This window comes from Glutamicibacter sp. NPDC087831, assembly GCF_044742845.1.
Taxonomy (GTDB): domain Bacteria; phylum Actinomycetota; class Actinomycetes; order Actinomycetales; family Micrococcaceae; genus Glutamicibacter.
Genome location: NZ_JBIUVH010000001.1, coordinates 290445 through 348115, shown reverse-complemented (window position 1 = coordinate 348115; position 57671 = coordinate 290445). Strand labels below are relative to the sequence as shown.

Sequence of the window (57671 nt, the reverse complement as noted above, 5' to 3'; positions counted from 1 at the left end):
CGTCAGCGATGTTGTCAGCGGTCCAGTCGCCCTTCAGGCCAGCACCGTTGTACAGGAAGTTCTCCAGGACATCCTGGCCGAACTCGCAGTGCTTCACCTCTGGGTGCCACTGCACGCCGTACAGGCGCTTTGCTTCATTTGCGAAAGCGGCAACCGGAGCACCAGCGGTGGTGGCCAGCACTTCGAAGCCTTCTGGGGCCTTGGAGACGGAGTCGCCGTGGCTCATCCAGACGGTAGGGGCCTGAGCGGCGCCTGCCAGGATGGAGCGGGCATCGCCCTCAAAGTTGGTTGCGGTGCGGCCGTACTCGCGCAGGCCGGTTTCGGCCACGGTACCGCCCAAGGCGTTAGCCATGGCCTGGAAGCCGTAGCAGATGCCCAAGACCGGCACGCCGGCTTCAAACAGGTCAGCCCCGACGGAAGGGGCGCCATCGGCGTAAACGCTGGAAGGACCACCGGAGAGGATGATCGCTGCAGGGTTCTTGGCCAGGATGGCTTCGGTGGACAGGGTGTGCGGAACGATCTCCGAGTACACACGGGCCTCGCGTACGCGGCGAGCGATAAGCTGCGCGTATTGGGCCCCGTAGTCGACGACCAGAACCGGCTTATGTTCTGGATTGAGGGGAGCAGTAGTCACCGTTACAGTCTACGCGGTTCACTGCGCGCGAAACAGCCAAGGTGATGTCATCAGCGTCACCTAGTGGATTTTTGGCAAAGGCAAAGGGCAGATCTGTTCATTTTCGATGAACGGATCTGCCCTTTGGCAATGAATGCGGCCACGTGTCAGTAGCGCTTGGCGGCCTTTGGATGCGCGGCCAGCTCGCGGTCTACTTCTGCGTGCACCTTGGCTTCGGTCCAGAAGGAAAGGAACGGAACGACGCCGCCGAGCGCGATCGTAATGAAGCGCATGAATGGCCAGCGCATCAAGGTCCACAGGCGGAAGTCGGCAAAGAGGTACACCACGTATAGCCAGCCGTGGGCGATCAGGATGCCCAGCGAGAGGTTCAGTCCCCCGGCCACCTCGGCGCGGTTGTACATGCCGACGGCGTTGGAGGTGCCATCTACCAAAGTGCCACCCACGAAGAGTTCCAGGGACCAGAAGTACTTGAAAATCATTTCCAGCACGAGCAGCAGCAGCATCACGCCGGTGATGTAGGCGAAGACCTTGTAGAAGGTTGCGGCTGCACGGATCTGCTTAGGGGTGCCGCCGAATTTCCGGGGCTTCGGTGCCGGGGTGGTGCTGGACATCGTTAGTGATTCCTTCCGATTTCGGTAAGAAGTGCGGTGTGCGTGAAATGCTATTCGTTGCTGTTTCCAGCTTGGGTGGCGTTGCCGCCCTTAATATGTGTTTCGGCAGCGAGCTCAGCAATCTCGTCAAGATCCCGCTGGTAATCATCGCGCACCATGCGGTACCAGAGGAAGATGGCGAACCCTGCGAAGAGGACCCATTCCAAGCCGTAGAAAACGTTCAGCCAGTTGATCTGCGCTTCCTGGGGCTGCGGACCGACGTCGACAATTTCCAGGCCCGGCTGCGCTACGGCCTCGCCCTTGGCAGTGGTGATTTCGTGGGCCGTGACGAATCCTTCAAAGAGGACCGAATCCCAGATGTTCGCCAGCTGTGCCGAGGCGAGAGTCGGCAGCGTTGCGCTGCGCAGGTCTTCGCGGAATTCCGGGCCTTCGCTAGGCAGCAGGCGCCCGGTGATCTCCAGTTCGCCTTCAGGTGCCGGAGCTGGCTTGGTTGCTTCAGGCTGCCAGCCGCGTACCACCGCAATACCGGCGTCCTGGGCCGCGCCCTCGACCTTGAATTGGGTGATGACCCAGACACCGCGCTGATCGCCATTCAGCCGAGGCGCAATCAGCTGATCGGTGCCGGGGACGAATTCGCCCTCCATGGTGACGATCTGGTCTGCCTTGATGCCCAGCAGCTCCTTGCCGACTTCCTGATGCTCGATCAGCGCGACCGGCTTCTCGGTCTTGTCGATCTTGACCGGCGGCTCGGTTTCGGAGGCGCCGAACTGCCATCCGGACAAGAGAACGAATCCGGTGGCGAGAGCTAGCGCGGCAAAGAGGGCGCCGATCCATTTGGGCTTCAGAGCGGTTTTAAGCACACTCTAACGGTACTTCTATTTGGCGTAGAACTCGAAATGCGATGGCGTGAGATTAGCCCTGTTGCCTTATTTTCCGCTGGTGGAACCAACTTGCTTATTCATTCGTTGAGACCAAGCGGTTAAACGACACTGGCCCCACCCTTCGAAAGAAGAGCAGGGCCAGATCAGGATCAGCTAGAAGCGATCGGATTCGTACGGGGACAGCACGACGTCGACGCGCTGGAATTCCTTGAGGGTCGAGTAGCCGGTGGTGGCCATCGAGCGGCGCAGTGCGCCAACCAGGTTCGAGGTGCCGTTGGTCTCGTGCGATGGGCCGTGCAGGACCTTCTCCAGCGAGCCGACAGTGCCGACCTTGGCGCGGTCGCCACGTGGGCTGGCCTCGTGAACTGCTTCCATGCCCCAGTGGTAGCCGGCGCCTGGTGCTTCATCGGCGCGGGCCAGTGCGGTACCGAGCATCACTGCGTCGGCGCCCATGGCGATGGCCTTGACGATGTCGCCGGAGTTCCCCATGCCGCCATCGGCGATGACGTGGACATAGCGTCCGCCGGACTCTTCGATGTAGTCGCGGCGTGCGGCTGCAACGTCGGCAATGGCGGTAGCCATCGGCGCGTGGATGCCCAGGGTGCGGCGGGTGGTGGAGGATGCGCCGCCACCGAAGCCAACGAGCACGCCGGCTGCACCGGTGCGCATCAGGTGCATGGCCGGGGTGTATCCGGCTGCGCCGCCCACGATCACTGGGACATCGAGTTCGTAGATGAACTGCTTGAGGTTCAGCGGTTCGGTGGTCTTCGAGACGTGCTCGGCCGAAACAGTGGTGCCGCGGATGACGAAGATGTCCACGCCGGCAGCAACAACGGTCTTGTAGTGCTCCTGGGTGCGCTGCGGGGTCAGCGAGCCGGCAACGACAACTCCGGAGTCGCGGATCTCGGAGATGCGCGAGGTGATCAGCTCAGGCTGGATGGGAGCCGAGTACAGTTCCTGCAGCTTTGCGGTGGTCTTCGGGTCGTTGCGGGTTGCCGCCTCGGACTTCAGGCCGGCAATTTCAGCCAGCACTGCTTCCGGGTCCTCGTAGCGGGTCCACAGGCCCTCGAGGTTCAGCACGCCCAGGCCGCCGAGCTTGCCCAAGGCGATTGCGGTAGACGGGGAGGTCACCGAATCCATTGGTGCGCCCAGGATAGGGGTGTCGAACTGGAAGGCGTCGATCTGCCAGGACACCGATACGTCCTTCGGATCACGGGTACGGCGATTCGGTACGATCGCTACGTCGTCCAGGGAATATGCCTTAGTTGCCCGCTTGCCGCGGCCGATCTCAATCTCGTTACTCACCTAACTAGGTTATCAAGATTCCCGGATAATCCCGCTTTTGATAGCGCATTGGCTTTAGGCGATGTTTCTGCGCTGGCTCTGGCGCATGGGGCCGCAAGTGGCACACCGGGACAACAACGCCCTGCCATCCGGTGAGTAAGATCACCGGATGGCAGGGCCTATGTTGAGCCAGGTTTACCTGGCTGCCTTGGATGCAAGCTTCTTGGCGGTCGCGGCCAAGGAGGTGGCGGCCTGCTCTTCAGTTTCGGCAATGCGCTCAATCGCGTCAGCCAATACGGCGAAGTGCTCAGCACGCTTGGCGAACTCGGTCTCTGGATCAATCAGGTCCGCGAACGCATCCCACTGGGTGGAGAGCTGCTGGTAAGCATCTACGTGAGCTGCCAGCGCCTCCAAGCCTGGAAGTTCCGCCGCTTCCGAAAGGAACTCCGCGTACAGGCCGCGCAACGCCCCTTCGCCGCTGAAACGCGTGTCGGAGAAGAAACCTGCGAGCTGGTCCAAGCCGTTGGCCAGTGCTTGCTGGCTTGCGAAGATCTGGGACCAACCGGTCTTGGACTCGTTATCGCGCAGTCGCGTGGCCAAGGTGCGCATGCCGGTAATGCCGAAGTTCTTGGCAAAGTGCACTGGAACCCCGGAAAGCTCGCTGGTGCCCAGCAGGCGAGCGGTGGTTTCCCCAATCGCCTCGACAGCATTGGCGGCCAAAGTCTCGGCCTTCGGCGAGCGCGAGGACGGGATCCATGCCTGCCAATGCTTTTCCTTCTTGCGCATCGCACGGGCGATGGCCAGTTCCTTGGGGCTGATGAGGTTCAACGCACCTGAACCGTCATCTACCATCAGGTCCTTCTTGTGCTCGCCAACGACGACGAGATCCAGGGTCTCGGCCTCATCAACCGTGTTGCCGTCAATCCATGGCAGCGCGCTGATTGCCACGCGAACCACCACAGTGCGGCCTGCGTCCAGGGCAGCGTCCATGTATTCGACGGCGCGTTCGGCTGACCCGGTGGTACGTTCGGTCACCGTAGCACCGCAACGGGCCAGCAGGTTCTGGGTATAGGGTTCCGGGTTGTGGCGGGTCACCAGCGTTACTGCAGTCCCTTCGCCGCCTTCATGGGTGAAAGCCATGAAGCCGATACCGCCGGCAAGGCCAGCGAGCAATGCCTGGCTCAGCGGTTCGCCGGTGTGCTTGTTGGTGACGCCAGCTTGGACTAGGACTCGGTGCCAGAGCGCAGCATCGTACTGGATGACATCTTTTGGTGCTGGGTACTCAGGCAGTTCGTCAGCTGGCGAAGCAGCCGGAGCGTTCTTGCCTTTCTGCTCCTGCGCCTTGGCCTTTTCGCGTGCTTCCTTGGCGTAGTCGCGGGCGGCGGCAGCGCGAGCGGCCCGAGGGCTTTCAGGCTTGCCGGCCAAGATGTTCTTGCGCGCGGTGGTGTAGCTCTCCCCCGTGCGCTCCATACGCTGGCGGGTTTGCTTCTTCAGGTTGGCTGGCTGGCCCAAATTGATGCCCTTCGTTGACGGTCACTCACTAGCGGGTGGTTCCCGCGCACCGAGAGGTATTGCCTAGTTTTCATTCTACGTGGGGCCGTGTGTGCAGGTAGCCTTGCGCACTGTGCTTCTGGACAAGTCCCCAGTAAAGATCCGGTGAATAACGAAAAGGCGTCAACGCTCGTCTTTGCCGAGTATTCGTCGCTGCGCTCCCATAGACTCGGGTGCATCACCATGCCGCCCTTCTCGAGAAAGCCACCCGTGCGCAAACTTCTAACTTGCTTGCCCCTGATTGCCATCGCAGTAGTGCCACTGGCAGCTTGCACTTCATCCGGATCGGAGGAGCCCCTGCCTTCTGAGCCTGCAGCCGCTTTCGCTCCTGAAAAGCCGGAACCAGCAGAACTGCCAGCACCGGCAGAAAAGCCGGCCCCGAAAGCAAGCAAGGATTACTCGGATGAAGAACTGCAAGAGTGGGCCAACGAAAAGATGCAGCAATGGATGGACGACATCAGCAAGGGCTGGGAGGACGTTGTCATGGACATCGACGAGCCCAAGGACTTCCTGAAGTGGTACCCAACTGATCCGCACGGGCACATGCTTCCCTTCGAAGCCCCGGAATACGGTGAATTGCTCATTACCCTTGAACCATATGATTGGGAAGTCGACGCCCACTCCGATTTGGCATATGTAGGCAGCAATACGATGCTTCGAGTCGGCGAACGGGACAAGGACCTGCGCTCGGTCACCGTGGTAACCCAGGACGGTGAATTCGAGTACGTGGCAACTCGTGAAGAATGGCCATCCGCCGAGGGCTGATAACGCCCCCTGCGCCACAGCCCCGCATGGATGCATTGCCTGCGGCTTTGTTCCCCTTTGGCTCCCGGCATGCAAAAGATCCTGGCGGAATCCGCTCTGGAGCGTGGATTCCGCCAGGATCTTTTCAATGCGTCTTAGCGCGAACGGTAGTTCGGTGCCTCAACGGTCATCATGATGTCGTGCGGGTGCGATTCCTTCAGGCCTGCTGCGGTGATGCGGACGAACTTGCCGCGTGCCTTCAGCTCGGGAACGGTGCGTCCGCCCACGTAGAACATGGTCTGGCGCAGGCCGCCCACGAGCTGGTGGGTGACAGCCGACAGCGGGCCGCGGTAAGGGACCTGGCCTTCGATGCCTTCAGGGATCAGCTTCTCGTTCGATGGCGCGTCAGCCTGGAAGTAGCGGTCCTTGGAGTACGAGGTGTTCTTGCCACGGGTTTCCATTGCGCCCAGCGAGCCCATGCCGCGGTAGGCCTTGAACTGCTTGCCGCCCATGAAGACCAGATCGCCTGGGGACTCAGCGGTACCTGCCAGCAGGGAGCCGAGCATGACCGAGTCGGCGCCGGCCACCAGGGCCTTGCCGATATCGCCCGAGTGCTGCAGGCCGCCGTCAGCGATCAATGGAACGCCAGCTGGAATAGCTGCCTTGGCTGCTTCGTAGATAGCGGTAACCTGGGGAACGCCCACGCCGGCAACGATGCGGGTGGTGCAGATGGAGCCCGGGCCAACGCCGACCTTGATGGCGTCAGCGCCAGCATCGATCAGTGCCTTGGCACCGTCATAGGTGGCTGCCTGGCCGCCGATGATATCCACGTGCGCAGCCGCTGGATCCTTCTTCAGGCGTGCAATCATCTCCAGCACGCCCTGCGAGTGGCCATTGGCGGTGTCGACAACCAGTGCGTCAACGCCGGCGTCGATCAGGGTCATGGCACGCTCGTAGCCTTCGCCGAAGAATCCAACAGCAGCTGCAACACGCAGACGGCCTTCGTCGTCCTTGGTCGCCAGAGGATACTGCTCGGCCTTGTCGAAGTCCTTGACGGTGATCAAGCCGGTGAGCTTGCCGTCGTTATCGATGAGTGGAAGCTTCTCGATGCGGTTCTTGGACAGGAGCTCGATTACCTTCTCTGGAGCTACACCGTCATGAGCGGTCACCAGCGGCATGCCGGTCATCACTTCGTAGACCTTGGTGGTCATGTAGCGTTCGCGAGGAACAAAGCGGGTGTCGCGGTTGGTGATGATGCCCAACAGCTTGCGGTTCTCATCTACCACTGGCAGACCGGAGACGCGGTACTGAGCGCACAGCTCATCCCATTCAGCCAAGGTGGCACCCGGGTGCACAGTGACTGGGTCGGTGATCATGCCCGACTCGCTGCGCTTAACCTGGTCAACCTGCTTGGCCTGGGACTCAATGGAAAGGTTGCGGTGGATCACGCCGATACCGCCCTGGCGTGCCAGCGCGATTGCCATGGGTGCTTCGGTCACCGTGTCCATTGCAGCGGAGCTGATGGGCACCTGGATGTTGATGCGCTTGGTGAAGCGGGTGGTGGTGTCCGCCTCCGAAGGAATCACATCCGTCGGGCCAGGCAACAGCAGAACGTCGTCGTAGGTGAGTCCTTCAAAGGCAAAGGGGTTGAACTCAGTCACGGGGGAACCTTTCGGGGCGACAGCGGAGGTTGATTAAATGGTAGAGCTCTTTTGGCGTTCCGGTTATTCCTTCGTGGCGCACTGTGTTCAACCTCATGCCCCATCCCGCATCAGGGGTGATTTATTCCCAGTTTGTTGCTTCCTTGAAAGAAGAAGCGAACTGGCGCTTGGCACTGAGCACGAAGGTCTTGGACAGGTGCGAATCATCCAGGTACGTCAAGACGTTGCCAATGACAGCTTTGCAGACCCCCTCGGGGCAGAGCAACCCCGTCATGTCCAGGGAAACAACCTGGTCGCCATAATCATTGGAATCCAGGAATTGCTCCACTGGATTCACGCTGTTCAAGGCGTAGCCGGCCGAACCATCGCAGTTGGCAGGAAGTCCCTTGTTCGAATCCACGCATTCCGGAATGGAGTAGGTATAGCGCGGGGTATCGCGCATCGCGATGACCCGGCTTCCGGCATCGAGCAGCGGCTGGATCATCTCGGCGTAGTTGTCCACCAGGATCTCCTGCTCCCCCGGGCTGCGAAGCATGTCATCAGGGTCCGCTACGGTCTTGCTGGCCGTGGTCAGCACCATCTGCGGAGCCAGGTCCGCTACATATTCCTGCGCCGCGTCCTGGAAGCCGGAGCAGGCTTCTTCCACGCGGTCCGCATCGGAGCCGTAGCGGCAACCCGGTTCGTACACCAGGATCCAGCTGCCGCCAGCTTCCTCGATCATTGCCGAAGCCGCCGCGGACCAGTGCTGTATGTGCGAATCGCCCAGCAGTACCAGGTCCGGCGCTCCCCCGTCGAAAGTGCCGCCCTGCTCGCAGAAGTGGATGCGCTCGTCATCTGGAGCGTTCGCCCCTTCGCAGACATCGCCGGGAGTCTGCCATTCGCTATCCAGTTCGGTCGCCAGCGGCAGGGTCAAAGCCGCAGGTGACGGATCCCAGTCATCTTCGGCGTTGGCCCCGGGGTTGTCGGTGGCGGTCTGCGCCGCGGCCATGGCCCTGCGGTGCTCGACGTTGTTCTCCCAGGCCATCACCGGAAGGCTGGCTACGCCAAGCCCCACAGCGACCACGGCAAACTGGGCAATGAGCTTGAACCCGGTTTGCGGAATCAGGCGCGAGAAGCTGGCACTGGCTTGCCAGGCGATGGCCGGTTTCTCGACGAACTTGGTGGTGGCCCATGAAGCGAGGATCGAGGCAAGAATCAAGACACTGCCGGCAGCGAAGGAGGCCTTCTCGTTCCCGGAGACCTCAAGGTAGAAGACCAGCAACGGCCAGTGCCACAGGTACATGCCGTAGGACAGGTCGCCCAGCTTTACCAGCGGGGGCAAGGAAAGCAGGCCCGACGGGTTGGCCCAGCTGCGCGGTGCCGGAGCCGAGATCACCAAGGCGGCGGCGACCGTGGGCACCAAAGCCATGAAGCCCGGGAACTGCCCCTGCACATCCAGTACGGCGCCACTGCCTATGACGGTGGCCAGGCCGGCCCAGCCTCCGATGCGGCGGATCTTCTCGGGCAGGCTGGAGAGCCACGGCAATGCCAAGGCGAGCAGCGAACCGAGGGCGAATTCCCATAGGCGCGCGCCCGTGTGGAAGTAGGCCACCTGCTGGTTGGTGGCGGTGATGTGAATGGAATACGCGAGCGAGCCGAGGAAGATGGCTCCGAAGGCGCCGCCTGCTACGGCGGCGAAGCTGTGCCGGGAGAAGAGCTTCTTCCAGAGCAGTGCGCTGCCGGCAAGAACCAGCGGCCAGATGATGAAGATCTGTCCCTGGACAGACAGGGACCAGAAGTGCTGCAGCGGCGAGGCGGCGGCTGTGTTGAAGGCGTAGTAGTCCACCTGGTGATCCGAGAGGTACCAGTTCTGCCAGTAGAACAGCGCGGCATTGGACTGGTCGATCAGCTCCAGCCAGCGCGTACTAGGCAGGATGATCCATGCCGCGATGACCACGCCAATGATGACTACCGCCGCTTGCGGTATCAGGCGCGAGAATCGATGCAGCCAGCCGTCGAGCAGAGGCGGGCGCTGCCCGCGGGCGATGCGCCGTGCGGTGGAAGAAGTGAGGAAGAAGGCGGAGAGCATCAAGAAGATGTCCACACCGCCGGAGACCCGGGAGAACCAGATGTGATAGCACATCACCAGCAGGACTGCGAGGGCGCGAAGTCCCTGCAAATCAACTCGGAAACCGGCACGCTGGGTGCTTGTCCGAGACTGATCCAAGGTATGGCTCACTGGCTGCGCTTTCTTCGGGGACAGGTAATTGTCCTCGGCGTTTTCTACTTGATTCACGTCAGACAACCAACCATCTTATCAATTCGCCATGGCCACACCGTGCGAGTTGACGCTGCTGCCGCTGTAAAGCAGCGTATATAGATTGACCGTATTGGCCTGACCTGCTCAGGATTAGCTGTCGAAATTCGAGAACTGGCGCAAAGTTCCACGGCGGTTTGCCGCCCAGCTATCGTCGGCACGGCGGCAAATTGTTGCTTGGCCAGGTGAGCGAAGTCAATCCGCGCATTCTGAAACAACAGCTTTCTTGATTAGACTCATGAATAACTCTGATCAGTTCTAGCCGAGGGGCTCCCGGGTGACGTCTTCAACTCCTATGCCAGGACGACGCGAACGCAACAAGCAGGCGAAGCTTGAACGGATCATCTCCGCGGCCAGCGAACTCTTCGCGGCACACGGTGTCGATGAGGTCACCACGCAGCAGATCGCCGACGCGGCGGATATCGGAACCGGAACCCTTTTCCTCTACGCCAAGTCCAAATCCGAGCTGCTGCTCATGGTGCAGAACCACCGCTACGAACGCTCCTTGGAGCAAGGCATCGAGGCCTCTAAATCAGCAAAGACCGCGCTGGAGGCAACCATGGCCCTTTTGGTACCGATCATCGACTGCAATCGGAAGCATGTCGACAACGGGCGCTTTTATCTGCGCGAAATGGTTTTTGGCGATTCGGCGGAACCGCATCATGCCGAAGCCCTGCGCATAGCGGCGTTGACCGAACAGGCGATTGCCGAGCTCCTGGGCACGCATAGGAATCTGGAGGCGCCGGAGGCAGCCACGATTGCGCGGGCCATCACTTCCATCCAGTTCCTGGCGATGGCTACTGCTGCGGACCCGGCACTGGCCACAGCTGAAGTCGCCCGGGGCATCCGCGCTCAGATTGCTGCATTCCTCCCCCACTGACGAGCAAAGCGCGCCCACCGCCCAGGCGAACGCGCTCGCTTTACTTCTGCTGCATGGTGATGACGGTCTTGCCGCGCCGGCCACCAGCCTCCATCGATTCAAGGGCCTCTGCAGTTTGCGCAAAACCGAAGACCTGGCCCACCACGGGCGTCAGGACCCCGGAGTCCACCAGTTCGGCAATGCCTCGCAGCTGCTGGCCGCTGGGCTTCATGAAGAGGAACTCGTACCCGACACCCAGCTTCTTGGCCTTCTTGAGAACTGACCGGCTTAGCGCGCGGACCGCCAAGCCCATCACCGGATTCAGCCCTGCTTCCTTGGCGAATGCCGGAGTCGGCGGACCCGAGATGCCGATGACCTTCCCTCCAGGGCGCAGAACTCCCAGCGACTTGGCAAGCGTTTCGCCGCCCAGGCTGTCAAGCACCAGGTCATAGCCCGAGATACTTACCTGGAAATCCTCGGTCTTGTAGTCGATGACTTCATCGGCTCCGAGATCCTGCAAGAATTCGGCGTTCGTCGCCGACGCTGTTGTCGCGACGTAAGCGCCCAGGTGCTTGGCCAGCTGGATGGCGATGGTTCCGACGCCGCCAGCGCCAGCGTGGATGAGTACTCGCTGCCCCGGCTGCAGATTTCCCCGCTCAACTAGTGCCTGCCACGCAGTCAGTGCAACCAGGGGCAGCGAGGCCGCTTGCACCAGGTCGATGGAGACAGGTGCCTTCGCAATATCCATTTCATTCACGGCCATGCGCTGGGCGAAAGCTCCGATCCGATGATCTCGAGGGCGGGCAAAAATCTGGTCCCCTACCGTAAAGCCGCGGACTCCTGAGCCGAGCCCGATCACGGTCCCTGCGACGTCGTGGCCGAGAACCAGCGGCATCTTGTAGGGCAGGATTGCCTTGAATTCGCCTGCGCGGATCTTCTCGTCAAGCTGGTTGACGCCAGCGGCCGCAATCTCGATGAGTACCTCCCGCTCCCCCAACTCAGGTTCAGCGACCTCGGCCTGCACCAGGGCACCCTTGTAGTTTTCGAGAACGAACGCGTGCATGGAAGATCTCCTGTACGGATATGAAATGGGCATCAATCTTTGACTGAGTTCAATTATGAGCGCACTCATTTATCGTGTCAATGAGCTGGGTCACCCCGGGTGGATCGTTTTCTGAGAACAAAAAGCCGCCGCTGGATCCAGGAGATAAATCCTGGATCCAACGGCGGCTTTCGCTCACGAAGCAATGCTTCGGTGACGGGCTAAACCCTAGTGGCCGTGCGCCTCTTCAGCTTCTTCAGCCTTCTCTGCCACCAAGGTCTCGGTGGTCAGAACCAAGGCCGCGATCGATGCTGCGTTGCGCAGTGCCGAGCGGGTTACCTTGACTGGGTCGATGACGCCTGCGTGCAGCAGGTTCTCGTAGACACCGGTCTTGGCGTTGAAGCCTTCGTTGGCTGGGGACTCCGCCACCTTGGAAGCAACTACCGCACCGTCGAAGCCGGCGTTGGTAGCGATCCAGAAGAGCGGCTGCACCAGCGCGCGGCGGACAATCGCAACGCCTGCTGCTACGTCGCCTTCGGTGGCTGCGATGCGGGCATCGGTATCCAGCGAAGCCAGCGCGTCGACCAGGGCGGTACCACCGCCGGCAACGATGCCCTCTTCCAGGGCAGCACGGGTGGAGGACACAGCATCCTCGATGCGGTGCTTGCGTTCCTTCAGCTCGACCTCGGTGGAAGCGCCCACCTTGATCACGCCGATGCCGCCGGACAGCTTGGCCAGGCGCTCGGACAGCTTCTCGCGGTCCCACTCCGAATCGGTGCGGTTCAGCTCAGCCTTCAGCTGGGCTACGCGCTCTGCGACATCTTCCTCGGTGCCAGCGCCATCAACGATGGTGGTGGAATCCTTGGTGATGGTCACGCGGCGTGCCGAGCCGAGTACCTCGGTGCCAACCTGGTCCAGGGACAGGCCCAGTTCCGGGGAGACAACCTGGGCACCGGTGAGGATAGCCAGATCCTGCATCATTGCCTTGCGGCGGTCGCCGAAGCCTGGAGCCTTGACGGCTACCACGTTCAGCAGGCCGCGCAGCTTGTTGACCACCAGGGTGGAAAGGGCTTCGCCCTCGACATCCTCGGCGATGATCAGCAGCGGCTTCTTCGCTTCCAGGACCTTTTCCAGCAGTGGCAGGAATTCTGCCACGGTGGAGATCTTGGCTGGGTTGATCAGGATCAGTGCGTCTTCCAGGACAACTTCCTGGCGCTCCTGGTCGGTGATGAACTGTGGCGAGAGGTAGCCCTTGTCGAACTGCATGCCTTCGGTCAGGACCAGCTCGGTAGCGGTAGTCGAGGACTCCTCGATGGTGATCACGCCATCGGTGCCCACGGTCTTGAAGGCCTTGGCCAGCAATTCGCCGATTTCATCCGACTGCGCGGAGATCGCGGCTACGTTAGCAACCTTGTCCTCTACGGCAACGGCGTTAGCGGCCAATGCGTCCGAAACGATCTCCACAGCCAGTTCAATGCCCTTGCGGACATCGCCCGGAGCGGCGCCTGCGGCGACGTTCTTCAGGCCTTCCTTGACCAGGGCCTGAGCGAGCACGGTGGCGGTGGTGGTGCCGTCGCCTGCTACGTCATTGGTCTTGGTGGCTACTTCCTTGGCCAGCTGCGCGCCAAGGTTCTCGTATGGATCTTCCAGATCGATCTCACGCGCAATGGTGACACCGTCATTGGTGATGGTCGGGGCGCCCCAGGTCTTGGCAAGCACCACATTGCGGCCGAGTGGGCCGAGGGTGACCTTCACCGTGTTTGCGAGCTTATCAATGCCCGCTTCGAGGGCGCGTCGCGCTTCCTCGTTGAATGCTAGCTGCTTAGCCATGCATTTTCTCCTGAAACTTTAGAGAGGTTGGCGTTACTTTACGACGACTGCCAGTACGTCGCGAGCCGAGAGCACCAGGTACTCTTCGTTGCCGACCTTGACCTCGGTTCCGCCGTACTTCGAGTACAGGACTACGTCGCCTTCTGCAACGTCCAGGGGAATGCGGTTGCCGTTGTCATCGATGCGGCCTGGGCCTACGGCGACTACGGCGCCTTCCTGTGGTTTTTCCTTAGCGGAGTCTGGGATGACCAGGCCCGAAGCGGTGGTGGTTACGGCTTCGACCTGCTTGATGACAATGCGGTCTTCGAGCGGCTTGATGGAGACAGACATGGTCTCTCCTTTTCGTGTATGAACCAATGGTTGTAGGGGTGCGCCCTATGGCATTGGACCAACCGTCGTCGCGGTGCCAGTTGGTGGTATCCAGTCAGGCGGTGTGTAACGCTGCAAGCTGCAGATGCAACTTCCATCGTGACACCCACACATGACTTTAGGACGAGCTTTAGCACTCGGTCAAGGCGAGTGCTAATCATTGCCCTACTTCTTCACACCGGTTCGCGCAGAGCGCACAGCCGCGGACTCTTCGATATCCTCCGGAGCGTCCAGATCCATCTCGGTGAGCTTGACCATCTTGGACTTGGTCACCATGCGGTGCACCAGCCACAGTCCGAGGAACAGCGGCAGCCCGATATAGGCCGAGAGCACTTCCAGCCCGTGGCCGGCCAGCACCGCTTGGTAGTTCTGACCGACGATCACGGCAATCAGCATCAGGAAGGCCACGATGGGTCCTAGCGGGAAGAGCGGGGCCAAGTAGGGCAGGTCCTTCACGCTGTAGCCCTGGGCGAGATAACCGCGGCGGAAGCGGTAGTGGGATACGGCAATACCCACCCAGACGATGAACCCGCACAGCCCCGAGACATTCAGCAGCCAGGTATAGGCCGCACCCTGGCCCACCAGGGCGGTGAGGAACCCGAAGAGGCCTACCGCAGCGGTGGCCAGCAGAGCCATGATCGGCACGCCGCTGGAGTTGGTGCGCCCGAAGATCTTCGGAGCCTTGCCATCGTGGGCCATGGAGTAGAGCATGCGGGTTGAGGCGTAGAGCCCCGAGTTGCCAGCCGAGAGGATGGCGGTGAGAATGACCGCGTTCATGGCAGCAGCGGCAAAAGCGATGCCGGCCCGCTCGAAGACCAGGGTGAAGGGCGAGGAAGCCACGTCGGCTTCGCCGCTGGCCAGCAGGCTCGGGTCGGTGAACGGAATCAGGCAGCCGATGATGAAGATGGCACCGATGTAGAAGAGCATGATGCGCCAGAACACCCGGCGGATGGCCTTGGGCACTTCGCGGCGCGGATCCTTGGCTTCGCCTGCGGCGACACCCACCAGCTCGGTGCCCTGGAAGGAGAATCCGGCAATCATGAAGACCGAGACGATGGACAGCCAGCCGCCATGGAAGACATCCTTGCCTTCGCGCCAGTTGGCCAGCGGATCGGTGTGCGCGCCGAGCACCCCGAAGATCATCAGCACGCCGGCGGCCAGGAAGGCGATGACGGTGACCACCTTGATCATGGCCAGCCAGAACTCGCCTTCGCCGAAGGCCTTGGCGGACAAAGCATTCAAGGCGGTCAAGGCCACCAGGAAAGAGCCGGCCCAGACCCAACCGGGGACATCAGGCAACCAGAAGCTCATCACGATGCCAGCGGCCACCAGTTCCGCTGCAACAGTGATGGCCCAGTTGAACCAGTAGTTCCAGCCGATGGCGAAGCCGAAGGAGGGGGAAACGAAGCGGGTAGCGAAGGTCTGGAAGGATCCGGCCACCGGGATCTTCGCGGTCATCTCGCCCAGGGACTGCATGAGCAGGTACACCATGAGACCCACCGCGGCGTAGGCCAGCAGCGCGCCGCCGGGACCCGCCTGGGCAATAGTGCCGCCGGAGGCCACGAACAGCCCGGTGCCGATGGAACCGCCAATGGCGATCATCTGCAGGTGGCGGCTGCTCATGCCGCGCTTGAGCTGGTTCTGCACCAGGGGTGCGGGATCCACGGCCTTTGGACCGGTTGTCGACGTCACTGTCGTTCGCTGCATAGGTTTCATCACAGGTGCCATACAACACCAGTTCCACAGGGGAATGCGACGTGGATCACTTCAGGTCTTGCGGAGGACATGCAGCCGCTCGCAGCAAGCGGGGCGACTTGGTCCAGCGAACCGCTTCCTAGTGGCGGAGAACTGTAAAACAGCGATAGGGCTACTCGTTAGCCAGATGATCCAATTAGCAACAAGCATTACTCTCTCTAACGAAATCAATGCCTATGAGATAGCGATACTTAGTCTTTTCGTTTCAGGGCTTCACATCTCCCGGCTTCGAACTGCTCTTGGCGCAACTGCTGGGCGGCCGGATCCCGGAGCTTGGCGAAGCCCGCTTGGCGATTCTGTGAATTCTGAATGTGACGCGTTTTTGTCACATAGATCACTGGCCCTGCGGGCTGGGCACACCGAGAGGGCCAGTCTGTTCCAAGACGCATCAACGATAGTCTTGGATCATGGCCCAGGCTTCAAATGACTCTACGCTCAATGAACAATTCGCCGCCCTGCTTTCGGAAGACGGCTGGAAGCTGCTTTCCACCATCGACCCGTCCATGGTGGCCACCAAGGATGCTGCTTGGTCGCTGAATGAGAAGCTGCGCAAGGAAGGCCACGACGCCCAGGTGGTTCGCGCCGTCATGGCGCAGGCCGAGCTGCGTTTCCGGGCGAGGGTGAAATTCGGCCCCTTTGCAGACTCGTTGATCTTGACCCCGGCCGGACTGGAGCAGGCCACGCGCCTGACCATCGCCGGGCTGCATGCCCGCCGCTACACCAATGCCGGTTCCACCCACGTCGCAGACCTCGGATGCGGCATCGGCACCGACTCCATTGCGCTGGCCAGCGCTGGCCTGCAGGTCACCGCAGTAGAGCTGGATGAAACCACCGCGGCAGCCACAACCTTGAACCTGATGCCCTTCGACAATGCCACCGTGATCCACGGCAGCGCCGAGGACACCGATCTGACCGGGATTGACGGCGTCTGGCTGGATCCAGCCCGGCGTACCGACGTGAAGGGAAGCACCCGCCGGCTCTTCGACCCCGAGGCGTTTTCCCCGCCCCTGTCTTTCGTGGAGAAGCTGGTGGACTCCGGGCTGGACGTCGGAGTGAAACTCGGTCCGGGCCTGCCCCATGAAGCGATTCCGGCGAACGCCGAGGCTGTCTGGATTTCGGACCACGGCTCGGTCATCGAGGCCTGCCTCTGGTTCGGCAAGCTCAAGCGCAAGGACATCGCCCGTGCCGCGCTGGTCATCGACAAGGACGGCGCCCACGAGTTGGCCAGTGCAGCTGCCGCGGCAAATGATCAGCCAGCCCCGGTAGGCGAATTGGAAGCGCACATCTACGAACCCGATGGCGCAGTGATCCGTTCCCACCTGATCTCGACCTTGCTGGAGCGCACTGGCGGCCACCTGCTCGATGAGCACATCGCCTACTTCACCCATAACCAGCAGATTTCCACGCCGTTTGCCCGCGGATACAAAGTCATGGCAGTGCATGACTACAACGTGAAGAAGCTGCGCAGCTGGGTGAAATCCAACGGCATCGGCACATTGGATATCAAGAAGCGCGGAGTCGACGTCACGCCCGAAGAATTGCGCCGCATTTTGCTGGCAGGCTCCCCCAAGAGCGCCAAGAACAAGGCAACGCTGATCCTGGCTCGCCTCGGCGACAAACGCGTAGCTTTCGAGGTCATCCCGCACTAGTCTGGGGTGACGCAGGTCCCACCGGAGCATTGTCCCGGCAGGAGCGGCGCAATACATACAATGAGTATGGAGAAACATCGAGGAATCGGTGGACGCTCCATCCACTTTGTTCGGCTCCGGAGCATTCCGTCCGAGACGTCATCAATAGGAGCGCCGTGCAGAAAATCGAGTTCGCCCACTCTTCCCAATCCACTATCGGTGTCGAATGGGAAATCGCCTTGGTCAATCGCGAAAGTGCGGACTTGTGCTCGGTTGCCGAGAGTATCCTTGACCAGCTCAAGGATGAGGCCGGTCTTGACCGCGAAGATGAGCATCCGACAGTGAAGCCGGAATTGTTGATGAATACCGTGGAGGTGGTCACCGGTGTCCATACCAACGTGGCAGACGCGGCTGAGGAACTGCGCACCAACGTGCGCATGCTCAACGAGGTCGCCGGAAACCACGGCGTGGACCTGTATTCCGCGGGCTCCCATCCTTTTGCCGCGCCGACCTTGCAGCCGGTGACGGACAAGGACCGCTATGCCAAGCTGATTGACCGCACCCAGTGGTGGGGCCGCCAGATGGTGATCTACGGCGTGCACGTGCACGTGGGCTTGGACGATCGCGAAAAAGCGCTTCCAATCACTGACGGTTTGATCAACTACCAGCCGCATTTCCAAGCACTCAGCGCCTCCTCCCCGTACTGGGGCGGGGAAGACACCGGCTACGCTTCGCAGCGTTCGCTGATGTTCCAGCAGCTGCCAGCTGCCGGGATCCCCTTCCACTTCGATTCATGGTCCGAATACGAATCCCACGTTGCAGACATGCTGCATACCGGGGTTATTGATGATGTCTCCGAGATCCGCTGGGATGTGCGTCCGGTACCTCGTTTGGGCACCGTGGAAATGCGCATCTGCGATGGCGTGAGCTCTCTGGATGACATTGCCGCTTTTACCGCACTGACCCAGTGCCTGGTGCACGACATGTCGCTATCCATCGAAGCCGGCTACAAGATTCCTGTTATGCCGGCCTGGTTCCGAGTGGAGAACAAGTGGCGCGCCGCCCGCTACGGGCTGGATGCCATCATCATCCTCAACGCCCAAGGCGACGAGATGCTGGTGACCGACCACCTGCGCTCAGAGGTCAAGCGCCTGGCACCGATTGCCGAGCAGCTGGGATGCGCCGAGGAACTGCAGGGCATAATCCGTTTGATCGAACGCGGGGCGGAATACCAGTTGCAGCGCAATACCTTTGCGGCTTCGGGCGGGGACTTCAAGGCAGTGGTGCAGGAAAACGTCCGGCGCATGAAGGCTGTTTAGTCCGGGCAGCGCCCTCGAAGTCAGGAATTAAGGCATCCAGCTCATGCAGTAATCAAGATTCTTGATAACAGTTCGAGCTGCTGCTTCGGGATCGCCTGCTTCGATTGCGTCTACCAGTGATTCGTGGCCCTCGTGCAGGCAGCCATCGAATCCGTCGGAAAGCCTCTGGACCATCTTGGTTCCGTGGAAAACATCCCCGAAGCTCTCATAGATCTCATGCATCAGCGGAACACGGGAAGCCCGCGCCACTTCCAGATGGAATTTCCAGTCGGCTTTCGCCCACGCAGGATAATCCCGGTTTCCCCATGCTTCGCTTCGCTGGCCCAGCAACGCGCGCAACTGTTCGACTACTTTTGCATCAGCGGCTTTGGCAGCGAGCCGGGCCGACTGGGTATCCAGGGCGAATCGCACCTGGAGCACGTCCTGGTCGGAGTGGTCTCGGTACACCCGTTGGGCGGTGCCGCTGATCTCGCTGGTCGCGCGCACGTAGGTGCCATCTCCACGGCGGACCTCGAAGATCCCCGTGCTGGCCAGCGCCTTGATGGCTTCGCGCAAGGTCCCGCGGGAGACGCCCATTTCCGCCATCAGCTCGGGTTCAGCCGGAACGCGGTCCCCCACCTTCCAGCGGCCCTTCGCTACGGCGCTCTGCAGCTTCGCCACAACCTCTTCGGACAAGGGCGGACGCAATGGGGTCTTGCTCATGGCCGCTCCGCTTCAGCCGAGCCGTCCACTTCGATCAACGGATGCGAATCGGCTTCGGTACGCAGGCCGCCCAGCTTGTAGCAGAACAGAAGCTGCACCACAGCGAAGGCGAGGATGATCACCAAGCCAACCGTCCAAGATCCCAATGCGCCCTGCATGAGCCCCAGGGCGAAGGGTCCAATGGCTGCAATCAGGTAGCCGACAGATTGGGCCACCGTGGACATTGCTGTCGTTTCTTCTGCGCTGCCGCCACTGCGGCTGAGCATGAGCATCACCAGCGGGAACACCCCGAAGCCCAGGCCAATGAAGACCGAGCTGATCAAGGACAGTTCTACCGGCAAGAGCAGCAGAGCGATAAAACCGAGTACCGAGCAGCTGGTAGTCAGCACGAAGGCACTGCGCAGCAGGGCCGGCTTCGAAGCCATCCAGAGCATGATCATGACTGCCGGGATGCTGACTCCCTGCACGATGCCCAGCATCAAGCCGGCATCAACTGGCTCCAGCCCGCGCGAAATGAGGATATGCGGCAACCAGCTGACCACGGTATAGACCAGCAGCGACTGGATGCCGAAAACAGTGGTGAACAGCAAGCCCTTGCGCGTGGCCAGTAGCGGCCATGGAGAAACATGCGTGCCCTTCTGAACAGCGGAACGCTTCCCGGAGATGGACAGCGGCACAAAGACCAGCAAAGCCAGGCCGGCGGGAATCGCCCACAAAGCCAATGCCGTCGTCGGCGAACCCGCCTTCACCGCCAGCGGGACGCTGATTGCGGAGGCCAGCGTCGCGCCGATGGACATGGTGGTCGTGTAGGCCGCGGTCATCGACGCGGCGCGGTTCCCGTGGTGCTCTCGAATAAATGAGGGCATGGCCACATTGCAGATGGCCAAGCCGCACATGCCTACCACGGTGCCGGCCAGCAAGGCCCAAGTTGAATCGACAATGCGCAAGGCCAGCCCAGCGGTGAGCAGCAGCAAGGACAGGGCGATGCCCAGTTCCAGTCCGGTCCTGCCGATCACCAAGCTCGTTGCCGCGCCAGCCACGGCAAAGCACAAAACTGGGATCGTCGGCAGCAGCGAAGCGATGAACGTGCCGTACCCCATCATCTCCTGCAGGTCATGGAAGAGCGGAGATGCCGAGGCAATACCCATGCGCAGGTTCAGCCCGACGAGGATCACCGCCGCAACTGCCAGTGCGCTTGCCCGCCAGGGATGCTTGGCGGCTTTGCTGGCAGGAGGCGGGGCCGCGGATTCTGATGCGTTGTCGATCACGTTTAAACATTAGACGTTTGATGTTTCACGCGGCGAATCCTGTGATCCAGCGCACCAGAACCTCGCGGCGTGCCCGCTTCTGTCCGCCAAGTACTGCTGCTCGGGGCCGAACTCCGGCTACGTCGTGCACTTGGCAAGCACCGCAGGATGGCCCGCGACCCGATTTACCCCAAGCTACCCTCGGGCTTCCTGGATCCTGGCAGCAGCCAGCCTCCTATGCGAAGCCCAGCTCGCGCGCCGTGAGATTCTTGTATGACGCTTTCCCGCCGGAGACAAAGAGCTTGATCCCGGCATCAGTGGACAGCGGGAACACGCGATGAGAGTGGACGAGCCGCCCGTCGCCGAAGAACACCTCGACGCTAGAGCGATCCACCAGGATGCGCACGTCGAGTTTCCCGCTCGGTACCTCCAATGGGCTCTTGGATTCGCCCTTATCCCCCGGATGGAAGCCCGGCTTGCGATTCACATAGGCGAACCCGCCGGCCAAATAGAGCCCGGTTGCCACATGGCGCGTTCCGGATACGGCCCGGCACAGCTCGAAACCGATGTTTTCCGGCGGGTTGGCCGGGTCCCACTGCAATTCGCACTGCAGCACATAAGCACTGCTGGAGAACGGGAGAATCTTCTCCCCCGAAACCACAGGGCTGCCGAACTTGGTGGTTGCACGGGCTAGCCTGTCCAGCTGCGCCACCGGAACAGAAGCGAGGTAATTGCCATTCGGTCCGGCAACCATCCGCACCTCGCGCACAATCATGTCGTCTCCGTTGTAGCCATCGGTGGCCATGCTCGGAGCATTATGCGGATAATCCCAGAAGTTGTTCCAGCCAATGGCGCGGCGCATTCCGGGATTTTCGCTGCCATCGGCGTGGTGGTCCGGATAGGTCACCGCGCCGTAGAAGTCGAAGCCCCAATCCAGCCATTGCGGCTCGGCTTGCGAAGCAGTGAAGGCCTTTCCGTCGAAGTCGCCAATCCAGTAGGCGTAGGTAGCGGGCAAATCGCGGGGCTTGCCGTTAGCGCTGGTTCCCAGCACCCAATGCCTGGAGCCATCCGAAGCCTGGATCTGGAAGAGATCCGGGCATTCAAGAATGCCCAGAGTGGTGCGCACGAATTCGCTGGTTCTCGTCCACTGCTTCAGATCCGCCGAAGCATAGATTCCGATGCGGTCTCCCTCGGCATTGAGCAGGACCCACTGAGAGCTCTGCTCATGCCAGATCACCTTCGGGTCGCGGAAGGCATCGGTGCCCGGGTTGGCCAGAACCGGTTCGGTCCCTCCGGGTTTGAAGCTGCGTCCCTTGTCGGTGGAGTACCAGAGGTACTGGGCCTGCACGCCATTGGGGGCTTGGGTGACCAAAGCAATCAACGTGCCCTTCCCGTATCCTGCGGTGTTTTGCTGGTCGATGACAATTGATCCGGACCAGCAGTCCCCGTTGGGGCTCTCATGCTTGCTGATAGCTACGCCGCGGTCAGTGAAATTGACGTGGTCAGTGGTACTCGCCATGCGCCAGCTGGTCCCAATGCCGCCGAGAATGTAGTCCTCGTTGTAGAGGTAGTAGTACAGGTATTCGCCATCAAGATACACCGGACGCTGCGGGTCGTTCTTCCAATTGTCGGGGACGCTGAAGTGGTAGCTGGGACGGTAGCTCATGGCCGGGGAAACGCCCTTCTTGGTCTTGGAGCTGCCTGCGGGAGCGGCATGGGCTGCATCTGGGCCAACCCCGGCCAGCCCCAAAGCGGTGGCTGCAGCCAGGGTTTTGACAACATTTCTCCGGGAGGCGCTGCCGTAGGCGGCATTCATATCCAGATTCAATTCATTTCGCTTTCGCCGGCCAGCACCCAGTGCTGGCGTGATTCATCGATCATGTGCTTTTTCAGGGTGGTGCTGGCCGACCAGCGGTGGATCTGTTCACGCAGGGCCGCGCGCTTCGACGCATCCTGGCTGCTGTCGCGGTCCGGGTCGGGTACCGCGCCCACCAGCAGCCGGGTGTATGGATGCCGGGGATTGTCCAGCAGCTGCACGGACTCGCCCGACTCGACTATTCGCCCCTCGTTAAGTACCGCGATCCGGTCCGAGAGATAGCGGGCGGATGCCAAGTCGTGGGTGACATAGAGGATGCAGATCCCATGCTCATCGCGCAGCTTGTGCAGCAGATTCAGCACGCCGATCCGCACCGAGACATCCAGCATGGAGGTCGGCTCATCGGCCAGGATGACTTTCGGCTTGGCTGCCAGCACGCGGGCGATTGCAATGCGCTGGCGCTGTCCGCCGGAGAGCTCGTGCGGGAATGAGGACAACACATCCGGGCTCAGCCCGACGGTGGACACCAGCTTGGCCATTTCTGCGCGCTTGGACTTGATGCTTGGTTGGTGCAGCGCCAAGGCGCGTTCCAGGATGTGCTCCACTCGGAAGGCCGGGTTCAACGAACCGAAAGGGTCTTGGAACACCATTTGCACTTCGCTGCGGTAGTTCCGGGCCGCTGATCCCTTGAGCCCGGATATGTCCTTTCCATTGACCAGCATTTCCCCGGAATCCGGTGCCTCAAGCAATGCCAAGCAGCGGGCCAACGTCGATTTACCGGAACCTGATTCGCCCACCAGCGCCACGATTTCACCGCGGTGCAGATCCAGGTCGATACCCCTCAGGGCCGGAACCTTCGTGCGACGGAACAGTGCGGTGCTGGTGAAAGATTTGCTCAGCGAACGGATACGCACCACTGGCACCATAGAGGCGTGCTTGGCAGCTGTCGAGGTCATGGCAGTTCTCCTTGAGTGAGGACCGGGGCTTGGGTCGGGGCGACCCAATGGCCTTCGCCTACCTGCCTAAGGTCCTTGATGTTGGTGAATCTGGTGCCTTCGGCCAAGCCGGTGAGCTTGACTTTCGGTCCGTGCAGGGGCGGGAACGCCCCGAGCAGCGCCTGCGTATAGGGGTGCTTCGAACCATGGCGCAACGACGGCGCCGGTGCCAGCTCCACGATGCGCCCTCCGTACATGATGCCAATGCGATCGGAGAGCTCAAGCATCAGCGACATGTCATGGGTGATGAACAGGATGGCGAATCCGAGTTCGCTTTGCAGTTCCCTGATCTGCTCCAGGATTTCTTGCTGAACCACTACGTCCAGCGCCGTGGTGGGCTCATCCAGGATCAGCAACCGCGGGTTCAGCGCACAGGCCATGGCAATGACAATGCGCTGGCGCTGTCCGCCTGAAAGCTGGTGCGGATAGGCCCGCAATCGCGCCGGATCGATGCGCACCATGGTGAGCAGCTCTTCGGCGCGCTGCACCGCGGCAGCACGGGTGCCGCCACGGTGCGTGCGGATCACGTCGACAAACTGCTCGCCAATTCGGGTGACCGGGTTCAATGAGTTCATCGCCGACTGGAATACCATGGCGACGTTGTTCCAGCGCCAGGCGCGCAGTTCCGCTTCGTCCATGCCCAGCACATCTTGGCCTTCAAAGAGGATCTTGCCGTGGGTGATCCGCGCAGGATCTTTCAGCAAGCGCATGATCGAGTTGGCAATGGTGGACTTGCCGCAGCCGGACTCCCCCGCCAAACCGAAGATTTCACCGGAGTGGATGGCGAAGCTGACCCGGTCAGCGCCGCGCACAGCTCTCTCGTCGCTGACGTACTCGACGGTCAGGTCCTGGACTTCCAATACCGGGACGCTCATTTTTCTTCCTTTCGCACCACGGTAGTCGCCGCGGTGCTTTTCGTTGCATGCTTCGGGCGGCGCAGGCGCGGATTGGTGATTTCATCCACCGCGTAGTTGCACAGGGCCAAGGCGAAGGCGACCAAGGCGATGGCCAGGCCCGATGGCACGAAAATCCACCATTGGCCCAGCATCAGCGATCCGTCGCTGGTCGCCCAGAACAGGTTGGTACCCCAGGAGATGGTGTTCACGTCGCCCAAGCCCAGGAATTCAAGCCCAGCCTGTGCGCCGATGGAGCCGATGATGCAGCCAAGCAGCGTGGTCATGACGACCGAGGCCATATTGGGGAGCATTTCGCGGACCATGATGCGCAGCGGGCGCTCGCCCGATACCAAAGCCGCGGCAACATAGTCTTTTCCGCGGATGGACATGGCCTGGGAACGCATGACGCGTGCGCTGCCTGCCCATCCGGTAATCATCAGCACCACGATCACCGTGCCAAGACCAGGCGGCATGAATGCCGCCAGGATCACCAGCAACGGCAGGCCGGGCACCAGCAGGAAGACGTTGGTAACCAGGGAGAGCACCTCGTCCAGGCCGCGGCCGAAGTAGGCCCCGCTCAACCCGACCAGCACGCCGACAATGGTGGAGAGGATGCCGGCGGCGAAGCCGACGAAGAGCGACGAGCGGGCACCCCACAGGGTCAGCCCCAAAACGTCTTGGCCCTTGCTGGTGGTACCCAGCCAATGCTCCATGCTTGGTGCGCTGGCACCGGCCGAGGTAATCCGCGACGGATCCCCGGGGAAGAGCGCCGGGGCAAGCAAGGCCAGGATGATAAAGGCAAGCAGGATGCTGAGCCCAGCCACGGCCTTGCCGTTGCGGAGCAAAGTCCGCAGCAACCGGGTAGCACTGACTCTGGCACGCGCGGAGCCGCTTTCCTCCGCTGGTTGCGAGGCAGCCAGAGTCTGTGGATCTGTAGCATTCTGGGTCATGGCGATCAGCCTTTCCGCACGCGAGGGTCGAGTCGGACGTAGACAAGGTCTACGAGGAAGTTGGCTATCAGCACCGCGGCAGTAATGGTCAGGAACATGCCCTGCATCAGCGGGTAGTCAAGGCCTTGGACAGCGCCGAGCAGCTGGTAGCCGACGCCTGGGTAGGCGAATACCACTTCGGTCAGCAGTGCGCCGCCGACGATGAAGCCGATGCTCATGCCCATGCTGGTGACCGATGGCAGCATCGCGTTGCGTGCCGCGTAGTTCAGCATGATGCGGTGCGGTCGCAGCCCCTTGGCCTCGGCCATCAAAATATAGTCTTCGGAGTTGGTGGCAATCATGGTGTTGCGCATGCCCAGCATCCAGCCGCCCAGGGAAACCAGCACGATGGTCAGCGCGGGCAGGACCAGGTGCGCTGCAACGTCCAGGATGAATTCGAGATTGAATCCGGGAACCAGGCCTACGGAGAAGGCATGGCGCATCGGGGCGACGCCCATGTTGATGCCGAAGATGTACAAGGCCCCCATGGCTAGCCAGAAATACGGGAAAGAACCGATGAACACCAGCAGCGGTGGAGCAACCGAGTCCAAGAAGCCGCCACGGCGCCAGGCGGCAAGGATGCCCAGGAGGTTTCCGAGGATCACGGCGAAAATCAATGAAGTCAGTCCCAGCAGCAAGGTCCACGGCAGCTGCGAGGCGATGACCTCGGAGACTGGAGTGGGGAAACGGGAAATCGACATCCCAAAGTCGCCGGTCAAGACACGGCTAAGATAGCCAAAGTATTCGGGGATGATGGGGCCGCCGTCCACTCCCATCAGGGTTCGAAGTGCTTCGACTTGTTGTGGCTCAAGCCGTTGCTGCGAGCGGGACAGCATGCGGGTGACGGGATCGCCTGGCATCAGCCGCGGTAGAAGGAAATTCAGGGTGATTGACGCCCAGAAGGCTAGGAGATAAAAGCCCAAGCGCCGTAGGAGGAAACTCATGTTGTGTGTCCTTGGCTAAGGATCGCAACGCAGCGGGCGGACGGTATCCGCCCGCTGCGAAGGGAAAATGTTGCTAGTTCGCTGGTTCCAGGCTGGTGAGCACCAGAACGGTGGTCGGGGCCCGGTTGCTCAACGTGGCATACGGGTTATCTTCGGTTGGCCAACCCACGAAGTTCTCAGTGGTGTAGGCACCCCATTCCGGGCCGGCGAATAGCGGTACTACCGGTGCCAGTTCGCTGTAGCGAGCCTGCAGGTCTTTAACGATCTGCTTCTGTTCTCCCTCATCGCCGGCAGCCACGAACTTGTTCAACAGCTCATCTGCTTTTTTATCGCTGAACCGGTGGTAGTTGTCAAAGGTCTGCTTGCCCACGGGCTTGACGTTCTGGCTGCCCATGAGGTTGAGGTAGTACTGGTAAGGAGTCGGAGCGTTAGCGGTCCAAACGATTCCGGTGTCGAATTCACCGGTTTCGTAGCTTGCGGTCACCGCGGCCCAATCCGGCGAATCAACAGTGGCCTTGATGCCCACGTCCTGGAGGTTTTGGGCGATGATATTCGCTACCGAAAGCCAATCCGAGGAGGTTGAACCCACGGAGATATCGAAGGTGAATGGCTTGCCAGCGGCGGTGGTGCGCTGCCCCTGTGCATTCTCCTTGAAGCCTGCTTCATCAAGAAGCTTCTTTGCGCCTTCCACATCCCGCGTGGTCCAGTCGCACTGTTCGACGACCGCAGTGTCGCGCCACTTGTCATAGTTGCCGGACAGTCCGGTGCAGTCCGCTGGTTTGGCGTAGTCGGACATGCCGACCTTGACAACCTGTTCGCGGTCTACGGCCATGCTCAACGCCTTGCGTACGCGAACATCCGAGAATTCTTTCTTGGTAGTGTTCAGCTGCCAGTTGATTTCGGCGCCAGTGGTCGGGAACCAGAAATGACGGTGCTCCGGATCCTTGTCCACGTAGGTCGATTGGATATCCGGCATGTAGGTTTGCGTCCAGTCAACATCGCCGGAGATGGCGGCGAGGTTGGCTCCGTCGTTGCCGGCGAAAGCGAGCATGCGGATGCCGCCGATATTCTGCTTCTCGGGTTGCCAATAGTATGGGTTCTTGCCCAATTCGAAGGACTGCGCCTGGAAATTGGCTACTTCGGTGTATGGTCCGGTGCCTACCGGTTTCGGGTTCTCTTCATTTCCGGGCTTGTCGAACTTGGACCAGATGTGGGCCGGGACAATCACCTGCTGGCCCAGTTCGTAGAGGGCCGGGGTGAATGCCTGCTTGAAGTGGAACTCGATGGTCGAGTCATCGAGAGTCTTGATGGACTTCAGGTAGTCATAGCCGCCGAGCAGTTCCTTTTGCAGTTCAACTGAGAGCTTGACGTCCTTGGACGTCAGCGGGGTGCCATCGGAGAATCTAACGCCCGGACGCAGATTGAAGGCCAGCGACTTTCCGTCTTTGCCTGCACTCCACTCCGTGGCCAGCCAAGGCACGGTGTCGCCGCCTGCCGGGTTGTAGACCAGCATGGATTCGTAAATGGACTGCCCGGTCATTGGCGCAGCATTGGGCGAGAAGGGGTTGAAGTTTTTTGAGAAGGTTCCCATGTCCTCGCGCGGAATGGTCAGGAACGCGGCGTTGGCTGATCCGTCGCCCCCTTCAGTTCCGCCTGGATTCGATGCGACGCATCCGCTCAAGGCGAGGGTGCCGGCCACAGCGGTCGCGGCCACGGCAAGGTGCGCGCGACGTAAGTATTTGATTATCATTGAAGTTCCTCATCCATTCATGTGATGTGTAGCGGAGGGGAAGTTCATCTGCGGCCGTGCATGGCCACAGACGAACGAATGCGTGGGGGGCAGCCGATGGTAATTTGGCGATTCTCGATCGGCGAGCCCTCTACCATTTGATTCAATAGGGACACCCCCGCCATGCCCAGTTCTTCGAAGGGCAAGGCAATGGTTGTCAGCTTTGGCCGCATATGCGGTGCCAGAATTTCCTGATCATCGAATCCGACGATTGAAATGTCTTTTCCCACCTGCAATCCGCGTTCCTTGATTGCGTCATAGGCGCCCATGGCGATCCGGTCATTTCCGCAAAAAATTGCGGTAGGCGGATCCAGTTGGCTTAGCAGCGTTTGCGTACCGTGGTACCCGCTGTCGGCAGTTCCATCACCAGGCACGATCCGGGAATCATCGAATTCAATTCCGTGATCGCGCAGGGCCTGCTTCATACCGGCTTGGCGTCCGATTTGCGCAGGAATTCCTGTTTTGAGAGTGATGTGCCCGATGCTGGTGTGCCCGGCCTTGGCCAGGATTTCAGCGGCAGCGTATCCGCCGCCGAATTCATCCGGAACAATTGATGGCAATTGGCCTCCGGCGTCGAAGCAGTTGACCAGTACGCAGGGAACTGATTTTGCATTTTCCGGCACCGTGATTTGGCGGTGCCAGGAAGTCGCGATGATCAATCCGCCAACCTGCTGTTCAAGCAGCTTCTCAACGGCGAGGTTGTCCATGCCTGGATCATCGTCGCTGGGTGCGATAAGGAGGAAGTTGCCGTCTTTCCATGCTGCCTGCTGCGCTCCCTTGATCACGTCAGTGGCAAAGGGCGAGGTGGCAATTTCGGTCACCAGCCCGAACCAGGAGCTGCGTTTGCTGGCCAAGGTTCGTGCGGCTGCGTTGGGGCGGTAGCCCAGTTCGCGCGCCGTTTGGTTGATTCGTTCTCTTGTGGTTTCGGGGATGCTTGATTCCATCCGGCCGTTGAGTACGAATGAGACGGTTGTTCGGCTCACCCCGGCTGCTTTGGCAACGTCGGCCATGGTCACTGACTGCTGAGACATGCCCCTCCTCCCCTTCGAGATCAGTGCGTTTCGCGTCGTGCCAACGGTTTGCTAACACGATTCAGTAACGCGCGTTACTACGCTGTGAAATAAGGTAACCTACATCACTTACGGCTGTCAAGGAAGAAGTTTTGCGGCAGTGAAAATCATTGACAGGATCGATTCCTGACCGTCAAGGCCATGGATCCAAGACATGGGAATCCCTTGCTTCATCCAGCTGAGTAGGGCAAATGGGGCACGATGCCACAGGGCAGAGGCGTAATCAGCACCCCGAAGCATGGCAGCCATTCCCCGAAATGGCACTGGTAGACACAAAGGAAATCGTGGAAATCAGGTTCGCGGAACCGGCCGGCTCGGTTGCGCCCGCGAGTCAGCGGGATTTCATGGACTCGCGCTCGATGAGCGGCATGTCGATCTGATGCTCCCCGGGCTCCAGCTTTCCATCGAGCAGAAGCTCAACGGCCAGAGCACCCATCCCCTCATATGGAAGTCGAATAGAGGTCAATTGCGGGCGAAGGTAGCTGGCAATGATCTCGTCATCGAAAGACAGCACGGACAGGTCCGTTCCTGGCTTCAGGCCATTTTCGGCGAGCGCTTGGAAGACACCCATGGCCACGCGGTCATTGGCGCAAATGATGGCGTCAGGGTTGTACCCGTCGGCTAGCATCCGGATTGTTGCTTCATATCCGTCGGTGGGGTTCCAGTCGTCGAGCACCCAGTGGCCCAGTACTTCGAGGTTTGATTCCGCCAAGGCTCTGCGCAGGGAGCCGAAGCGGCGAGAGATACTTGGATAGGTTCGCGGATCCTTTTCGGCGTTTTCAAGTTCACCGATGACCGCAACACTCTTCGCCCCGGATTCGATAACCCTCTGCACGGCTTTAGCCCCCGAATCCATCTCATTGGGAAGCACTGCGACGCAAGGGCTGTCGTCAATGCCGTTGACCAGCACGGTGGGCAATCCAGTTTTCGGGATCTTCAAATCACGTTGGCGAGAATCCATGAACCCAAGAATCAGCCCGTCAACGTCCCGGTGGGTCATCTGCGTTATTGCTTCAGCCATTTGTTCTGGCTTGCCGAAGGTCTCAGCAATGAGCACCGTATGGTCTCGCTCTTCCGCTGCGCGCAGGATGCCGGTGATCATTTCGGAAGCAAAACGAGTCACGGTAACTTGATCAGAGATGAACCCCAGGGTGCGCGTCTTCCCGCTTCGCAAGGATTGGGCTGCCGCATTTGGCCGGTAACCCAGTTTCTTGGCGGCCGCGCGCACTCGTTCCGTGGCTTCGGCGGACAGTCGCGTGCCCGGCTTATTGTTCAGGATCATGCTGACGGCAGCCTTGGACATCCCCGAAGCTTCTGAAACGTCAGCAATTGTTATCCGCTTGGCTTTAGGCGATTCCACATTTCCCTCTTGAGACAGTTCGAATGCAATTATTCGACCCTAGCCTATTGCAGTGATTCGGCCACGCTGTTAGAGTCTTGTGCTAAATCCATTTAGCCAACTCATATCGAAGGATGGCAGCGTTGCCCGAAACTCAACAGGTCGCGGTGAAGCGACCACAGCTACATTTCACTGCGAAGAAAAACTGGATCAATGACCCCAATGGATTGTTCTTTGACGGAAAGCAATACCACCTGTACTTCCAGCACAATCCTCACGGCGTAGGCCACGGATTCATGTCTTGGGGCCACGCGGTCAGCACCGATCTGGTGAACTGGGAAGAACTTCCTATCGCGATTCTGCACGGCGACATGGCTGATATCTTCTCCGGCTCCATCGTGGTGGACCACGAAAATACCAGCGGCTTCGGCGACGGCACGGTTGCGCCGGTCGTTGCCATCTACACCGCGGCAGCCAAGGATGAGACCAACCAGTCCCAAGCCATCGCCTACTCGCTGGATGGTGGAATCACTTTCACCAAATACGGGCAGAATCCAGTTCTGGATCGAGGGTCCAAGGACTTCCGCGACCCAAAGGTCATCCGATACGAATCCGAGCAGGGTTCCTTCTGGGTCATGGTTGCTGTTGAAGCCATTGATCGCCGAGTGATGATCTACCGTTCTGAGAACCTCAAGGACTGGACCGAGCTCTCCAGCTTCGGACCCCAGGCTGCTGTTGCCGGAATCTGGGAATGCCCAGATCTATTCCAGCTACCAGTTGCCGGCACAGACCAGCTGAAGTGGGTTCTAATTGTTTCGCTGAACCCAGGCGGCGTGGCCGGCGGCTCAGGTACCCAGTACTTCATTGGTGAATTCAACGGCACCACCTTCACTCCTGATGAGACTCAGGAAACTTGGGATAGCTTCGGATACGAATCCTTGAAGCAGGGCGACTGGCTGGACTGGGGACGCGACTTCTATGCAGGTGTCAGCTTCCACGGCTTGCCACTAGACGAGCAAACTCTCATTGCCTGGATGAGCAACTGGGACTACGCCCGCGAGCTCCCCCACGACGGATGGCGCGGATCCATGAGCGCCGCACGCCGGCTGGATTTGGTGAAAGACTCCAACGGCAAGTTGGACATTCGCCAGCGCATTCTCGGATTGCCAAAAGCCGACGTTGCATCAAGCAAGGCCAACGCTGGCGAAAATCGTATTGAGCTGGGCTCCCCCGCTCTGGTTGAACTGACGTTTGCTACCAGCCCAACCGAACCAGCAGTCCTTTCCTTATTCCGCGCCGATGACACTCTTATCAGCGAACTCACCGTTGAATCCGCATTGATTCAGCACCGCCGCGAAGCAGGCAAGGTAGACCACGAGCTCTACGCCTCCAACCAGCGCATGCCTCTGCCCGCTGGTTCGGATGAACTAGATGTGAAAGTTCTCGTGGATCACGGATCTATCGAAATCCTAGCTGCTGGTGGTCGACGTTCCCTTACGGATCAGCTCACCGGTGAGGCAGCGCTGGCCTACGCGACCTTGCGCGTCGCAACTGGTGCGAATGCGTCTTTCAAAGTTCAAGAACTCTCTGATAACGCACTGGAGCCCAAGGCATGAGCCGCATTAGCGTAATGGGCGAATCCCTCGTCGACGTTGTTGAAGAAACTGCGCATCCTGGCGGATCACCGCTGAATGTCGCCGTCGGGCTTGCCCGGCTGGGACATGATGTTCAGTTCTATACGGAATTCGGTCAGGATTCCTACGGCATTCAAATTGCGGAGCACCTGGATCAGGCGGGAGTGCATGTTGCCGCCGGCTCAGTAACTGGGCATCCCACGTCCGTAGCCCAGGTAGTGATGGATGAGCACTTCAATGCTCGTTACACCTTCGACATCCACCAGCAGATTCCTGCTGTCCCCGCTGATGATTCCAGCGAATTGCTGCACACCGGTTCCATCGCTGCTTGGATTGAACCCTCGGGTCAAATCATTGTCGATGCTTTCAAGAATGCATCAGACGATTCACTTCGAAGCTATGACCCTAACCTCCGTCCGGATCTTGTCGAGGACAGGGACTCGGCTTTGCAACGCATTGAGCTGCTGATGGGCCTGAGCCACATCGTGAAGCTCAGCGACGTTGATGGTCAGTGGCTATACCCAGGCCTAGAGCCATGGGAGGTTCTGAAGCACGTAGCCAGCCTCGGCCCAGCCTTGGCGGTGATGACTCAGGGCGGCGATGGTTGCGTGGCGCTTTCCTCGGGACGGCAATTTGATGTCGCTGCCTCTCCCACCAATCTTGTGGACACCATAGGTGCCGGGGACGCCTTCATGTCCGGGCTGCTCTTTGGAGTGCTGGCTAATCCAGAATTCGCTCAAGCTCTTCGTCACGGCGCAACGGCTAAGTCTCAAGATGTTGAAGAGGCACTTCGTCAGGCCTTAACCTCAGCTGCACTGACAGTGGCACAAGCCGGAGCCAATCCCCCGTGGATTAAAGACTTCTCCCTCGCAATCGCTCAGTAACTACGCTTCGCAGCGTTCACGAAAGAATCCAGGACAAAGATGGCTGGCATTACGACTACTTACAAGAATCCTATTTACCTCCAGAGTTCCTTCTCGATGCTCCTGTTCTTCGCATCGTGGGGCATCTGGTGGTCCTTCTTCCAGATCTGGCTCACCAGCGAATCAGCAGGTCTAGGGCTCACCGGGGCACAGGTCGGCACGCTCTACTCGGTAAACTCGCTGGCAACGCTGATCCTGATGTTTGCCTACGGGGCCATTCAGGATCGGCTTGGCGACAGAAAGCATCTGGCCACCATTCTTGCCTCGGTGACCGCCCTGATCGGGCCATTCTGCACGTGGGTCTACCAGCCACTATTGCAGTCCCAGTTCATGGCCGGCGTGCTCATTGGCGCCATTGTCTTGTCAACTGGTTTCCTAGCCGGAGTTGGGCTATTTGAAGCCTTGACCGAACGCTACAGTCGCCGTTTCAACTTTGAATACGGGCAGGCCCGCATGTGGGGGTCCTTTGGCTACGCTCTGGTCGCATTGGCGGCCGGCTTCCTGTTCACTATCAACCCCATGCTGAACTTCTGGATCGGGTCCGTTCTGGGCCTGGCCCATCTCCTGCTGCTGGTGCTGGGCCGTACCAATAGACAGCCAGTGATCGCCGCCGGTTCCGGCAGGAAAATTCTTTCCCCCGCAACTACACCGACAATTCGTGAAATGTTCAGGCTATTCCGGCTGCCGAGTCTCTGGCTGATCATCTTGTTCGTCATGCTATCTTGGACGTTCTACACCGTCTTCGACCAGCAGATGTTCCCCGAGTTCTACACCGGCCTATTTGAATCACCCGAGACCGGACAGCGGGTATACGGAATCTTGAACTCAGTTCAGGTGTTCGTTGAAGCGGCCATGCTTGGCATCATCCCCCTGGTCATGCGCCGGATAGGCATTCGTTCAGCATTGCTACTGGGAGTGGCCATCATGTTTGTCCGCATCATCGGCTGCGCTCTGGTTGACGATCCGGTGCTGGTCTCGGCAATCAAGATGTTGCATGCCATTGAGACACCGCTATTCATCTTGCCGATCTTCCGTTACTTCACGCTGCACTTCAATCCGGCACTGTCGGCAACCCTATACATGGTTGGGTTCCAAGTATCGGCACAGATTGGCAACGTCATTCTGTCCACTCCCCTCGGTGCGCTCCATGACCGTATGGGCTACCAGCAGACCTTCATCGTGATTTCTCTAGTTGTGCTATTAGCTGGGATCTACGGATTCTTCGCTCTCAAAAAAGATGATCAGCAGGTAGATGGTGACCCGTTCATGCGTCATTCAAAAGCTGCCATGAACTCATAGCTGACTATTAGGCGAAGCGGGGTGGGATGTTGTCGAATTCGACGACATCCCACCCCGCTCTCGTTTGAGTAAGGAATGTCAAAAATGCGCAACTTCTGCATTGGGTTTATTTATGTTGCACACCTATTGTCGATGACTTAATTTCATCATTTCGTCACTCTGGATTCCTACGATCTAAACATTGTCGCCACGATAATTACACGGCGAATCACAGAATCATTTTGAAAGGTCTCCATGAAAACATCGTCTTCTGTTCCACGTCGCGGGATATTGGTTGCCGGCACCGCAGCCGCTATCACCGGACTCTTCGCCGCCAACAGCGCCACTGCATCCCCAGCACCGGCTGAGAATCCGGGAACGGCTCCCAGGCCAAAACTGAAATTCGCGGCAGATGGCAAGTTCAAGATCGTTCAGTTCAATGACACCCAGGATGGACCGCGCACCGATCGTCGCACCATTGAGCTGATGGAGAAGGTTCTGGATGCCGAGAAGCCCGGCTTCGCCCTGATCAACGGCGATGTAATCAATGGCTCCTCTCAAACAGTTACCGAAGTCAAGCAGGCTATCAACAACGTCGTGCAGCCGATGGAGTCCCGCGGTATCCCTTGGGCACTTACCTTCGGCAATCACGATGAAGATTCAATGCCCAATGGCACAGGCATGGACGAGGCAAAGATCCTGAACTTCATTCGAGGCTATGAGTTCAATGCCAACTCGAAGAATGACAAGATTGTTGGCGAATCGAATTCCCAGTTGCTGATCGCTTCCTCGAAGACCGCCAAACCTGTCTTTGGCATCTGGCTGCTTGATTCGAACCGCTACGCTCCAAAGACTGTTGGCGGCCAGGACTTCGAGGGCCTCATGTCCTACGACTGGATCCGTCCCGAGCAGATCGCTTGGTATCGCGAGGCTTCCGTAGCCACCGAAAACCGCTACGGCAAGGTTCAGTCGCTAATGTTCTTCCACATACCACTGTGGGAGCACAACCACATGTGGTACGGCGCCCAGTTCACCTCGAACGACGCTGACCACGAGAAGGCCATCAAGAAGCACTCTATCGTCGGAGTGAAGAACGAGGGCGTCTACACCGGCGCATTCAATTCCGGCATGTTCGCCGCGCTGCAGGAACGCGGAGATGTCCGGGGCGTGTACTGCGGCCACGACCACATCAACACCTACATGGGTGACTACTACGGCATCGAGCTCGGCTACGGTCCAGGTACCGGTTTCGGCACCTACGGCCTCGGTGGGACCGAGAACCATCACCTACGCGGCGCCCGGGTCTTCGAACTCGACGAGAACAAGAACAGCGTTTACGCCGGAACCCGCACCGTGTTCGCCAAGGATCTGGGTATCGACATGGGTACTCAGGGACAACCGATCGAAGGGCCACTGCCGCTTCCATAGCCAAGACAAGTTCTGAGCAAGACGAAACCGACCGACGAATGAGCGATTTCGTCTTGCCCAGACTTTTTTTACCGCAGCGAAACTGGTAACGGCAAATTATCGAACAGCTGGAAACCATGGCCGGCGTATTTGTAAAGCGTTCCAGACCTTCTACGAAGACGCCTCCATCCACGAGGAATCCAACCCGGCATCATCTTCGACATGATCATGAAACCGGACTCGATGGGGAGCTACAGCGACAAGGACGTGGACCAGGTCGCCACGAAGTGGGTAGCCCAACACAACCACAAGGGCTCGGACTCACACCTGCAACCTCCCATCGACGTATTCCACGACCGCCGCAGGAATGCCACGCAGGATAACAACACTCTGGAACCGGAACAACCAGTCGAATTCCGCAAAACCGCGGGCGCCTTCAACAAGTCCTACGACTTCTTCTCGCAGGTCATCGACTACGGCAGCACCCGAATCGAGAAATTCGCGATCTACCTGAAGCTACTGGCCAAGGCACTGCAGACCACAGCCGCCGGCAACAGCTTGGACCTTTCCGATGCGGCGCTCACCCACTATGCCCTGAGGTGCAAGAAGCACAGGACCTGGAGCTAGTGGGTGGGCAAGGCAAGGGAATCGAGAGGTGACTGCAGCCGATTCGGGCGTTGTGCGGGAGACGACCCTACGCACTTTCGACGGACAGATTAAGCAGATCAACGAGCTATTCGAAGACACCGGAATCAGCGACGACGACCAAATCAATGCCGTCGAATCGATCATGCGCACGCCGAACCACACGAGCAGTTACAACGTGAAGCGATTGCAAATGGACCGATAGATTTCAGTTCATCGCCAAGTCTTCCCGAGACTATTGACAAGATCACCTACACCTCGGGAGAAGGACGCAAAAGGCAATCAATGCCTAGCTAGAGGTGGATGCCCCGGACGAGATAGTTCATTTTCTTCTTGCGACTGGTTTGCAAGATCGGGCTAGGAAGCCTTCGCAACGTGATGCTATGACGAATCATTACCCTGAGACACATAGACGTACATAGGTGCAAGAGGTCTTGCTGTTCGCTTTTCCACTCAGTGGCTCATGACCCCGTTAGGAGTTTTGTTTAGTCTTGGACCGACAGATCTTGACTACGAATGCCGATTAGGATGGACAACCCTAGAAATTAGTTTGGGGTCCACCGCCTGTACGTGGTGGCCCCAAACTGAGGTTGCTCAGGTGTCTAGCTTCGAGAATTCAAAACGATGTTCGTTACCGGCTGCGAAGAGTCGGTTGCGAATTCCAGCCCAGACGGAGAAACGCCATCAGCAACCAGCTGCGCGCCGAGAGCTGCAACCATTCCGCCGTTGTCCGTGCACAAGCTAAACGGAGGAACCACCAAGGCTATGCCCGCAGAAGCACATCGGGCCGCCAGAAGTTCACGCAGTCGAGTATTCGCCGCCACTCCCCCGCCCAGAAGCAGAGTCTTCAGTCCCTGTTCCTGCATCGCCCGGACTGCCTTCGACGTGATCACGTCTACGACAGCTTCCTGGAATGAAGCGGCAATGTCAGCAACTGGGATCTCTCCGCCGTTGGCCTCGAAGTGCTCGACGCAACGGGCTACAGCAGTCTTCAGTCCTGAGAACGAGAAGTTGTTGCGGTGCTTGCCAGGATTCTCGGCACTGCCCACGAACTTCGGCAGCGACAAGCCGCGAGGGAATCGGAATGCCTTTCGGTCTCCATCCTTAGCCGCCTTGTCGATAGCCGGACCACCTGGATACCCGAGACCCAGCAAACGAGCAGTCTTGTCATAGGCTTCACCGGCTGCATCATCAATCGTGGAGCCCAACAGCTGCACGTCGTTAGTCAGCGAAGTGACCTTCAAGATTTCGGTGTGCCCCCCTGAGACCAGCAGTGCCCCGAAAGTTGGCGGCAATACGGTTCCTTCGAGAACGCCAACACCTACGTGAGCAACCAAGTGGTTGATCCCGTACAACGGCTTCCCTGTAGCCAACGCCAGAGCCTTGGCTGCCGAAACTCCAACCATCAGAGCACCGGCCAGGCCTGGACCGCTGGTCACGGCAATGGCGTCAATGTCATCAAGAGTCAGTTCCGCGGTGTCCAGAGCTGACTGCAGGGTGGGCACAAAGGCTTCCAAATGAGCTCGCGCAGCGATCTCGGGAATCACTCCTCCAAAGCGTACGTGCTCATCCATGGAACTGGAGACAGCGTTAGCAAGCAGCCTATTGCCGCGCACGATGCCCACGCCGGTTTCATCGCAGGAAGACTCGATGCCCAGTACTACGGGTTCTGTGTTGCTCATGCGTTGCGTTCTTCCTCTTGTCCTTGCTGGACATCCAGCGGCAGTCTCATAATAAGCGCGTCTACCCCGCCCTTGTAGTAGCCCTTGCGACGGTGAATGGTAGTGAATCCCATGGATTCATACAGACCAATGGCACCGGGGTTATCAAAGCGAACTTCGAGCATCACATCCAATGCATTCTTCTCGCCTGCGGTCTGGATGAGCAATGCCAAAAGCTTGCGTCCCAAGCCTCGCCCTTGGTAGTCCGGGTGCATGGCAATAGTTTGCACATCGGCAATCGGCAAGACCACGCACAGGCCGGCATAGCCGATAACTCGACCAGAGTCTTCATAGACCCAGTAGGTGCGGGTGTCGCGCTGCGCTAGCTCGGATTCGAAACCAGCCAGTGGCCATGCATCCTCGGGAAACAGCTGCTGTTCCAGCTCGTGGACGGCCAGCAGATCCTCGGCAACCATGGGACGCAGGATGACCTGGTTCGCCTCGTTCATCACTTAGCCTGCTTCATGAACGCCGGAACCTGTGCATCGGATTCACGCAGGTACTGCGGCGAAGTGTCAGACAGATCCTTGCCCGCAGCCAGATCGCTTATGCCTCGGCGGACGAGGTAGCCAGCGTTTGCAATCCATTCAAAGGACTCAGGCATGGGCTTGGCCCCGGCTTCTTCCAATTGCTCGGCATAGATTCCGGCGCCAATGCCGTAGACCGGGAATGCAGGAAGGGCTGAAGCAGCTGAAACATGCGGGCCATCAACCATGGCTCCGTCCTGGTCGTAGCGAGCCCAGTACACTTCTTTGCGGCGCGCATCGGAAGCCACAATGAACTGTGCCGGAGCCTCGCCTGCATCCAGCACCTGTTCGGCGAGCGCATGCAAGGACATCACACCATGCACGGGTACCTGCCATACGAAGCCGAAGGTACGCGCGGCAACCAAGCCAACGCGCAGGCCGGTGAACGGGCCCGGCCCTACGCCAACGATAATGCCAGCAAGGTCTTGGCCTTTCTGTCCATGAGCGTCCAAGAGTTCCTTGACGTATGCCGACAGGGTTTCGGTCTGGTCGTTCCCCTTGGATGAAACCCGCTGGTCGACAACTAAACCGGTGGCTTTGTCAACCAGTGCCACCGATGCGTTGGCGGAGGTGTCGATAGCTAAGTAGTTAGGCATGCTTCTCTTCCGTGTGCTGCGCAGTTACTGCAGACAGCAAAGTGTCTTTCAACTGGGCAAAGGTGTCCTCGTCCCAGCGCGGGCCGATCCCCTTCAGGCTAAACAACCGCGGCTCGTCCAGCTCTTCCTCCGATTCTTCCCACGGGTTGGCACTCGGTGCGGCCAGGGCTTCGCGGTCCAGCTGGATTTCCAGACGCGAGTCCGTGAGATGTTCCACCTTGCCCAGCCCCCACTCCACAACGGTGACTGAATCAGCCAGCGTTGATTCGAGATCCAGGGTGTCCACGTCGTCGTGGCCCTTCAAGCGGTAGGCATCCACGTGGATCAGTCCGGGGCCATCGCCTAGCGCCGGGTGCTGGCGGGCCAAAACGAATGTAGGCGAGATGATTCCCTCGCGTACATTCAGTCCCACGCCCAGTGACTGAGTCAGGGTCGTCTTACCAGCGCCCAAGGCCCCGGTAAGAATCACCAAGTCTCCGGCTTTGAGCTGGGCACCAAGAGCTTCCCCCAGCGCTTCGGTAACAGTGAGGTCATCTAGTTGGCAGGAGAATTCCCGCACCGGGTTACTCACCGGCTTCACCCCAGCTGCCTTCGATGTAGTAGCGGGGCACGCGCGGAGAAATGCGGGTTACCACTTCGTAGTTGATGGTGTTCGCCGCATAGGCCCAAGTGTTCACCGACTGCCCGCCTTTACCGAAGATAATCGCCTCGGCGCCGAGGAAGTCCTCAGGCTTGATGTCCGCGCCCAGATCAATGACGCACTGGTCCATGGCGATGCGTCCGCGTACCGGGTAGGTGCGTCCGTTAACTGTTACCGGCGCACCTGTTGCGATGCGCGGCAAACCGTCTGCATAGCCCATGGGGATCAGCCCGAGGTAGGTCTCCGCTTCAGTCTTGTAATTCAGGCCGTAGGACACGCCCTGCCCCGGATGGACCTTCTTGACGTTAGCCACGCGGGTCTTCACTGTCATGGCTGGACGCAGGCCGAAACTTTCTGGCGAGTCGGTTTCAAAGGGGCTCAGGCCATACAAGCCCAACCCCAAGCGCACCATGTCGTGGTGCGAATCAGGTCGCGAAAGGATACCCGGCGTATTGGCGATATGGCGCACTTCAAGATCGAAGCCGGCTGCTTCTACCAGTTCTATGGCCTTGTTGAAGATTTCCAGCTGCTCGTCCGTTTCGGGCCGCTCTGGCTCATCTGCGACCGCGAGGTGGGAGAAGATGCCAACTACGCGCAGCAGTCCTTCTTCTTGGAAGTCGCTGGCGCGGTTCAACAGATCAGGCAGGGCATCCATAGTTGAGCCATTGCGGCCCAGTCCTGTGTCCACCTTGATGTGGATACGTGCCGGTGTCTGCACGGCACGTGCTGCGGCGGCAACGTATTCCAGCTCCCAGCCTGAGACTCCCAGATCAAGACCGGCATCAATGGCGGCCTCGAATGGGGTGTCCTCGGTGTGCAGCCAGGCCATCATGGGAGCATCGATGCCCGCTTCACGCAGGGCGAGAGCTTCCGTGGCATGGGCACACCCGATCCAGCGGGCGCCGCCCTCCAAGGCGGCCTTGGCTACGGGGATAGCTCCATGGCCGTAGGCGTCTGCTTTGACGACGGCCATAACTGCAGCTGGGGCTACAACATCAGAAATCTGCTTGACGTTGTTGCGGATGGCCGACAAGTCAATGACTGCACGACGTTCAAATCCGATAGCCTGTGCACCGCTGGTGCTCTTTGTCAGGTTGCTTTCTTCAAGCGCTTCAGAGTTCACCTATTCATCTTCGCACTTTTCGGTTCCGCTTGCCTTGTTCACCCGTGCGCAGTTCGGCACATAGTGCGAGTTAAAGTCGGAAGGGGCGGACCCAAGCAACTGTGTTGCTGGGTCCGCCCCTTTGAGACGGATGTTTGTCAGGGCTTAGCGCAGAGTCTTCAGCTCGTCGCGGATCTGGGCGAGCAGCTCCAGCTGTGGATCTACTTCTTCCTCTGGCTCTTCTGCACCGGCAGCACGGCGTGCAGCCAGTCGCTCGTTGAGCTTGGTCATTGGCAGAACCAGCGCGAAGTAGACAGCTGCAGCAATCAGCAGGAAGTTGACCAGTGCAGTCAGGAAGACACCGAACTTGATGTCAACGCCGTCAATGGTTAGCAACAAGAAGCTGTCGAAGTTTGGAGATCCAACCAGGGCGGCGATCAATGGCATCAGCACATTATCGACCAAGGCGGTGACTACAGCGCCGAAGGCAGCGCCGATAACAACAGCAACGGCCAGATCGACAACGTTGCCCTTCATAATAAAATCGCGGAAACCTTTTAGCATGGTTAGAGCATACACAGGAAAATCACAGCACGACTACGAATTTGGGCTCCGATCTGTAATAGTTCGGCAAACTCACAGAAATCGTTTGCTTAAATATCAGCTGAAGAAGCCTAGATTTTCCTCAATAGCATCCTGCGCACCGAGTGATCCGCCGCCTTGCGCAGTACTAATTGCGCCCGCCCACGCGTAGGCAAGACGTTTTCCCTGAGGTTCGGCTCGTTAATGCGCTTCCAGATACCGTGAGCAGTTTCCCGTGCCTCGACATCAGTGAGCTGGGCATAGCGGTGGAAGTAGCTGGCAGGGTCGGAGAAGGCACCGGAGCGCAGACGCATGAACCGCTTGATGTACCACTCTTCGATATCCGCGGTACGCGCATCCACGTAGACGGAGAAGTCGAAGAAGTCGCTCAGGGCCAGGCCCACGGTCCCATCGGAACGGGTTCGAGCAGGCTGCAATACGTTCAGTCCCTCGACAATCAATACCTGCGGTGAGCGGATTACGTTGCGCTCCCCCGGGATGATGTCGTAGGTCAGGTGCGAGTAGACCGGAGCGCTTACTTCTGGGGCACCGGACTTTACCGCCGAGACAAAGCGCAGCAGCGCCCGCCGGTCATAGGATTCGGGGAACCCCTTGCGGTGCATGATCCCGCGGCGCTCGAGCTCGGCATTCGGGTACAAGAAGCCATCAGTGGTTATGAGCTGGACATCAGGCGTATGCGGCCAGCGGCGCAGCATTTCCTGCAGTACACGGGCAGTTGTGGACTTCCCCACGGCAACCGAGCCGGCGACGCCGATGACAAAAGGCGTGCGGCTGGTCTGCTCGCCCAAGAAGGTAGTGGTTGCCTGATGCGTCGCGCCGGCACCCTCGACATAAAGCGACAGCAGGCGGCTCAGTGGCAGGTAGACGTCCCGGACCTCTTGCAAGTCCAGCTGGTCGCCGAGGCCGCGTAGCCGCTCAATGTCCGAGTAGTTCAGCGGCTGTTCCATTTGATTGGACAGGCGCGCCCATGTCTCGCGCTCCAGTTCAACGAAAGGCGAGATAGGCGTTTCAAGTGTTCCGTGTGGTTCCACGAGGGTAAATTCTGCCAAGAATATGCTCCACATCCCAATTAACAACATCAACAAGGCAATTGGATTAGTCAAAAAACGGCCGACTGGTGATCTAAGACATAGGTAATTTTGAGTGCTCCGACACGATTATTCCCATCGATGGGCATTGAACCGGTAGGATTTTTCCCATGTGCGGAATTGTTGGATATGCAGGAACCTCGAGCCAGGTCGCCGATCATGGCGCCCTCGACGTTCTAATTGAAGGTTTGCGTCGGTTGGAATACCGCGGCTACGACTCGGCTGGTGTCGCTGTTGTTGCCGATGGCGCCATTCATTCTCGTAAGAAGGCCGGCAAGCTGGTCAATCTGGAAAATGAAATTGCCGAGTCCCCATTGCCTAAGTCGATGACCGGCATTGGGCATACCCGTTGGGCAACCCACGGTGGTCCGAGCGATCAGAACGCTCACCCACACCTGGCCGATGGTGGCAAGCTTGCCATGATCCACAACGGAATTATTGAAAACTTCGCCGGCATCAAGGCCGGCTTGGCAGCCGAGAGCGTTGAATTCCTCTCGGATACCGATACCGAGGTTGCCGCAGCTCTGCTGGGTAAGCTCTACAGCTCCGAGGCCGAAGGCGATTTGACCCGCGCCATGCAGCTTGCTGTTCAGCAGCTCGAAGGTGCTTTCACCCTCTTGGCAGTTCACCAGGACCACCCAGGTGTTGTCGTTGCGGCTCGCCGCAACTCCCCTCTGGTTCTCGGTCTGGGCGATGGCGAAAACTTCCTGGGTTCGGATGTCTCCGGCTTCATCGACTTCACCCGTCGTGCCGTAGAACTGGGCCAGGACCAGATCGTAACCATCACCCCGGATAACCATTCCATCACCGACTTCGACGGCAACCCGGCCGAAGGCAAGGAATTCACCGTTGACTGGGATGCAGCCAGCGCTGAAAAGGGCGGCTTCCCATCCTTCATGGAGAAGGAAATCTTCGACCAGCCTGCAGCTGTTGCCGACACCCTGCTGGGCCGCTCGGACGCTGATGGCCGACTGACCCTGGACGAACTGCGTATCGCTCCAGAGGAACTGGCCGAAATCTCCAAGATTGTTGTTCTTGCTTGCGGCACCTCGGCATATGCCGGCTCCGTGGCCAAGTACGCTATCGAGTCCTGGTGCCGTATCCCGGTAGAAGTTGAGCTCTCCCACGAGTTCCGCTACCGCGAGCCAATCGTGGACGAAAAGACCCTGATCGTTTCGATCTCCCAGTCCGGCGAAACCATGGACACCTTGATGGCTGTGCGTTACGCCAAGGAGCAGGGCGCCAAGACCATGTCGATCTGCAACACCAACGGATCGACCATCCCACGCGAATCGGATGCGGTGCTGTACACCCACGCTGGTCCGGAAATTGCTGTGGCTTCCACCAAGGCATTCCTGGCACAGATCACCGCAACCTACCTGCTGGGCCTGTATCTGGCGCAGCTGCGCGGCAACCTGTTCCAGGGCCAGATCAAGGACATCCTTGCCGACCTGGGCAAGATCCCTTCCAAGATCCAGGACGTCTTGGACCGCGCGGAAGAGATCAAGGATCTGGCACGCAACATGTCAGATGCCAACTCCGTGCTGTTCCTGGGCCGCCACGTAGGCTACCCGGTAGCAATGGAAGGCGCCTTGAAGCTCAAGGAAATCGCCTACATCCATGCTGAAGGCTTCGCCGCTGGCGAGCTGAAGCACGGCCCTATCGCCCTGATCGACGATGGCCAGCCAGTGTTCGTCGTAGTTCCTTCCCCTCGTGGTCGCGACTCGCTGCACTCCAAGGTTGTCTCCAATATCCAGGAAGTGCGCGCCCGTGGCGCTAAGACCCTGGTTATTGCCGAAGATGGCGATGCTGCGGTCAAGGACTTCTCCGAGTGGGTCTTCTACGTGCCAGAAACCCCAACCCTGCTGATGCCTCTGCTGGCCACCGTGCCACTGCAGATCTTCGCTTGCGAACTGGCATCCGCCAAGGGCTTCGATGTCGACCAGCCACGCAACTTGGCCAAGTCGGTGACCGTGGAGTAATCCACCGAGCACCAGAATTGCGGGCATTCCCTTTCCGGGAATGCCCGCAATTTTTATGCCCTGCAAGCACTGGATAAACTGATAGGCATGATTGCAGGAATTGGAGTGGACATCGTTGATGTGCCGCGTTTTGGCCGCCAGCTCGAGAAGACTCCACGCTTGCGTGAACGGCTCTTCACCGAAGAAGAGCGGGGCCTGCCCCTGCGATCCCTGGCGGCCCGCTTCGCGGCCAAGGAAGCCATCGCCAAGGCGCTGGGAGCTCCTGCGGGCATGAACTGGCAGGACTGCACTATCCGCAAAGATGAAGCCGGTGATCCCCAGGTTCACAACACTGGTTCAGTGGCCGCTGCCAGCGAGCTGCGTGGCATCAAATCATGGCATCTGACCATGTCCCACGATGGAGATATGGCTATCGCAATGGTGGTTGCAGAACGCTAGGCACCAACGCCACGACGAAAGAATAACGACACGCATCTCATTAAATAGGGCATCGCACAGGTGCCTTGAGTATTGTTTGTCTTATGATTCCTGTCTACAGTGTTGCGCAAATTCGTGCGGTTGAAGCCCAGGAGAACTCCAAGCGGGGCGAGACCAGCTTAATGAAGCAAGCAGCCGCCCATTTGGCTTCAACGGCAGTCGCCATGCTGACCGAGAATTCCAGCGCCGATCCGGCTTTCGTGGTGGCGCTTATCGGCCCGGGCAACAACGGTGGAGATGGCTTGTATGCACTGGCAGAGCTCCAACTGCAGAAGATTTCCACTCTGGCTCTGCAGTGCCACGAACAGATCCATGCCGAAGGTGCTGCAGCATATCAAGCTGCCGGCGGTACCGTGCTGGACCTCTCCGACGGTCAAGGCGAATTAGCTAATGCCTCGCTCATTATTGACGCCATCTACGGCCTTGGATACCGTGCCGGCTCTGATTTGCCGAAGCTTCCTGCTGGCGCACGGGTGCTGGCCTGCGATATTCCTTCAGGCCTGGATCCTGAAACGGGCGTTGCGCAGGACTCTGTTCTTCGCGCAGAACGCACGGTAACTTTCGGTGCCATGAAATCCGGTCTTCTGTCTGTAGACGGACCGCTGGTTACCGGTGACATTACCGTGGCAGATCTCGAATTCGACTTTTCTTCCGTCCAAGCTGGAACGCAGCTTGTGGACGAGGTGGCCACTCGCGAGCTGCTGGACCAGCACCGCTCTTGGCGGGATGCCGGACGGCACAAGTACCAGCGTGGAGTCCTGGGACTCATCGCCGGTTCCGGCCTTTATCCCGGAGCTGCTCAGCTGACCGCCAAGGCCGCTGTAGCCTGCGGCGTCGGATTGCTTCGCACCCACGTGCCAGAATCCATTCAGCCGCTCATGGCCGTCGCCGTGCCGGAGTCCGTGCCACTGGATGATGAGCAGATCAAGGAAGCGCTGTCTTCCTCCCGCCGTCAGATTCACGGCAAGGGCGCCAAGATCAAGGCTTGGGCCATTGGCCCGGGCTTGGATGGACGCACTCCCCCGACTGGCGCCATCGCTGATGTCTTTGCCAGCCCGCAGCCGGCCGTCATTGACGCGTCCGGATTGGAAGTCGTTCCTGCCGGCCCAAGCGAGCAGCCTCGCGTGCTGACGCCTCATGCCAAGGAACTGCGCATGCTGCTCAGCCGCGCTGGAGTGAAGATCACTCCCGATGAGATTTCCCAGGACCCGATTCGCTGGACCCGGTGGGCCGCCCTGGCATACAACGCCGTGGTCCTGCTCAAGGGACCAACCAGCTACATTGTGGCCCCCAATGGCGACAGCCTGATGGTGAGCCACTCGGCACCAGAATTGGCCACTGCAGGCAGCGGCGATGTCCTGACCGGCATCCTGGGCTACATGCTCTCCGACAGCTCGCTCACGGGCACCGAAGGCCTGCGAACCGTGCCTAACCGCCGCATGATGGAACTGACCGCGTGTGCCGCTTACATTCATGGCCACCTGGGCCGGGTGACCGCTTCAGAGGGAACTGTCAATGCTTCGCGCCTGATCGAGAACCTGCCTAAGGTCATGAAGCAGTTCGGCTTCTAGGCTCTGGGTCCCTCTAGAGGCCGCCAGAAACTTTGAGAACGCTGCCGGTGGTGTAGGCGGCTTCGCTAGACAATAGCCAAGCCACCGCACCGGCTACTTCTGTCGGCTTGCCTGCGCGTCCCATCGGGATCGTCTCGGCGATTTGCGCAGGGCGCTGTGGATCCTTATGGAATTCAGTCCAAAGCGTTCCCGGGCTAACCGCATTCACTCGGATGCCGTCCTTAGCCAGTTCCTTGGACAGTCCCACTGTCAAGGCTTCTACTCCGGCCTTGGCTGCAGCGTAATGCACGTACGTGAAGGGGCTTCCGGATTCAGCCGCCACCGATGAAATGTTCACGATTGCACCACCGCCATGTGACCGGAGCAGGGTTAGCGCATATTTAATGCAGGTAATTGGGCCCAGAAGGTTCACGTTCAGATCCGCGGCGATATCGGTCAACTCGTTGTCTGCCAGATTTCCGATGGCCGTCGCTGATCCCGCGTTGTTTACCAGTCCTTCAAGTTCCCCAATGTCCTTCACTCGGGCGAAGAACCTTGCCACTGATTCTTCATTGGCGCAGTCGATCTGCAGGATATGGCAAATCGCGCCGAGCTCACGGACTTTATCTGCCACTGCCTGCGCCGATTTCTCATCCTGCCTGTAGCCGATGATCAAGTTGCGGTCGGTGGCTAGACGCAGCGCAATCGCGGCTCCTAACCCACGACCACCGCCGGTGACCACAGTGTATGCCATGCGGCTCCCCCTCTCTTGCAGTTGCGGTCGCGTACCGCAGCTAGCTTCAGGAAGCCTGTACCGGAATCGAGGTAGTTGCCGGAGCCATGTTGCCCAGCTCGAAGTATTCACCCGGACCGGTAACAGTCCAGCCCTGATTCCGCCATTCAGGGCGGTCCAGGACGTTGCGCCCGTCAATCAGCTGCTTGTTGGCCACTAGATCCGCCAGATCCGACGGATTCAGTTCGCGGAATTCATTCCATTCGGTCAGCACCAAGGTCAGGTCCGCATCCTTCGCCGCTTCCTTGAAGGAATCAACGTAGTTCAAGCGCGGGAAACGGCCGGCAGCGTTGGCGTTGCCTTCTGGGTCGTAGACCGAGACTTCAGCGCCCTCGTTGTACAGGCGGACGGCGATATCCAGTGCTGGCGAGTCCCGCACATCATCGCTGTTCGGCTTGAAAGTCACGCCGAGTACGCAGACATGCTTGCCTGCCAGCTCATTGCCCAGCATGTGCGAGGCCAGCGAGACCACGCGGTCACGGCGTCGCAAATTGATCTGGTCGACTTCAGCCAAGAAGCCCATGGTCTGGCTCAGGCCAAGTTCGCTGACGCGTGCTTGGAGGGCTCGAATGTCCTTGGGCAGGCAACCGCCACCGAAGCCCACTCCAGCGTTCAGGAAACGGCGTCCAATGCGCTTATCGTGGCCAATGGCGTCGGCAAGGACCTTAATGTCGCCGCCTACGGTTTCAGTCACCTCCGCAAAGGCGTTGATGAAAGAAATCTTGGTAGCCAGGAAGGCGTTGGCTGCAACCTTGACCAGTTCTGCAGTCTCCAGGTCCGTGGCGATCTCCGGAGTGTCCAAGGCAAGGATCGGTGCATAGACTTTGCGCAGCAGTTCCAGTCCGTGTTCATGCTCCAGGCCGTAGACCAGGCGATCGGGGCGCAGGGTATCCTGGACGGCGAAGCCTTCTCGAAGGAACTCCGGATTCCATGCCAGCGCGATGCTGCTTCCGTTCTTGGCGTCTTGGGCAATTTTCTCGCTCAGCCGGCGTGCGGTGCCTACCGGCACGGTGGACTTCCCGACAATCAGCGCTTCGCCGGTGATGTGCTCCAGCAGCGAATCCACAGCACCGTCTACGTAGGACATGTCTGCGGATTGCGAGTCGGCGCGCTGCGGGGTGCCCACGGTGATGAAGTGGATATCCGCGCCGGCAGCGACTTCTGCGTAGCTGTCGGTGAAGCGCAGGCGTCCGGAGGCCACATGCTTGCGCAGCAGTTCTGGCAGGCCTGGCTCGTGGAAGGGCAGAACGCCAGCGGCCAGTGCTTCCAGCTTGGCTTTGTCTACGTCCAGTCCAATGACTTCATAGCCCAGTTCAGCCATGCAGGCGGCATGGGTTGCACCGAGGTAGCCGGTGCCGATCACGCTGATGCGTAAAGTCACGAAAGTCCTTCTCTCCGAGAACGCGAACCGATATCAGTTTCTATTAGTTAGCATGCCACACCCCCGCAGCGTGTTCCGGCGTGGAACGCGCTGCGGGGGTGTGAGTTTTCTTGATATTTACGTGTTGGTTGCTGGGAAGCTACTGGGCCTAGAGGGCCAGATGCTCCTTGACCGATCCTGCCAGAGCTTCGGCTTCGGCCTGGGCCTGCTCGTGGGTAGCTGCCTCGACCATGACGCGAACTACTGGCTCGGTCCCCGATGGACGCAGCAGCACACGGCCGGTGGTGCCCAAGCGTGCCTCAGCAGCGGCAATTGCCCGCTGCAGCGGTTCGCATTCTGGAACGCTGGCCTTGTCTACGCCGCGTACGTTGATCAGCACCTGTGGCAGGACGGTCAGCACGGCAGCAAGTTCCTTCAGGGTCTTGCCGGTAGCCTTCACGCGGGCCGCGATCATCAGGCCGGTCAGCACGCCGTCGCCGGTGGTGGCGTGCTTGGAGAAGATCACGTGGCCGGATTGCTCGCCACCCAGGGAGTAATCGCCTTCGCGCATGCCTTCGAGCACGTAGCGGTCCCCCACGCCGGTCTGCTTAACAGTGATGCCTGCTGCTTCCATGGCCAGGGTCAGGCCGAGGTTGCTCATCACGGTGGCAACCAGGGTGTTGTCCTTGAGTTCGCCGCGGTCCTTCATGTCCAGTGCCATGACGGCCATGATCTGGTCACCGTCGACGACGGTGCCTTCATGGTCTACTGCGAGACAGCGGTCAGCGTCGCCGTCGTGCGCGATGCCCAGGTCCGCGCCGTGCTCCAGCACAGCGGCCTGCAGCTTCTCCAGGTGGGTGGAGCCGTAGCCGTCATTGATGTTGATGCCGTCTGGATCTGCGCCAATCACGACGATCTCTGCGCCGGCAGCCTTGAACACCTCTGGGGAGCAGCCCGAAGCAGCGCCGTGGGCGCAGTCCAGAACTACCTTCATGCCATCCAGCCGGTTGGGCAGGGCCTGCAGCAGGTGCATGATGTAGCGGTCCTCAGCGTCGGCGAAACGCGAGACTCGACCTACCTCACCGCCGGTTGGACGTGGCTTTGGCATCTTCAAGCAGGCTTCGATGGCATCTTCCAGCGCATCGTCCAGCTTTTTGCCGCCACGGGCCAAGAACTTAATACCGTTATCCGGAGCCGCGTTGTGCGAAGCGGAGATCATGACACCGAAATCGGCGTTCAGGTCCCCTACCAGGAATGCCGCCGCAGGAGTCGGCAGCGTGCCGGCATCCATGACGTCTACGCCGGAGGCGGCCAGGCCGGCCTCAATTGCGGCAGACAGGAAGTCACCACTGATGCGCGGGTCCTTGGCAACCACAGCGACCGGCTTGTAGCCGTCCTCTGGCTGGCTCAAGCCCAGCACCACCGATGCCGCCTGCGCCAGTTCCAGCGCGAGCTCGGGAGTTAACAGTTCGTTTGCTTTTCCTCGGACCCCATCGGTCCCAAATAACCTTGCCATCGCCTTCAATCATATGCCCTCTGCATTGATTTATACGGCTTAAAGTCCCGCATTGGCAGTGAGATGAGAAAAGATTAATGGGATCTTGCAGTCTTCGGCGTTAAAAGTCCAAAGGCCCCGGTGTCCTTTGCAGGATGCCAGGGCCTTTGGAAAGACCTTGAAGCAAGGTTTAGCGCTTCGAGAACTGCGAAGCCTTACGTGCCTTCTTCAGACCAGCCTTCTTGCGCTCGATGACGCGTGCGTCACGAGTCAAGTAGCCAGCCTTCTTCAGGGTAGCGCGGTTTGCATCGCGATCGATCTCGTTCAGCGAGCGAGCGATACCCAAACGCAGTGCACCGGCCTGGCCGGAAATGCCGCCACCGTTGATACGAGCGATAACGTCGTAAGCACCCTCAAGACCAAGGATCTTGAAAGGCTCGTTGACGTCCTGCTGGTGCAGCTTGTTAGGGAAGAAGTTCTCCAGGGTGCGACCGTTAACGGTCCACTTGCCGGTGCCTGGTACCAGGCGAACGCGGGCGATAGCCTGCTTGCGACGGCCAACTGCTGCACCTGGAACGGTCAGCGGAGCGCGCTCGGTTTCGGCAACTACAGCCGAAGCAGAGGTCTCGGTGGTGTAAGTCGAAGGGGTCTCGCCTTCGAATTCAGTGGTTTCTTCAGCGTTCTGAGCCACGATAATCTCCTATTAAGTATTTCTTCTCGGGGCCAGGACTACTGAGCGACCTGGGTGATTTCCAGTGCCTTTGGCGACTGAGCAGCGTGTGGGTGCTCGGCGCCGCGGTAGACCTTCAGCTTCGACAGCTGGGCATCGGAAAGCTTGTTCTTAGGCAGCATGCCCTTGATGGCCTTCTCAACAGCCAGTACTGGGTTCTTTTCCAGCAAGTCTGCGTAGTTGATGCTCTTCAGGCCACCTGGGAAACCGGAGTGGCGGTAAGCGCGCTTGTTCAGCAGCTTCTTACCGGTCAGTGCAACCTTGTCTGCATTGATGATGATGACATGGTCGCCCATGTCCATGTGTGCAGCATAGGTTGGCTTGTGCTTGCCGCGCAGCAGGGTTGCGGCCTGGACGGCGAGACGGCCGAGTACTACGTCGGTGGCGTCAATGACAAACCACTGACGAGTCTGGTCAGCCGGCTTTGGGGTGTACGTACGCACAGTAATTGCCTTACGTTGATTCGTTTCTGGTCAAACAGTCGCTTGGCTGAAGGCGGTGAGATCCCCCAGTGACAGGCACTGTCGTGTTGTTCTTGTGTTTAGACCAGTACGCCAGGTGAGGACTGATGATAACCGGCCGTCCATATATTGTTCGCACACCCAGCAGACCAGCGACTATGCAACTAAGCCGTCACGCTTGGGCGTGTAGTGTCGAACGTGGACATACACAACTCATAAAAGTTTAGCGGATTAAAGTGTTTCCGGCCAAAAAAGCATGTACGTCGTGAGCAACAACACCCTTAAGATCCCGGGGATTATCGGTTAATCAGCTTTCCATGCAGGCTTCGTCAACTTCGGCTTCGGTTCGCCGTGCGCGGGTCAGAAGTGCTCGTTCTGCCAGTTCTTCAGCCTCTGGGTAGTAGACCTCTTCGAGGACCAGAGCCCGCGGGTGCGAAAGCTTGGTCTTGGAGTCGCGGACCATCTGTTCCAGCCGCTGGGCCAGGAACCCCGGTTGCTCACGCCCATCCCCCACCATCATCGCGGCACCGATTAGCGCACGGACCATGTTGTGGCAGAAGGCATCGGCCTTCAAATGGGCCAGCACCAAGCCGTCGGCTCCGCGGGTGAAGGTGAATTCCTGCAGGGTACGAATGGTCGTGGCATGCGGACGGGGCTTGCAGTAGGTCAAGAAGTCGTGGCGGCCCAGCACGCTTTGCGCCTCGCGATTCATCGCCTCGACATCCAGCTCTTCACGGTGCCACGTGGTCAGGTGGCGGGTCAGTGGATCCCAGCGCTGCTGCCCATCGGCAATCCGGTAGGAGTAGCGGCGGGCCAGCGCAGAGAAGCGGGCATCGAAGCCTTCTGGTGCGCGTTCGGCTTCATGCACCCAAACGGCACCATCTTGACGGCCAAGGATGCCGTTGATGCGGCGTACGAGCGCAGGACCGGGAGCCAAGGGCGCCTTGCGTGGCAGTCCCGCGTATTCTTCCTCGGTCAAATCGAAGTGCACCACCTGGTGGCGGGCATGCACACCTGCATCGGTGCGTCCGGCAACAACCACGCGCACGCGGCGCCGGATCATCATTTCCAGGGCCTCTTCAACCAGCTGCTGCACGCCCAAGACATTGGGCTGGCGAGCCCAACCGCTATAGGCGGCACCGTCGTATCCGAGCACCATGCGCATGCGGATCCATGCTGGTGCTGCAGTGGCCCCCAATGCGGTGGTGCCCATTGGATCGATGCTTTCTGGCTGAGTACTCATGTATTCAATTATGCGTAAGCAGACGCGCAACCGTCGAATCAAGTGCCCGCCTTCACGCCGTTATCCACAGGCGCCAAAACGAGAGCTGCTGCCGGGAGTAGCCTATGTGCATTCCACGGACCTGCCGCGCAGGCGGCTGGTTCACTAGCAACGTTCTAAGGACTCGCCATGTTCAGGAATGCAGTTAGCTTTGTCGCGATATCAGTTGCTGTCCCGCTCTGCTTAAGCGGCTGCAGTTCGGGACAGCTGAGTACAAAGCAATCATGCGCCCTCATTAATGAACTGGCCGTAGAACATTCCATCGAGGAAAAGTGGGCCCTGGCATATATGGGAATTCTTGCGCAGAATTCACAACCTGCGATTGAGGCTATGGAAACAGCCATCGGCATCCACCGGGAAGTCTCCGAGCAAACTGGCAATAGGCACTTGCGCACTGCATTGCGGTCCGAAATCGAAAACTACCAAGACTTCATTGACCTCATTGCCAATCGCTACTTTGACGATCCAACGCTCGCGTCAGACGTTGAGGCAACCGAGGGCGGACTGCAAGATCAATACACCGACTATGTGCGTGAAACGTGCCCAGCTTCCGCTTCTGAACCTGATCCGTCCGCTTCTTAGGAACCCGCTGCTTGCCGATCCGCTCATGTCATACACTGCCTGCAATAACTCCTGATTATAGAATAAACAGGTACTTATCGGTGCCTCACGTGCTGGGCCATCGGATCATCATCGTCTAAGGATCTCCATGTTGAAAAAGTTCGCGGCATCTTCCGCTGCGCTCACCCTTGCATCTGTCATGCTCACTGGTTGCAGTGCAGGCAAAATGTCCACCGAGGAAACCTGCGTTTACATCAACGACCAGGTGGCTGAACGCGAACTGCAGAAGAAGGCGGAGGACTCCAGCGCTGAGCTCTTGGCTGGCGATACATCGGCTTATGCCGAGATCATGAACGAGTTTGATTCCATCCTGGGCGAAGCCGCTGAGAACACGAAGGACAACAAGCTTGCCACGTCCTTGAATGCGGCATCGGAGCAGACCAAGAAAATGGCTGGCCTGATGGCTGAGGGCAACAGCAGCAACATGATGGAAATTTCGCAGAAGATCGCCGAACTGGATACGACTGAAGCTTCCGAGGCTACCGAATACCTGAATACGGCTTGCCCGGACATGGATTCGTTCAGCTAGGCAATTCCAAGATGCGGATGCCCCTGCCCTCCAACTGACGGGCAAAATCACCCGCGTCTTCACGCAAACAGGCATAAAAAAGATTCCCGTTGGTTCCTTGCGGATCCAACGGGAATCTTTTTCGGCTTTGCAGGCAGAGAGCATTAGCTCGAAGGGGCTTAGGCCTCTTCGGTCTCAGCAGCCTTCTCGGCAGCCTTGGTGGCTTCCTTGACGACAGCCTGCTTTGGCGAAACTGGCTCCATCACGAGCTCGATAACAGCCATAGGAGCGTTGTCGCCCTTGCGGTTACCGATCTTGGTGATGCGGGTGTAGCCACCCTCGCGGTTTGCCATTGCTGGTGCGATGTTCTCGAACAGTTCGTGAACGATCGACTTGTTGGTGCGCGAACGCGAAGCGATGACGGCCTGGACGCGGCGACGCGAAGCCAGGTCTCCGCGCTTAGCGAAGGTGATCAGGCGCTCTGCGTGTGGACGCAGACGCTTGGCACGGGTCAGGGTGGTGGTGATCTTCTTGTTCTCGAAGAGCTGTGCCGACATGTTAGCGAAAATCAATCGCTCATGTGCTGCACTGCCGCCGAGACGCGGACCCTTGGTAGGGGTAGGCATTGTGGTTCTCCTAGATGAATAACCCGTACTGGACGAATATTTCGTTCAGTCGGATGAAGTAGTGTGTCGCTAGACGCGGGTCTTACAGACCTTCGTCGTATTCGTCGCCATCGTCGATGGCGCTACGAGCGGCCAGATCGAAGCCTGGAGGGGAATCCTTCAGGGCCAGACCCAGTTCAACCAGCTTGGCCTTGACTTCGTCAATGGACTTCGCACCGAAGTTGCGGATGTCCATCAAGTCGGCCTCGGAGCGGGTTACGAGTTCACCCACAGAGTGGATGCCCTCACGCTTCAAGCAGTTGTACGAACGAACGGTGAGTTCCAGATCCTCGATCGGCAGCGCCATGTCAGCAGCCATAGCTGCATCGGTTGGCGATGGACCGATTTCGATACCTTCAGCCTGAGTGTTCAGTTCGCGGAACAAACCGAACAGCTCAACCAGGGTGGTACCTGCGGATGCAACTGCATCGCGCGGGGTGATCGATTCCTTGGTCTCCACGTCAACGATCAAACGATCGAAGTCGGTGCGCTGCTCGACACGGGTTGCTTCCACGCGGAAGGTCACCTTCAACACTGGGGAGTAGATCGAATCAACTGGGATTCGACCGATCTCGCCATCAATGTTCTTGTTCTGAGCGGCAGACACATAGCCACGGCCGCGCTCAATGGTCAGTTCCATGTCGAACTTGCCATTGGCGTTGAGGGTGGCGATGTGCAGATCAGGGTTGTGGAACTCCACACCTGCTGGAGGGGTGATGTCCGCTGCAGTAACGATGCCCGGGCCCTGCTTGCGCAGGTAGGCAACGACTGGCTCGTCGTGCTCGGAAGATACCGACAGGTTCTTGATGTTCAAGACCAGTTCGGTGACATCTTCCTTGACACCGGCTACGGTGGTGAACTCGTGCAGTACACCGTCAATTCGAACACTGGTGACAGAAGCACCAGGAATCGAAGAGAGCAGAGTACGGCGGAGCGAGTTACCAAGGGTGTAGCCAAAGCCTGGCTCCAGTGGTTCGATAACGAACCGGGAGCGGTTTTCGGCAACTACTTCTTCGGTCAGGGTTGGGCGCTGCGTAATGAGCACTTACATTTCCTTTCAGCGAGCGTCCGCTATATGACGCCTCACGGGGGTGGAAACGACGGTAGCCTGAGGTGGCCGTTCGTCTTTTTGCAGGCTAATAAGTCCAAGATAGTCACCGGAGCACCCACGAGTGAATGCTTCGGTGACTTCTTAGGCTAAGCCTAGCGAATCAATTAGACGCGGCGACGCTTCGATGGGCGGCAACCGTTGTGAGCGCTTGGGGAAACATCCTGGATGGATCCAACCTCAAGGCCAGCAGCCTGCAGCGAACGGATCGCGGTTTCGCGTCCCGAGCCTGGGCCCTTGACGAAAACGTCAACCTTGCGCATGCCGTGCTCTTGAGCGCGCTTTGCAGCGGACTCAGCAGCCATCTGGGCAGCGTATGGGGTCGACTTGCGCGAACCCTTCATGCCTACCTCGCCGGCCGAAGCCCACGAGATAACAGCGCCAGTCGGATCGGTGATCGATACGATGGTGTTGTTGAAGGTGCTCTTGATATGCGCCTGTCCCTGCGCAATATTCTTTTTGTCCTTGCGACGCGGCTTACGTACCGCTCCACGAGTCTTTGGGGGCATTTCTTCTCCTACGAAAAAAGTATTTGAACTAGATCGCTAAGATTTAGCGAGTCTTCTTCTTACCTGCGACGGTACGCTTCGGGCCCTTACGGGTACGTGCGTTGGTCTTGGTGCGCTGACCGCGGACCGGCAGGCCCTTACGGTGACGAATACCTTCGTAGGATCCGATCTCAACCTTGCGGCGAATGTCAGCCTGAACCTCACGGCGCAGGTCACCTTCAACCTTGTAGGTGCCTTCGACGAAGTCGCGCAGCTGCACGAGCTGGTCATCGGTGAGATCCTTGACGCGAGTGTCCGGGCTGATGCCGGTCGCTGCGATGGTCTCTTCTGCACGGGTCTTGCCCACGCCGTAGATGTAAGTCAGCGCGATAATTACGCGCTTCTCGCGTGGAATGTCCACGCCTGCTAAACGAGCCAAGTGGCTACCTTTCAACGAACGGAGGTCTGGAGCAGTACCTTCCGTGATTGCTCACGGCCCCGGCCTCCGAATCCGGGGGTACACCAGGACTTTCGTCCTAGCTGATACTGCCTAATTGACTACGCGTGGGAATCCCGTAAAAACGGAATTAGCCCTGACGCTGCTTGTGGCGTGGGTTCTCGCAGATCACCATGACCACGCCGTTACGACGGATCACCTTGCACTTGTCGCAGATCGGCTTCACGCTAGGGTTAACCTTCAAGGCTTTGTCCTTTTGCGGTTGCAGTTAAATGTGGAGCAGTAAAAAGCTTTGTCCAAGAACATCCTTCAGCGGCCGTAGCACAAGATTGCGCTTCGCACGCTGGGAAAGTCTTGGATTCTGCAGATTTACTTGTAGCGGTAAACGATGCGACCTCGGTTGAGGTCGTATGGGCTCATTTCAACCTGCACTCGGTCCTCTGGGAGGATTCGAATGTAGTGCTGACGCATCTTACCCGAGATAGTGGCGAGCACTACGTGTCCATTCGGCAGCTCCACGCGGAACATCGCGTTCGGCAGTGCTTCCGAGACGGTGCCCTCTACCTGGATGACGCCTTCCTTCTTGCCCATTTTCCCCGCTAACTTTTTTTGTTGGCAATTTCCACCAACAAGTAATTGGTTCTGGTCCTTGATCCCTGTACCGAAAACCCGAGGGTTTTAGGCGCAATTAAATCAGGAACCAACAAACAACGATACGGCATTAGTCCACACAGTGCCAATCGTTCATTGACATTTAAAATGTTAGATCCAGCACGCCACAGCCATGTGGCGTACTGGATCCGATGATTTCCAGGCTGGTGCTAGCCCTGGATCGGCGATGGGGTGACGCCGAATGGGGCCAGCCCGGCCGCTCCCCCATCGTGCGCGGTCAATACCCAGATGCCGCCCATGTGGAATGCCACGGTGTGCTCCCACTGCGAGGCGTTGGACTTGTCGTTGGTGACAACAGTCCAGTCGTCTTCCAGCACGGAGGTTTCGATACCACCGCGAACCAGCATTGGCTCGATGGCCAAGCACATGCCCGGCTTGATGCGCGGGCCTCGGTGCCCGGAGTTGTAGTTCAGCACATCCGGTGCCATGTGCATCTGCGAACCGATGCCATGGCCGCAGTAATCCTCGAGGATGCCCAGCTCGTCGCCTGGCTGGCTGGTGACGAAGTCATCGATGGCCTGGCCGATCTGGCCGATGAAGCGTGCGTTGGCCGCCGCGGCGATGCCGGCCCACATGGCCTGCTCGGTGATGTCGCTCAGGCGCTGGT

At 59.2% G+C, this 57671-nt stretch carries 55 protein-coding genes and 1 pseudogene (2 of these 56 cut by a window edge); 15 read left to right on the top strand and 41 right to left on the bottom strand.

The window, feature by feature from the left end:
- The 5 genes from guaA to ACIOJF_RS01690 all read right to left on the bottom strand — a co-directional run.
- Positions 1–634: the 5' end (the start) of a glutamine-hydrolyzing GMP synthase gene (guaA, locus tag ACIOJF_RS01710; protein ID WP_105657599.1), read on the bottom strand. 953 nt of this gene lie to the left of the window's left edge; only the first 634 of its 1587 coding nucleotides appear in the window; its start codon is at positions 632–634; its stop codon lies off the left edge, out of view.
- 146 nt (positions 635–780) lie between these two features.
- The gene (locus tag ACIOJF_RS01705; RefSeq protein ID WP_105657600.1) at positions 781–1245 is read right to left on the bottom strand and encodes a DUF3817 domain-containing protein; all 465 of its coding nucleotides are present in this window, start codon (positions 1243–1245) and stop codon (positions 781–783) included.
- A 50-nt stretch (positions 1246–1295) separates the two neighbouring features.
- Positions 1296–2105 carry an SURF1 family cytochrome oxidase biogenesis protein gene (locus ACIOJF_RS01700; protein WP_133833653.1) on the bottom strand — a complete coding sequence of 270 codons (810 nt, stop codon included), beginning with the start codon at positions 2103–2105 and terminating at the stop codon, positions 1296–1298.
- A gap of 174 nt (positions 2106–2279) precedes the next feature.
- A complete protein-coding gene (locus ACIOJF_RS01695; RefSeq protein WP_133833652.1) occupies positions 2280–3431 on the bottom strand; it encodes a GuaB3 family IMP dehydrogenase-related protein in 1152 nt (383 codons plus the stop codon).
- Positions 3432–3605: 174 nt separating this feature from the next.
- A complete protein-coding gene (locus tag ACIOJF_RS01690) occupies positions 3606–4922 on the bottom strand; it encodes a BtrH N-terminal domain-containing protein (protein WP_133833651.1) in 1317 nt (438 codons plus the stop codon).
- 249 nt (positions 4923–5171) lie between these two features.
- On the opposite strand from ACIOJF_RS01690, the gene ACIOJF_RS01685 reads away from it, so the two are divergent.
- The gene (locus tag ACIOJF_RS01685) at positions 5172–5726 is read left to right on the top strand and encodes a hypothetical protein (RefSeq protein ID WP_133833650.1); all 555 of its coding nucleotides are present in this window, start codon (positions 5172–5174) and stop codon (positions 5724–5726) included.
- Positions 5727–5860: 134 nt separating this feature from the next.
- Here ACIOJF_RS01685 and guaB read toward each other — a convergent pair whose 3' ends face one another.
- Together guaB and ACIOJF_RS01675 are read right to left on the bottom strand one after the other, a co-directional pair.
- Positions 5861–7366, bottom strand: coding sequence for an IMP dehydrogenase (gene guaB / locus ACIOJF_RS01680; protein WP_105657608.1), 1506 nt, complete (start codon positions 7364–7366; stop codon positions 5861–5863).
- Between the two features lie 121 nt (positions 7367–7487).
- Positions 7488–9641 (bottom strand): acyltransferase family protein, encoded by a 2154-nt coding sequence (locus ACIOJF_RS01675; RefSeq protein WP_402741115.1) that lies wholly within the window; start codon positions 9639–9641, stop codon positions 7488–7490.
- A 298-nt stretch (positions 9642–9939) separates the two neighbouring features.
- On the opposite strand from ACIOJF_RS01675, the gene ACIOJF_RS01670 reads away from it, so the two are divergent.
- Positions 9940–10542 (top strand): TetR/AcrR family transcriptional regulator, encoded by a 603-nt coding sequence (locus tag ACIOJF_RS01670; protein WP_286172141.1) that lies wholly within the window; start codon positions 9940–9942, stop codon positions 10540–10542.
- 40 nt (positions 10543–10582) lie between these two features.
- Here the strand turns inward: ACIOJF_RS01670 and ACIOJF_RS01665 are convergent, their stop codons facing one another.
- The 4 genes from ACIOJF_RS01665 to ACIOJF_RS01650 form a co-directional block, all read right to left on the bottom strand.
- Positions 10583–11584 carry an NADP-dependent oxidoreductase gene (locus tag ACIOJF_RS01665; protein ID WP_133833648.1) on the bottom strand — a complete coding sequence of 334 codons (1002 nt, stop codon included), beginning with the start codon at positions 11582–11584 and terminating at the stop codon, positions 10583–10585.
- Between the two features lie 207 nt (positions 11585–11791).
- Positions 11792–13393, bottom strand: coding sequence for a chaperonin GroEL (groL, locus tag ACIOJF_RS01660; RefSeq protein WP_105657612.1), 1602 nt, complete (start codon positions 13391–13393; stop codon positions 11792–11794).
- Positions 13394–13426: 33 nt separating this feature from the next.
- Positions 13427–13723, bottom strand: a complete 297-nt coding sequence (gene groES, locus ACIOJF_RS01655) for a co-chaperone GroES (protein ID WP_133833647.1) — start codon at positions 13721–13723, stop codon at positions 13427–13429.
- A gap of 204 nt (positions 13724–13927) precedes the next feature.
- Positions 13928–15469 carry an amino acid permease gene (locus tag ACIOJF_RS01650; RefSeq protein ID WP_388022673.1) on the bottom strand — a complete coding sequence of 514 codons (1542 nt, stop codon included), beginning with the start codon at positions 15467–15469 and terminating at the stop codon, positions 13928–13930.
- A 455-nt stretch (positions 15470–15924) separates the two neighbouring features.
- On the opposite strand from ACIOJF_RS01650, the gene ACIOJF_RS01645 reads away from it, so the two are divergent.
- Both ACIOJF_RS01645 and ACIOJF_RS01640 read left to right on the top strand, forming a co-directional pair.
- Positions 15925–17166, top strand: a complete 1242-nt coding sequence (locus tag ACIOJF_RS01645; RefSeq protein ID WP_133833646.1) for a THUMP-like domain-containing protein — start codon at positions 15925–15927, stop codon at positions 17164–17166.
- 155 nt (positions 17167–17321) lie between these two features.
- Positions 17322–18464, top strand: coding sequence for a glutamate--cysteine ligase (locus ACIOJF_RS01640; protein ID WP_105657616.1), 1143 nt, complete (start codon positions 17322–17324; stop codon positions 18462–18464).
- A gap of 27 nt (positions 18465–18491) precedes the next feature.
- On the opposite strand, the gene ACIOJF_RS01635 is transcribed toward ACIOJF_RS01640, so the two are convergent.
- The 10 genes from ACIOJF_RS01635 to ACIOJF_RS01590 form a co-directional block, all read right to left on the bottom strand.
- The gene (locus tag ACIOJF_RS01635) at positions 18492–19166 is read right to left on the bottom strand and encodes a FadR/GntR family transcriptional regulator (RefSeq protein WP_133833645.1); all 675 of its coding nucleotides are present in this window, start codon (positions 19164–19166) and stop codon (positions 18492–18494) included.
- Positions 19163–20434, bottom strand: coding sequence for a CynX/NimT family MFS transporter (locus tag ACIOJF_RS01630; RefSeq protein WP_105657618.1), 1272 nt, complete (start codon positions 20432–20434; stop codon positions 19163–19165). The genes ACIOJF_RS01635 and ACIOJF_RS01630 overlap by 4 nt, the downstream gene beginning before the upstream one ends.
- Positions 20435–20648: 214 nt before the next feature.
- Positions 20649–22229: a glycoside hydrolase family 32 protein gene (locus tag ACIOJF_RS01625; protein WP_181148848.1), complete on the bottom strand. Its 1581-nt coding sequence runs from the start codon at positions 22227–22229 to the stop codon at positions 20649–20651.
- A gap of 8 nt (positions 22230–22237) precedes the next feature.
- Entirely contained in the window at positions 22238–23185 is a 948-nt protein-coding gene (locus tag ACIOJF_RS01620; protein WP_105657619.1) for an ABC transporter ATP-binding protein, read from the bottom strand.
- Positions 23182–24099, bottom strand: a complete 918-nt coding sequence (locus ACIOJF_RS01615) for an ABC transporter ATP-binding protein (RefSeq protein WP_105657620.1) — start codon at positions 24097–24099, stop codon at positions 23182–23184. Before ACIOJF_RS01615 ends, ACIOJF_RS01620 begins: the two co-directional genes overlap by 4 nt.
- Positions 24096–25070 (bottom strand): ABC transporter permease, encoded by a 975-nt coding sequence (locus ACIOJF_RS01610; protein WP_105657621.1) that lies wholly within the window; start codon positions 25068–25070, stop codon positions 24096–24098. The genes ACIOJF_RS01615 and ACIOJF_RS01610 overlap by 4 nt, the downstream gene beginning before the upstream one ends.
- A gap of 5 nt (positions 25071–25075) precedes the next feature.
- Positions 25076–26053, bottom strand: a complete 978-nt coding sequence (locus ACIOJF_RS01605; protein ID WP_105657622.1) for an ABC transporter permease — start codon at positions 26051–26053, stop codon at positions 25076–25078.
- Positions 26054–26126: 73 nt separating this feature from the next.
- Complete coding sequence (locus tag ACIOJF_RS01600) at positions 26127–27803, bottom strand: ABC transporter substrate-binding protein (RefSeq protein WP_402741114.1); 1677 nt, start codon at positions 27801–27803, stop codon at positions 26127–26129.
- Between the two features lie 44 nt (positions 27804–27847).
- Positions 27848–28873 (bottom strand): LacI family DNA-binding transcriptional regulator, encoded by a 1026-nt coding sequence (locus tag ACIOJF_RS01595; RefSeq protein ID WP_105657624.1) that lies wholly within the window; start codon positions 28871–28873, stop codon positions 27848–27850.
- A 370-nt stretch (positions 28874–29243) separates the two neighbouring features.
- Complete coding sequence (locus tag ACIOJF_RS01590) at positions 29244–30272, bottom strand: LacI family DNA-binding transcriptional regulator (protein ID WP_286134199.1); 1029 nt, start codon at positions 30270–30272, stop codon at positions 29244–29246.
- A 122-nt stretch (positions 30273–30394) separates the two neighbouring features.
- Here ACIOJF_RS01590 and ACIOJF_RS01585 point away from each other — a divergent pair, with 122 nt between their 5' ends.
- The 6 genes from ACIOJF_RS01585 to ACIOJF_RS01560 all read left to right on the top strand — a co-directional run bounded on the left by ACIOJF_RS01585 (position 30395) and on the right by ACIOJF_RS01560 (position 36343).
- On the top strand, positions 30395–31867 hold the full coding sequence (locus ACIOJF_RS01585; protein ID WP_286134200.1) for a glycoside hydrolase family 32 protein: 1473 nt from the start codon (positions 30395–30397) through the stop codon (positions 31865–31867).
- The gene (locus ACIOJF_RS01580) at positions 31864–32769 is read left to right on the top strand and encodes a carbohydrate kinase (protein WP_105657627.1); all 906 of its coding nucleotides are present in this window, start codon (positions 31864–31866) and stop codon (positions 32767–32769) included. Before ACIOJF_RS01585 ends, ACIOJF_RS01580 begins: the two co-directional genes overlap by 4 nt.
- 39 nt (positions 32770–32808) lie before the next feature.
- Positions 32809–34107, top strand: coding sequence for an MFS transporter (locus ACIOJF_RS01575; RefSeq protein WP_133833644.1), 1299 nt, complete (start codon positions 32809–32811; stop codon positions 34105–34107).
- A gap of 234 nt (positions 34108–34341) precedes the next feature.
- Positions 34342–35514, top strand: coding sequence for a metallophosphoesterase family protein (locus ACIOJF_RS01570; protein WP_402741113.1), 1173 nt, complete (start codon positions 34342–34344; stop codon positions 35512–35514).
- A 201-nt stretch (positions 35515–35715) separates the two neighbouring features.
- Positions 35716–36120 carry a hypothetical protein gene (locus ACIOJF_RS01565; protein WP_105657630.1) on the top strand — a complete coding sequence of 135 codons (405 nt, stop codon included), beginning with the start codon at positions 35716–35718 and terminating at the stop codon, positions 36118–36120.
- Positions 36121–36148: 28 nt separating this feature from the next.
- A complete protein-coding gene (locus tag ACIOJF_RS01560; protein WP_105657631.1) occupies positions 36149–36343 on the top strand; it encodes a hypothetical protein in 195 nt (64 codons plus the stop codon).
- A gap of 397 nt (positions 36344–36740) precedes the next feature.
- Here ACIOJF_RS01560 and tsaD read toward each other — a convergent pair whose 3' ends face one another.
- The 7 genes from tsaD to coaA all read right to left on the bottom strand — a co-directional run bounded on the left by tsaD (position 36741) and on the right by coaA (position 42358).
- Positions 36741–37820, bottom strand: coding sequence for a tRNA (adenosine(37)-N6)-threonylcarbamoyltransferase complex transferase subunit TsaD (gene tsaD / locus ACIOJF_RS01555; RefSeq protein ID WP_105661537.1), 1080 nt, complete (start codon positions 37818–37820; stop codon positions 36741–36743).
- Entirely contained in the window at positions 37817–38308 is a 492-nt protein-coding gene (gene rimI, locus ACIOJF_RS01550; protein ID WP_105657632.1) for a ribosomal protein S18-alanine N-acetyltransferase, read from the bottom strand. The genes tsaD and rimI overlap by 4 nt, the downstream gene beginning before the upstream one ends.
- The gene (gene tsaB / locus ACIOJF_RS01545; RefSeq protein WP_402734724.1) at positions 38308–38982 is read right to left on the bottom strand and encodes a tRNA (adenosine(37)-N6)-threonylcarbamoyltransferase complex dimerization subunit type 1 TsaB; all 675 of its coding nucleotides are present in this window, start codon (positions 38980–38982) and stop codon (positions 38308–38310) included. The genes rimI and tsaB overlap by 1 nt, the downstream gene beginning before the upstream one ends.
- Entirely contained in the window at positions 38975–39553 is a 579-nt protein-coding gene (gene tsaE, locus ACIOJF_RS01540; protein ID WP_105657687.1) for a tRNA (adenosine(37)-N6)-threonylcarbamoyltransferase complex ATPase subunit type 1 TsaE, read from the bottom strand. Before tsaE ends, tsaB begins: the two co-directional genes overlap by 8 nt.
- Entirely contained in the window at positions 39546–40745 is a 1200-nt protein-coding gene (alr, locus tag ACIOJF_RS01535) for an alanine racemase (protein ID WP_105657634.1), read from the bottom strand. Before alr ends, tsaE begins: the two co-directional genes overlap by 8 nt.
- Positions 40746–40889: 144 nt before the next feature.
- Complete coding sequence (gene mscL / locus ACIOJF_RS01530) at positions 40890–41288, bottom strand: large conductance mechanosensitive channel protein MscL (protein WP_105657635.1); 399 nt, start codon at positions 41286–41288, stop codon at positions 40890–40892.
- A gap of 110 nt (positions 41289–41398) precedes the next feature.
- Positions 41399–42358 carry a type I pantothenate kinase gene (gene coaA / locus ACIOJF_RS01525; protein WP_105657688.1) on the bottom strand — a complete coding sequence of 320 codons (960 nt, stop codon included), beginning with the start codon at positions 42356–42358 and terminating at the stop codon, positions 41399–41401.
- 167 nt (positions 42359–42525) lie between these two features.
- On the opposite strand from coaA, the gene glmS reads away from it, so the two are divergent.
- From glmS to ACIOJF_RS01510, 3 genes are all read left to right on the top strand, one after another.
- Positions 42526–44397, top strand: coding sequence for a glutamine--fructose-6-phosphate transaminase (isomerizing) (gene glmS / locus ACIOJF_RS01520; protein ID WP_105657636.1), 1872 nt, complete (start codon positions 42526–42528; stop codon positions 44395–44397).
- Positions 44398–44484: 87 nt separating this feature from the next.
- Positions 44485–44835 carry a holo-ACP synthase gene (locus tag ACIOJF_RS01515; protein ID WP_105657637.1) on the top strand — a complete coding sequence of 117 codons (351 nt, stop codon included), beginning with the start codon at positions 44485–44487 and terminating at the stop codon, positions 44833–44835.
- 161 nt (positions 44836–44996) lie between these two features.
- Positions 44997–46445, top strand: a complete 1449-nt coding sequence (locus ACIOJF_RS01510; RefSeq protein ID WP_166650718.1) for an NAD(P)H-hydrate dehydratase — start codon at positions 44997–44999, stop codon at positions 46443–46445.
- Between the two features lie 13 nt (positions 46446–46458).
- Here ACIOJF_RS01510 and ACIOJF_RS01505 read toward each other — a convergent pair whose 3' ends face one another.
- From ACIOJF_RS01505 to truA, 6 genes are all read right to left on the bottom strand, one after another.
- Positions 46459–47178 carry an SDR family NAD(P)-dependent oxidoreductase gene (locus tag ACIOJF_RS01505; RefSeq protein WP_402741112.1) on the bottom strand — a complete coding sequence of 240 codons (720 nt, stop codon included), beginning with the start codon at positions 47176–47178 and terminating at the stop codon, positions 46459–46461.
- A gap of 46 nt (positions 47179–47224) precedes the next feature.
- Positions 47225–48598: a UDP-glucose/GDP-mannose dehydrogenase family protein gene (locus tag ACIOJF_RS01500; RefSeq protein WP_105657640.1), complete on the bottom strand. Its 1374-nt coding sequence runs from the start codon at positions 48596–48598 to the stop codon at positions 47225–47227.
- Positions 48599–48746: 148 nt separating this feature from the next.
- Positions 48747–50093, bottom strand: coding sequence for a phosphoglucosamine mutase (gene glmM / locus ACIOJF_RS01495; RefSeq protein WP_105657641.1), 1347 nt, complete (start codon positions 50091–50093; stop codon positions 48747–48749).
- A gap of 169 nt (positions 50094–50262) precedes the next feature.
- Complete coding sequence (rpsI, locus tag ACIOJF_RS01490) at positions 50263–50763, bottom strand: 30S ribosomal protein S9 (RefSeq protein WP_060702200.1); 501 nt, start codon at positions 50761–50763, stop codon at positions 50263–50265.
- 38 nt (positions 50764–50801) lie between these two features.
- Positions 50802–51245: a 50S ribosomal protein L13 gene (gene rplM / locus ACIOJF_RS01485; protein ID WP_105657642.1), complete on the bottom strand. Its 444-nt coding sequence runs from the start codon at positions 51243–51245 to the stop codon at positions 50802–50804.
- Between the two features lie 325 nt (positions 51246–51570).
- Positions 51571–52506, bottom strand: coding sequence for a tRNA pseudouridine(38-40) synthase TruA (truA, locus tag ACIOJF_RS01480; protein ID WP_286134203.1), 936 nt, complete (start codon positions 52504–52506; stop codon positions 51571–51573).
- Positions 52507–52674: 168 nt separating this feature from the next.
- On the opposite strand from truA, the gene ACIOJF_RS01475 reads away from it, so the two are divergent.
- A complete protein-coding gene (locus ACIOJF_RS01475; protein WP_402741111.1) occupies positions 52675–53127 on the top strand; it encodes a hypothetical protein in 453 nt (150 codons plus the stop codon).
- A 127-nt stretch (positions 53128–53254) separates the two neighbouring features.
- Positions 53255–53695, top strand: a complete 441-nt coding sequence (locus ACIOJF_RS01470; RefSeq protein WP_105657645.1) for a hypothetical protein — start codon at positions 53255–53257, stop codon at positions 53693–53695.
- 164 nt (positions 53696–53859) lie between these two features.
- Here ACIOJF_RS01470 and rplQ read toward each other — a convergent pair.
- The 7 genes and pseudogenes from rplQ to map all read right to left on the bottom strand — a co-directional run.
- Positions 53860–54300: pseudogene (gene rplQ / locus ACIOJF_RS01465) on the bottom strand (50S ribosomal protein L17); the annotation flags it as partial.
- An 82-nt stretch (positions 54301–54382) separates the two neighbouring features.
- Positions 54383–55384, bottom strand: a complete 1002-nt coding sequence (locus tag ACIOJF_RS01460) for a DNA-directed RNA polymerase subunit alpha (protein ID WP_105657647.1) — start codon at positions 55382–55384, stop codon at positions 54383–54385.
- A 170-nt stretch (positions 55385–55554) separates the two neighbouring features.
- Positions 55555–55956 (bottom strand): 30S ribosomal protein S11, encoded by a 402-nt coding sequence (gene rpsK / locus ACIOJF_RS01455; protein WP_038992179.1) that lies wholly within the window; start codon positions 55954–55956, stop codon positions 55555–55557.
- A gap of 43 nt (positions 55957–55999) precedes the next feature.
- Positions 56000–56374 (bottom strand): 30S ribosomal protein S13, encoded by a 375-nt coding sequence (gene rpsM / locus ACIOJF_RS01450; protein ID WP_105657648.1) that lies wholly within the window; start codon positions 56372–56374, stop codon positions 56000–56002.
- A 148-nt stretch (positions 56375–56522) separates the two neighbouring features.
- The gene (gene rpmJ / locus ACIOJF_RS01445) at positions 56523–56636 is read right to left on the bottom strand and encodes a 50S ribosomal protein L36 (RefSeq protein ID WP_013349661.1); all 114 of its coding nucleotides are present in this window, start codon (positions 56634–56636) and stop codon (positions 56523–56525) included.
- 125 nt (positions 56637–56761) lie between these two features.
- Positions 56762–56983 carry a translation initiation factor IF-1 gene (infA, locus tag ACIOJF_RS01440; RefSeq protein WP_013349662.1) on the bottom strand — a complete coding sequence of 74 codons (222 nt, stop codon included), beginning with the start codon at positions 56981–56983 and terminating at the stop codon, positions 56762–56764.
- Positions 56984–57213: 230 nt separating this feature from the next.
- Positions 57214–57671 carry the 3' portion of a type I methionyl aminopeptidase gene (gene map, locus ACIOJF_RS01435; protein ID WP_105657649.1) on the bottom strand. It continues 376 nt past the right edge of the window, so only the last 458 of its 834 coding nucleotides appear in the window; the start codon falls outside the window, past its right edge; the stop codon is at positions 57214–57216.

What these genes read in the sequence shown, in the direction of transcription:
- ACIOJF_RS01510 (WP_166650718.1), top strand. Translation starts at nt 44,997, where the DNA reads ATGAAGCAAGCAGCCGCCCATTTGGCTTCAACGGCAGTCGCCATGCTG.
- ACIOJF_RS01595 (WP_105657624.1), bottom strand. Translation starts at nt 28,873, where the DNA reads ATGTCTCAGCAGTCAGTGACCATGGCCGACGTTGCCAAAGCAGCCGGG.
- ACIOJF_RS01470 (WP_105657645.1), top strand. Translation starts at nt 53,255, where the DNA reads ATGTTGAAAAAGTTCGCGGCATCTTCCGCTGCGCTCACCCTTGCATCT.
- ACIOJF_RS01705 (WP_105657600.1), bottom strand. Translation starts at nt 1,245, where the DNA reads ATGTCCAGCACCACCCCGGCACCGAAGCCCCGGAAATTCGGCGGCACC.
- tsaB (WP_402734724.1), bottom strand. Translation starts at nt 38,982, where the DNA reads ATGCCTAACTACTTAGCTATCGACACCTCCGCCAACGCATCGGTGGCA.
- glmS (WP_105657636.1), top strand. Translation starts at nt 42,526, where the DNA reads ATGTGCGGAATTGTTGGATATGCAGGAACCTCGAGCCAGGTCGCCGAT.
- ACIOJF_RS01570 (WP_402741113.1), top strand. Translation starts at nt 34,342, where the DNA reads ATGAAAACATCGTCTTCTGTTCCACGTCGCGGGATATTGGTTGCCGGC.
- ACIOJF_RS01635 (WP_133833645.1), bottom strand. Translation starts at nt 19,166, where the DNA reads ATGAGCAAGACCCCATTGCGTCCGCCCTTGTCCGAAGAGGTTGTGGCG.
- rimI (WP_105657632.1), bottom strand. Translation starts at nt 38,308, where the DNA reads ATGAACGAGGCGAACCAGGTCATCCTGCGTCCCATGGTTGCCGAGGAT.
- truA (WP_286134203.1), bottom strand. Translation starts at nt 52,506, where the DNA reads ATGAGTACTCAGCCAGAAAGCATCGATCCAATGGGCACCACCGCATTG.
- ACIOJF_RS01505 (WP_402741112.1), bottom strand. Translation starts at nt 47,178, where the DNA reads ATGGCATACACTGTGGTCACCGGCGGTGGTCGTGGGTTAGGAGCCGCG.
- ACIOJF_RS01475 (WP_402741111.1), top strand. Translation starts at nt 52,675, where the DNA reads ATGTTCAGGAATGCAGTTAGCTTTGTCGCGATATCAGTTGCTGTCCCG.
- ACIOJF_RS01580 (WP_105657627.1), top strand. Translation starts at nt 31,864, where the DNA reads ATGAGCCGCATTAGCGTAATGGGCGAATCCCTCGTCGACGTTGTTGAA.
- ACIOJF_RS01565 (WP_105657630.1), top strand. Translation starts at nt 35,716, where the DNA reads ATGATCATGAAACCGGACTCGATGGGGAGCTACAGCGACAAGGACGTG.
- ACIOJF_RS01645 (WP_133833646.1), top strand. Translation starts at nt 15,925, where the DNA reads ATGGCCCAGGCTTCAAATGACTCTACGCTCAATGAACAATTCGCCGCC.
- glmM (WP_105657641.1), bottom strand. Translation starts at nt 50,093, where the DNA reads ATGGCAAGGTTATTTGGGACCGATGGGGTCCGAGGAAAAGCAAACGAA.
- ACIOJF_RS01575 (WP_133833644.1), top strand. Translation starts at nt 32,809, where the DNA reads ATGGCTGGCATTACGACTACTTACAAGAATCCTATTTACCTCCAGAGT.
- rpsK (WP_038992179.1), bottom strand. Translation starts at nt 55,956, where the DNA reads ATGCCCCCAAAGACTCGTGGAGCGGTACGTAAGCCGCGTCGCAAGGAC.
- ACIOJF_RS01610 (WP_105657621.1), bottom strand. Translation starts at nt 25,070, where the DNA reads ATGACCCAGAATGCTACAGATCCACAGACTCTGGCTGCCTCGCAACCA.
- ACIOJF_RS01605 (WP_105657622.1), bottom strand. Translation starts at nt 26,053, where the DNA reads ATGAGTTTCCTCCTACGGCGCTTGGGCTTTTATCTCCTAGCCTTCTGG.
- ACIOJF_RS01625 (WP_181148848.1), bottom strand. Translation starts at nt 22,229, where the DNA reads ATGAATGCCGCCTACGGCAGCGCCTCCCGGAGAAATGTTGTCAAAACC.
- mscL (WP_105657635.1), bottom strand. Translation starts at nt 41,288, where the DNA reads ATGCTAAAAGGTTTCCGCGATTTTATTATGAAGGGCAACGTTGTCGAT.
- ACIOJF_RS01650 (WP_388022673.1), bottom strand. Translation starts at nt 15,469, where the DNA reads ATGCAGCGAACGACAGTGACGTCGACAACCGGTCCAAAGGCCGTGGAT.
- groES (WP_133833647.1), bottom strand. Translation starts at nt 13,723, where the DNA reads ATGTCTGTCTCCATCAAGCCGCTCGAAGACCGCATTGTCATCAAGCAG.
- infA (WP_013349662.1), bottom strand. Translation starts at nt 56,983, where the DNA reads ATGGGCAAGAAGGAAGGCGTCATCCAGGTAGAGGGCACCGTCTCGGAA.
- ACIOJF_RS01665 (WP_133833648.1), bottom strand. Translation starts at nt 11,584, where the DNA reads ATGCACGCGTTCGTTCTCGAAAACTACAAGGGTGCCCTGGTGCAGGCC.
- groL (WP_105657612.1), bottom strand. Translation starts at nt 13,393, where the DNA reads ATGGCTAAGCAGCTAGCATTCAACGAGGAAGCGCGACGCGCCCTCGAA.
- ACIOJF_RS01620 (WP_105657619.1), bottom strand. Translation starts at nt 23,185, where the DNA reads ATGACCTCGACAGCTGCCAAGCACGCCTCTATGGTGCCAGTGGTGCGT.
- ACIOJF_RS01615 (WP_105657620.1), bottom strand. Translation starts at nt 24,099, where the DNA reads ATGAGCGTCCCGGTATTGGAAGTCCAGGACCTGACCGTCGAGTACGTC.
- ACIOJF_RS01515 (WP_105657637.1), top strand. Translation starts at nt 44,485, where the DNA reads ATGATTGCAGGAATTGGAGTGGACATCGTTGATGTGCCGCGTTTTGGC.
- tsaD (WP_105661537.1), bottom strand. Translation starts at nt 37,820, where the DNA reads ATGAGCAACACAGAACCCGTAGTACTGGGCATCGAGTCTTCCTGCGAT.
- ACIOJF_RS01600 (WP_402741114.1), bottom strand. Translation starts at nt 27,803, where the DNA reads ATGATAATCAAATACTTACGTCGCGCGCACCTTGCCGTGGCCGCGACC.